Below are 57,671 nucleotides of genomic sequence, written 5' to 3'. Positions count from 1 at the left end.
GGCGATCAGCGTTTTCGACCTGTTCAGTATCGGGATCGGCCCGTCGAGCTCCCACACCGTGGGCCCGATGCGCGCGGCCCGGACCTTCGCCGTCGGCCTCGCCGCCGACGGCCTGCTCACCCGTACGACGGCTGTCGAGTCGCAGCTGTTCGGCTCGCTCGGCGCGACCGGGCACGGGCACGGCAGCAACAAGGCGGTCATGCTCGGGCTCGAGGGCGAGGACCCCGAGACCGTCGACACCCGCGCGGTCGAGGGCCGTGTCGAGGCGATCCGCGCGGCCAAGATCCTGCGGCTGGCCGGCGAGCACGAGATCCCGTTCGACGAGAACACCCAGCTGGTGATGCACCGCCGCAAGGCGCTGCCGTACCACCCGAACGGGATGACCTTCGTCGCCCGCGACGCCGACGGCGCCGTACTGCGTGAGCGCACCTACTACTCGGTCGGCGGCGGCTTCGTCGTCGACGAGGACGCGGCGGCCGGCGACCGGATCGTGCCCGACCGGACCCCGCTGAAGTACCCGTTCCTGTCCGGCGCCGAGCTGCTCGACCGTTGCCGCGAGTCCGGCCTGCCGATCAGCGAGGTGATGCTCGCCAACGAGCTGGCCTGGCGCACCGAGCCGGAGATCCGCGAGGGCCTGCTGCACATCTGGCAGGTGATGCAGGACTGCGTGGACGAGGGCTGCGAGACCGAGGGCGTCCTGCCCGGCGGTCTGAAGGTCCCGCGGCGGGCGCACGGCCTGCACCAGAAGCTGAGCGGCGACAAGTGGTCGGTCGACCCGCTCAAGGTGATGGACTGGGTGAACCTGTTCGCGCTCGCGGTGAACGAGCAGAACGCCTCCGGCGGCCGGATCGTCACCGCGCCGACGAACGGTGCCGCGGGCATCATTCCCGCCGTCCTGCACTACTACCGCCGGTTCGTCCCGGGCGCGACCGAGGACGGCGTCGTGCGGTTCCTGCTGGCGGCCGGGGCGATCGGCGTGCTCTACAAGGAGAACGCGTCGATCTCCGGCGCCGAGGTCGGCTGCCAGGGTGAGGTCGGTTCGGCCTGCTCGATGGCCGCGGCCGGGCTGTGCGAGGTGCTCGGCGGGACACCGGAGCAGGTCGAGAACGCGGCCGAGATCGCGATGGAGCACAACCTCGGCCTGACCTGCGACCCGGTCGGCGGGCTGGTCCAGATCCCGTGCATCGAGCGGAACGCGATGGCCTCGGTGAAGGCGATCAACGCGGCCCGGATGGCGATGCACGGGGACGGGGTGCACGTGGTCACGCTGGACAAGGTGATCAAGACGATGCGCGAGACCGGCGCCGACATGAAGATCAAGTACAAGGAGACGTCACGAGGCGGCCTGGCCGTCAACGTGATCGAGTGCTGACGGGTCCTGTACGTGGGCGTTGTGGCCCAGGCCCGGCAGCGTGACGACGCGGTCGTGCAGGTCGGCGTACTCGGTGTCGGTGTTCATCGGGTCGAGCTCACCACGCGCCAGGACGACGTCCGCCTGGGCCTCGCGCAGCAGGCGGGGCAGGTTGGGCGCGCCGACGCCGAACGCCTTGTTGTCGAGGGCGAGGCGCCACCGGCCGTCCATCCGCAGCAGGCCGTGGCCGACGGCGTCGCTTGCCGGATCGACCAGGCCCTGGAGTCCTGCGACCTTCAGGTAGCGCTCGGCGGCGGCCTCGCGGGTGTCGAACCAGGCGGCCGGCTTGGCGGCGAGCGCGGCGGTTCGGGCCAGGTCCTCGTCGGACCAGGTGACCTTCACGCCGAGCGCGATCACGCGGTCCACCTGTACGCCGTACCGGCCGCTGGCGAGCTCGAGGGCGATCACGCCGCCGAGTGAGTGGCCGACGACCGTGGTCAGCTCGGTGGGCAGGTCGTGGGCGACGGCGGCGGTGATCGACTCGAAGCTGTAGCTGTCGAGTGGATCGGCCGTGCCGTGACCGGGCAGGTCGGGGGCGAGGGCACCGGACCAGCCGTCCCAGACCCGGCGGGTCGCGCCGAGTCCGTGCAGCAGGAGATTTGTCATGGCTAGAGGCTGACACGGTCACCGCCTGGTCGCTCGGCGTCGTGGCGCGTTGAGATTCCGGTGAATATCGTTCCAAGACCTGTTTGAAACGTGTGAAAACCCGCTACTGTGCCGGAACTGTGAGTCTGTTCTCCGAGGAAGAACAGGCAGCACCGCGCCGGACCCCGCTGAGGAGCAAGAGGGTTCGCCGTACCGCCGCCTGCATCGCCCTGCCCATCGGCCTGTACGCCGCCCTGGCCGTCGTGGGTCTGCTGCCGCTGCCCGGCGCAGGCGACTCCGACGCGGCCACGCCGGTCGCGGGCCTGCCGATCGTCGACCCGGCCGACCAGAGCTACCCCCGCGTCGAGGGGGATCCACGGCCGGCGGTGACGCCGACGCCGGTGCTCTCGACGGAGTCGCTCGGGGTCGGTCGCGGCGACGCCCAGTCGGACAGCCGTGCCGGGGACTCGGCGGGGCGTCCGACGCCGGGTGTTGCGACGACCGGTACGGCGGAGGACCCGACGCGCCGGGTGCTGCCGACGATCACGGCCCGGCCGCCGGTGCTGCCGACGCCTGGGCCGACCGAGCCGCCTGCGGGGACGCCCGCGCCGTCGCCGTCCTCGCCACCTTCGCCGTCGTCATCGCCTTCGCCGAGCCCGACGGGTACGCCGCCGGTCACGGACCACCCTTCGGATCCGGGGCTGGTCGAGGGGCTGCTCGGCTGGCTCGACGCGCTGGTGCCGTAGCCGCCGCCGGCTGTGGTCGACGGCTGCGTCCCGCCAGGACCTCATACGGGCGGACGGCGTACCGACTACCAGGCGACCGGGCCGTGGATGCTCAGGTACTGGCCGGTCGGGCCGTCCTTGGTGACCGTGGCCGCCTGGACGATGATCGCCGCGCCCTCCTCGACCGTCTGCGTGCCGCTGTGGCCGTTGAAGTCGGTGGCGGTGAAGCCCGGGTCGACGGTGTTGATCCGCAGGTCCGGCAGCAGGTACGCGAACTGTGCGGTGAGCATGTTGAGCGCGGCCTTCGACGCCGCGTAGCCCGGGACCGGGATCCACGACGGGATCGCCGACTCACCGGCGCGGGGCACGCCCGCGATCGAACCGAGTCCGCTGCTGACGTTCACCACGACTGGGTGCTCGCTCCTGGTCAGCAGGGGCAGGAACTCGTGCAGTACCTGCGCGGCGCCGAAGACGTTGGTCTCGAAGACCGTCCGGAGCGTCTCGGCAGTCACCTCCGTCGCCGTGGACGGGTCGCCAGGGATGCCGGCGGCGTTCAGGTGCCCGGGGATGCCGGCGTTGTTCACGAGCACGTCGAGCCGGCCCTGCTCGGCCTCGATCTGCCGCGCGGCGGCGCGGATGGAGTCGGCGTCGGTGACGTCGAGCTGGACGGTCTGCGCGCCGAGGTCGGCGGCGGCCTTGCGGCCCTTCTCGAGGTCGCGCGCCCCGACGTACACGATGTGGCCGAGGGCAACTAGTTCGCGGGCGGTCTGGAAGCCGAGGCTCTTGTTGGCCCCGGTGATCAGTGTGATGGTCATGGCAACGACTCTGGCCGGTCACGGCGAGGTCAGGCAGTACCCGGAACAGCCTGGGGAACGGCAGTACCAGGCTGTCGCGGCGCCGGGCCGCAATACTGGAGAGGTGTCCGAACTCGGCAAGACCCTGCACGCCTGGCGCGACCGGGTGACCCCGGCCGAGGCCGGCCTGCCCGTGAACGGCGTACGCCGGGCGCCCGGACTGCGGCGCGAGGAGCTCGCCCAGCTGGCCGGGCTGTCGGTCGACTATGTCGTACGGCTCGAGCAGGGGCGGTCCTCGTCGCCGTCGGCCCAGGTCCTGACCTCGCTGGCCCGGGCGCTGCGGCTCGGCGACGCCGAGCGGGATCACCTGTTCGTGCTGGCCGGTCAGGCGCCGCCGGCGCCCGGGCGGATCTCGACGTACATCCCGCCTGGTGTCCAGCGCCTGGTGGACCAGCTCGACGGCGCACCGCTGAGCGTGGCCGACGCGTCCTGGACGATGATCAGCTGGAACTCCCTGTGGGCCGCGATGCTCGGCGACCCGTCCGGGCTGCGCCCCCGGGAGCGCAACATCATCTGGCTGTACTTCACGGGCCGCGCGGGCGCTGTGGACCGCCGGTCGGCCGACGGCACGTACGTCACCGGCCATGGCCGGGTCCGGCAGACCCCGGAGCAAGCCGAGCGGTTCAAGCTCGCGATGGTCACCGACCTGCGCGCCGCCGTCACCCGCTATCCCAAGGACCCCGACCTGCACCAGTTCGTCGCCGACCTGCGCGCGGTCAGCCCCGAGTTCGCCACCGCCTGGGACAACCACCAGATCGCCTTCCACGGCTCCGACCACAAGACCGTCGAACACCCTGACCTGGGCCCGATCGTCCTCGACTGCGACGTCCTGACCGTCCCCGGCAGCGACCTGCGCATCGTCGTCTACACCGCCCCACCCAACTCCGAAGCCGCCGAGAAACTCAAACTCCTCTCGGTGATCGGCCTGCAGACCCTCGCCTAGAACGCGTCCACGTCGCTGGTGGAGGCGTTGCCGAGGAGGGTGGGCTGGAGGTCGATCTTCCAGCCTTCGTTGCGGCCGAAGCCCTCGTCGAACTTGGAGAAGCTGCAGCCGGCGCTGAACTGGCGGCGCTTGGGGTTCCAGTCGGTGCCGCTCTTGAAGTAGACGTGGTACTTGCCGCCGATGCGGTTGATGGTGGCGGTCTTCTTGGCCTGCACGTAGACCAGCAGGTGCGGCTTGCTCGGGGGCTTGCCGTCGGTGACGATCGCGATCGCGACGTCCTCGGTCGTTCCGTTCGTCACCTGGAGGCGGCCGGAGCCGCGGGCTCCGGAGCGGAGCAGGACGTCGCCGTTCGACGGGCGCTGGTCGGCCGGCTCGGGGCCGACGTCGGGCAGCGTCGTACCGAACTTCAGGCCGAAGCGTCCGAGCGGAGCGATCGCGCCGGTCAGGTCCGTGGTGAGCTTCCGCTGCACGTTCTGTGAGGTGTAGACGACGCCGCCGCACTTGGCGTTCGTGTCGACGTCGTCGGCCTGCGGGCCGGTCAGCGACGAGGCCGCGGCGCGAAGCTTGGTCTGCAGCGTCTTGTGGGCCGCCGCGACGTTCGGCTGGACCTTGAGCAGCGCCAGCTCGGCGGCGGTCGAGTTCAGCGACTCGGCCAACGTGTCCATCGCGTCGGCCAGGTTGTCCGCCGACTTCGCGCCGGTCAGCCCGCGGAGGTCGGTCGCGATCTGCTGGTCGAGCTTCGCGAGGTTCGCCTGGTACTCCGCGCCGGTCAGCGGACCGGCCGGTTTCGGCGGAGGAGGCGGAGGCGCGCTCGTGGTCGGCGGGTCCGTCGGCGTGGTCACCACCGACGTACTCGGGTCGGCCTCCGGTGCCGAACCGTCCCCGCACGCTGCCGCCGTACCGAGCAGTGCCACCCCGAGCACCACAGAGACCAGCTTCTTCATTTGTCCCGCCCCCAGGCCCCTAGAACCCCTTGTGGTTCAAAGCGTAGGGGTCTTCCGGGTCCCCGGCGACTCGGAAATCAGCTCCGGGGTGCCGGGCGGACGAACGGGAAGGCCAGCGTGGCCCGGATGTTCTGCCCGGTCAGCATCATCACGATCCGGTCGACGCCGAGCCCGAGCCCGCCGGTCGGCGGCATCGCGTACTCCAGCGCGGCCAGGAAGTCCTCGTCCAGCGACATCGCCTCGGGATCGCCGGCGGCGGCCTTCAGCGACTGCTCGGTCAGCCGGCGGCGCTGCTCGACCGGGTCCACGAGCTCCGAGTACGCCGTACCGATCTCGGCGCCGAAGGCGACCAGGTCCCAGCGCTCGGCCAGCCGCGGATCGGTGCGGTGCACGCGGGTCAGTGGCGAGGTCTCGAGCGGGAAGTCGGTGTAGAACGTCGGCAGCGTGGTGTTCGGCTCGACCAGTTCGTCGTACAGCTCCAGGACCAGCTCGCCGGCGGTCAGCTCGAAGCCCGCCCGTAAGCCGTGCTTGGCGCAAATGGCCCGCAGGTGCGTGACCGGCGTCCCGGAGTCGAGGTCGACGCCCGTGGCCCGGCTGACCGCTTCGTGCACGCTGATCACCGGCCAGTCGCCGGAGATGTCGAGCTCCTCGCCGTCGCGCTGGACGACCGGCTTGCCGAACACCGCGGTCGCCGTCTCCAGCAGCAGCTCGCGGGTCAGCTCGCGCATCACGTGGTAGTCGGCGTACGGCTGGTAGGCCTCGACCGACGTGAACTCCGGGTTGTGGGTCGCGTCGGCGCCCTCGTTGCGGAAGTTGCGGTTCAGCTCGAAGATCTTGCCGAGTCCACCGACCCCGAGCCGCTTCAGGAACAACTCCGGCGCGATCCGCAGGAACAGCTCGGTGTCGTAGGCGTTGATGTGCGTGACGAACGGCCGCGCGTTCGCGCCGCCGTGCACGGCCTGCAGCATCGGCGTCTCCACCTCGGTGAAGCCGCGCGTCTCGAACCCCTGCCGCAGCGCCCGTACGGCGGTACTGCGGTGCCGCATCATCCGCAGCGAGTCCGGGTTCATCACCAGGTCGAGGTGCCGCTGCCGGACCCGCGCCTCGGGGTCGGTGAAGCCCTTGCGCTTGTCGGGCAACGGGTGCAGGCACTTGGCCGCCATCGTCCAGCCGGTCGCCGCGACGGACAGCTCGCCGCGGCGGCTCGTCACGACCTCGCCGGTGACGCTGACGTGGTCGCCGATGTCGACCCAGCGGTTCCAGCTGTCCAGGTCGTCGGTGATCATCACCTGCAACGGCGTCAGACCGTCCTGCAGCTCGGCGAAGGCCAGTCCGCCGTGGTTGCGCAGGCGGACGACGCGGCCGGTGACGGAGACCTCATGACCGGTGCGGTGATCGGCGGGCAGGTTCTGGTGCAGCTCGCGGATCCGTTCCAGGGTTTCCGTCCGGGGCACCGTGACCGGGTACGGGTCGATGCCTGCAGCAACCATTTCGGCGAGCTTGGTCCGGCGTACGCGCTCCTGCTCGGTGAGCTTGCGCTCCGGCAGCGCGGGCCGGAGCAGCTCGTTCTCCAGCTCACGCACGGTGTTCGCGAACTCGCCGCTGTCGCCGACGGTGATCGCGTGCCGGTCCGTGCTGGTGCTGGCGTCGACGCGCGTCCACGGCCGTGGCGCGGGCAGGAAGCCCTCGGCAGTCCCGGCGGCGAGCAGCACCTGCGCGAGCGAGGCGCCGCGCGAGTAGCAGATCAGCCGGGGCGACCAGCGCGGCAGGTACTTCTCGTTGGACTGGTACAGGCTCTCCAGCTGCCAGAACCGCGAGGCCGCGGTCAGCAGCGCGTTGGTCAGCCGTAGGACCGGCCCGGCGCCGACCCGCTCGGCGTCGCTGAAGATCTCCCGGAACATCGCGAAGTTCAGCGAGATCCGGTGCACGCCGAGGTCGCCGCAGGCGTCGACCAGCGAGGCGACCATGAACTCCATCAGCCCGTTGACCGAGTCGGGGTCGCGGCGCATCAGGTCGAGCGAGACCCCGCGCACCCCCCACGGCGCGAACGAGAGCAACCCCCGTACGGCGCCCTCGGCGTCCCGCGCGACGACCATCACGCAGCGCGCGTCGGCCGCGTCCCCGAGCCGGCCGAGCGCCATCGAGAACCCGCGTTCGGTCCGAGCGCCGCGCCACCGCTCGGCCAGTTCGACGTACCGGGCCAGGTCCTCCGCGGGGAGATCGCCGTGCCGGACGACCTGCGCGTGGTACCCGGCGCGCTGCGCGCGGGTGACGGCCTGCCGGACCGGCCGCATCGTGCGGCCCTCGAGCGTGAAGTCGGCGACGTCGATGATCGCCTCGTCGCCCATCGCGAGCGCCCGCAGCCCGGCGTCGACGTACGCGTGGGCGGCCTCCTCGCCGGCCGACAGCACGGCGGGGGACCAGCCGTACGCCTGCGACTCGGTCAGCCAGGTCTTGATCGCGGCCGGCCAGGCCGCCGGGTCGCCGAGCGGGTCGCCACTGGCCAGGCTGACGCCGTTGACCACCCGGTACGCGATCGCGGCGTCGCGGTCGGGGGAGAAGACGACGGCCTTGTCGCGCCGGGTCGCGAAGTAGCCGAGGCTGTCGCGTTCGCCGTACTGGAGCAGCAGGCGGCGGACCTCGAGCTCCTCGGGCTGGCTCAGGTAGCGGACCCGGCGGACCGAGCGGAGGAAGATCCAGAACGCGATCACCAGCGTCGCGGCGGACAGGAAGCCGACGGTCAGGCCGACCCAGGTGTGGCCCTCGTGCCCCGATCCCATCCGGGCCCGGCTCTGCCCGAACGCCGCGAACACCGCCCAGCCGATCTTCTCCCGCTGCCCCTGCAGGCTGTGCGGGAAGACCTGGGTGAGCGTGATGCTGACCCCGATCGAGATCAGCAGCCCGGTGACCATCACGCCGATCGCGAGCCGCCGGCTACCGGGCGCGAGCCGGGCCGGGAAGCTGTCCCGGATCTTCCACAGCAGCACGATCATCAGGATCGGCACGACGACCCGCGCGATGCCGAGCTCCAGATCCTCGTACGACGCCCGCCCGAACTCCGCGATCAGGTCGGGATCGTTCGGGTTGGCGATCTGCACGCTGATGAAGCCGAGTGCGGCGATGCTGGTCAGCAGCGTCAGGCCCTCGAAGACCCACAGCACCCACAGCAGCGCGGCCCGCTTGCCGCGCAGCAGCGCGCTGCCGACCACCGCCAGGTACACCGCCGACAGGAACGTGTGCCCGGCCGGGATGCCGACGAAGTCGATCACCGCTTCGACGCGCTTGACCACCTCAGGTGCGGCCAGGTGCAACGGCACCGCGACGAACGACCAGACGGCGGCCGTGACGACCGCTCGCCCGACCCAGACCGCCGCTCGTTGCCGCCACTTGGGGACGGTCTGCTGCCCTGACACGCAGTGATCATCCCACTGCGAGTCTCCGGGTCAGCGGTTGAGCCACCAGATGGTCGCGTTGAGGGCGGTGGCGAACGTCGTCCACGCCCAGTACGGGAGAAGCAGCGCGGCGGCCGGCCGGCTGACCTGACGGAACGTGACGACGGTCCAGGCGATCGCCGCCCAGAGCACGACGATCTCGATCAGCGCGAGGCCGATCGCGTCGGCGCCGAAGAACAGCGGCGTCCAGATCGCGTTGAGGACCAGATGGACGGCGTACGGGATCAGTTCCTTCGACCAGCCCGTCCGGCGCCACACGAGCCAGCCGCTGATCGCGATCATCACGTAGAGGACGGTCCACACGGGACCGAACAGCCAGCTCGGGGGAGCCCACGACGGCTGCTGCAGCTCGGCGTACCGCTCGGTGGTGCCCTGTACGCCGAGCGCGCCGATCAGCGCGGCCGCGGCGACCGCGGCGAGATTGATGGCCAGTGCGGCCGCACTGCGGACTGGGCGATGCTCGGTCCAGGTGCTCATGCCGGACCAGTGCCCAGGGTTACGCCGTCGTAGTCAACGCGGGAGTCGGGAGCTTGCGCTGCCACACCTCGTCCAGGGCCATTCGCATGGCACCGGTGACGACGGCGTCCTCGGCGAGAGCGGACAGTTCCAGCTTCGGGTGGTTGAGCGTGAGCAGCCGGAGCTGGTCGGAGATGGCGTCCAGGAGGACCGCGCCGGCGCGAGCGACACCACCACCGATGACGACGGCGGTGGGGTCGAGCACCAGTACGGCGGGCGCCAGCGCGCGGGCGAAGTCGCGGGCGACCTGCTGCACCACAGCCTGAGCCACCGGGTCGCGCTCAGCGGCCGCGGCGAACACGTCGGCCGTGTCGAGCTGGTCGCGGCCGAGCTCGGCCAGGCGGGAGTCGGGGTTGTCGAGCACGGCCTGCCGGCCGAGTGCCGCGATCGCCTCGGAACCGACGGCCCGCTCCAGCGGTCCACGGCTGTCCTCGGGGTTGATCACGTCGTCCGGCGCGGTGGCGATGAAGCCGATCTCACCGGCCGCGCCCGTCCCGCGGTGCAGCCGGCCGTCGATCACGATGCCCGCACCGAGCCGCTCACCCCACTGGACGGCGAGCAGCGTGCCGGTACCACCCCGGGCCGCGGCGATCGCCAGGGCGGCCAGGTTGGCGTCGTTGTCGAGCATGACCGGGCAGTCGAGCAGGGACCGCACGTGCTTGACCAGGTCGATCGAGGACCAGCCCGGCACGGACGGGACCAGCTGGACCCGCCCGGTGTGCTCGTCCACGATGCCCGGGCTCGCGGCGACCGCGGCCGCGATGTCCTCGGCCGGGACCTCCGCCTCGGCCAGCGCCTCGGTGATCACCTCGCTGATCACGCCGAGCAGCTCCTGGGCCGTCCAGCCCGGACCTGACCGCCGTACGAGGGAGAGCTTGCGGCCGGCCAGGTCCGACACACCGACGGTGACCCGGTGCGGGCCGACGTCGAGGCCGAGCACCGGTGCCGCGCGACCACGCAGCGACACCCGGATGGCCGGCCGGCCCAGCGAGCGGTCCGCGGAGTCCGGCCCGTGCTGCTGCAACCAGCCCGCGTCGAGCAGCTCGTCGACCGCCTGCGCGACCGTCGGTCTGGCCAGACCGGTCCGCTCGACCAGTTCCGCCACCCGTAGCGGCGCGGGCGCCGAGCGCCGGACAGCGTCCAGCACCGCAGCGACGTTGATCCGCCGCAGCATCGTCGTACCGCCGCCGCCGACCGTTCCCTTGCTCATGTCCGACCCCTTGCCTGCCACTCGCCCATCCTATATAGAAAGCGAGCGTTCATAAATTATCCAGCGGAATGCCGCGCGCCGCTCGACTCCGGCGTGGGCGGATCACCCGGAGTTTCGGTGCCACGACAACTATCACTGACCGGCCGCGACACGCCCGAACACACGCGCGGACCCCGGGATCAGTCCTGCAACACCGTCCGCGCGAAACTGCTGAGCGCCTCCCGATCCGGCTGCCGCGTCTTCGTCATCAAACTCGCCACGTGCTTCTCCACGGTACGGGGCGAGATGTGCAACCGCGACGCGATCGACTTGTTCCCGATCCGATCGACGAGGAGAAGACAGACCTCGTACTCCCGGGAGGTGATCCCGAGTTTGCGAAGGTTGGCTGGTACCTGTTCGGACCCGCTGCGTCGTTGTGGGACGGTCTCGCCCCACTGACGCAACTGGCTCCGGCAGGCGCTGGCGACCGGCCCGATCTCTGCCTCGTGAAACCAGTTCTCGGCCTGCCGCAACCATTCGACCGGCGTTCCCCAGCCGTCGGTCCAGGCGGCCTCGGCCACCAGTCGCAGACCGAGGTGCCGCGCCATCGGGTAGATCTCCGACGTCGTCAGCGCTTCGGCGACTTGATGGGCTGCCTCGTCGCCCTGGCCGAGCCGACCGAGCAGGATGGCGTGCGACAGGTGCACGAACTGTTTGTTCCAGCGCATCTTGCTAGCCGATGTCGCGCTGACGACCTCGAGGTGCTCCCAGCTGTTCCGGCCCGACAGTACGCCGAGCAGCAGTCCGACACCGTTCTTGCCCGAGGTGTGGAAGGTGGTCGGATTCTGAGCGTCGTAAGCGAGGGCCTGCGCCATCTCGGACTCGGCCAACTCCCGGTTCTCCTCGAGCAGCGCGCAAAAGGTGCGGGCAAGACCGTAGGAGTAGGGCAGCTCGTACGACGCCCGCTCGCCACCCCAGGAGGAGGCCTCGGCAAGTGCCGACTCCATCGCCGCCCGGTGACCTTGATGCGCCTCGAGCATGGCCTTCGTGGCCAGGAAGTAGGTCGCCGACCGTCCGATCCGGACCCGGCGGGTGAAGTCCAGGCACTCGTCGATCAGTCGGCCGGCCCGCTCGTGCTCCGAGCGCATCACCAGCGCCTGCGCGATGGTGCCGTCCACCTCGTAGGCCAGGGAGATCGCGCCGATCCCCATCGCCTGCTGGCGGGCGCGTTCGAGCTCGACGAGACTTCCGGTGGCCAGGAGGATCGAGCCTGCCTGGAAGATGTGCGAACAGACGCGCTGGAAGGTCAGGTTGTTCGCCTCAGCGACCTGGCGCGCGCGGTGGAAGTACGCGATCGACCGGTCCAGGTCCTTCTCTCGCGACAAGATGCCCAGCAGTTGCAGGGCATCGCAGGCGACGGCCGGCAGGTCAGCGCGCTCAGCCGCCTCCGCGGCCCGGGAAGCCAGCTCAGTAGCGGACTTGATCCGGCCGGGGCTGGTTCGCGCCAGTTCGAGGTGCGCGGCGATCGCGTCGACCGGGGCGAAGTCCGCGTCACCCGCATCACTGCCGAGCAACGACCGGGCCGTGGCGACGTGGGTCAGCGCTGCTGCCCACCGGCCGGCCATGTGCTCGAAGTTCGCCAGCTGCACGTACAGCGAGGCGACCTTGCGGCTGTCCAGGTTGCGGTAGGCCATCTGCTCGATCGTGGCCGCGTGAGCAGCGCTGTTCTCGAACTGCCCCGTCTCGCTCAACGCGATCAGCAACGAGCCCAGGATGTCGGCACGGTGCCCGATGTCAGGGTCGGACTCGAGCAGCTCGGTCGCCCGCTCCAGCAGCTTGACCGCCGACTCCATCGAACCGTTGTCGAACGACCGCTGCCCGGCCGAGGCGAAGAGGCGTCCGGCTCTGAGCAGGTCTCCGCCGGTCTCGGCCAGTTCGGCCACCATCGTGCACCACTCGCCGGGCAAGCCGGGATGTAGTTGCTCGATCGCGTCCGCGCACCGCCGCGCCAGTTCGCCACGTTCGGTCGGCGTGATTCCGGCGAGCAGGGCCTCGGCGGTGAGGGGGTGCCGGAACGCGTACCAGTCGGGCACCGGCTCGTCGGGACCGACCAGTTGGGCCGCCAGCCCGGCCCGCAAAGTGGCCAGCAGCAACCGTTCGTCGGTGTCGGTCGCCTGTCGCACCACACTCAGTGGGAACCGGTGGCCGATCACCGCCGCGAGGACCAGAAGGTCGCGTGACTCGGGGCCCAGCTTCTCGATCCTGCTGGTGACACTACGCACGATCGACCCAGGGACGGCAGTACGGAGACCTTCCACGACCTGGATGCTTCCGTTCGGAGCGGACACCAGTTGTCCAGACCGGGTTGCCTCCTGCAGAAGTTCTTCCACCACCAGCGGGACACCCGCGCTGTCCTGCCACAGCCGGTCGATGAGGAAGTCGGGAACGTTGGTCGGAGAAACCTCCAGACAGTCGCCGATCAGTTGCCCTACCTGGTCGTGATCGAGCGGGTGTAGCTCGATCAGGTCGGCTGTCCCTCGCTGCGCCGCGATCTGCGCCAGCTCGCGGGCTGGGCATTCCTCCGAGCGCAGGGTCGCGACCAGCGCTACAGGGGCGTCGCCGACACTGTCGACGAGGTACTCCAGGACTGCCAGAGTTTCCGGGTCAGCGCTGTGCAAGTCTTCGAGAACCAGTAGACAGCCGTTGTCCTGGCCGACGAGCTCGAGCAGCCGAAGCACAGCCTCGCCGAGGATGATCGGAGACACCGCGGCCTGCGGAGTGGCCGCGTCGCTCCAGTCGGGGATCACCCGGCCGAGCACCTGGCGGTAGGCGCCGAGCCCTTCCGGCGGCGGCATCTCCCCGCGGCGAATCAGCGACAGAAACGCTTCCGTGAACGGCCGAAAGGGCACTAGGGTACCGAGCGCACCGACACGGCCACGCAAGGTGACCATGCCGGTGTCGAGCGCGATCGTGGTGGCCACAGCGGACAGACGGCTCTTGCCGATGCCGGGTTCGCCGACAAGGAAAGCCGCGCCGCCGCGGCCGTCACGCGTCGCGGTCAGCAGGGCATGGAGATGGTCGATCTCCCCGTCCCTGCCGACCAGGTTTGACGCGCGGGTCTGCATGCTTGCCAACTTTAACGACGGACAGGCCAGGACGCAGGAGTAACGGCAGGTTCGCTTCCGGCCCGTCCCGTTTTCAGTGCTCCAACGTGGGCCAGGTGCTGCAGACTTCCGTAGCCGCTGCGAGTCCAACCGCGCCCATCCCGACCAGGCCGATCAGTGCCATGGCACGCGAGCCGACCCGGCCACGGGCCGGTGGGCGCGGTGCGCCGATCGGGTCGGCTTCATCAGTCTCGAGGCGGTCGTCGTGGTCGTCATGGGCGGTCATGGTGCTCTCCTATCGGATGGATCGGCTGATCGGCGAACGGGTGGACGCCGTCAGACAGTTGAGGGTGGAAAGAGGAACGAAGGCACCTGTTGGTGGAAGCCCAGGCGCAGCAGCCCGTACCCGATTCCGGCCAGGCCGCTGAGCAGCCCGGCTGATGGAACCGATCCCGGTGTGCCGCAGCGCGGGCCGTGATGCGCCAGCGCAGTCAGAACCATCCCCGCTCGGCGGCGCCGGACTGCCTCTGCGGCCGGGTAGTGCGGGACGAGCCACAGCAACGGTTCGACAGCGCCGAGCTCGCCGTGGCACAGACTGAGGTCGTCCAGCAGCGGGCGGTTCCGAGTGGTTTCGAGGTACCCGTCGACAGCGATCGGCAGGTCGGCCGACCAGCGGGCCAGGATCGTTCCGGCCAGGCCGGAACACCATCCCGCTGAGCTCGTACCGCCGCCGAGGTGGGCAGCGGCCTGCGCGGCGTCGCGATGCCGCTGTCCGGCGGATCGATAACGTCCCAAGGCCCAGGCGACACCCAGATGCCCACGCGAGAAGCCGAGACCGTCAGCCGTGTCGCCGCGGCTGACCGACTGCTCGACCACGGCGGCGAGTTGATCGGCGTACTTGGCCGCGAGGGCGGCAGACGCCGGGTTCCCTTCGATCGCTTGCATGGCGGCCAGACCGCCGGCCGCACCGTCGACGAAGCTCGGGAACGTCGCGTTCGGCTTGACCTGGTGGCACAACTCCAGGGCACCGGTCAACCAGGTGGCGGGGGCGGTGCTGGCAAGTAAAGAGGTCAAGCGGTGCAGACCGTAGCTGATGCCGCCCAACCCGTGCATTCCGATCCCGATGGCCTGGACGGCATCGGGATCGTCTCCCAATGCCTGCAGCAACGCCGGAAGCGGCTGGATCGCGTCCCACGCCAGTTCGCCGTACTTGGACGCACCCGTCAGCTGTCCCACCTGGGCGAGAAACAACGCGGTGCCCAGATAACCGCTGGTCAGTCCCGCGCCCATCGGAAGCACTGCCCAGTGGTGGTCGTCGAGCAGTTCGAGGCCGAGCCAATTGACCTTGCCGTGGCGGTCGCCGACAGCCTGGGCAACGATCTCGTCCGCGATGTCGGTAGCTGAGGCAAGGAGTTGCTCCGGATCGGCCTCGGTCGTGCCGAGGCCGGGCCGCGACCTGGCCACATGGACGACCGGCTCCGGCCGGGTCGCCAGCGACGCGGAGATGATCCACAGCTGCCGGTGCTGGTCGATCTCGTTGAGGCCCGAGATCTTGGTCCGTACCCGGTCCAGACCGCTCTCGGTGAACAACCCCGTGACCTCGGTTCCGTCGGCCGTCCAGACGTCCTTGCTGCCCGGCCGGGTGAGAAACAAAGGCACGTCGCCGGAGCGCAAGTCCTGCAGCTCGTAGGGGACCAGACGCTGTGTTGTGCTGTCGGTTTCCCACAACAGTTCGAGCCAGGCTTCCTGGCTGCCGGTTGACCGCAGGGCATTGGGATGGGTTGCCTCGTCCAGCAGGCCCGTGTAGATGCGAGTCGGGCGAGCGACATAACGAATCTCGTCCTCGGCGCAGCGCTGGATCGGCCCATCAGCCGCGAGCAGTTCGTCGCGGTCCCGAACGATGGCGCTGTAGGCCAGCCGGAAGCCGGTCGCGATGCCGGTCTCGTGGTCGCGGGGTTCGGTCGCACCGCCGTCGATGTACGGGCGGTTCCGGCCGCCTCGGGTCCGGGCGACTCGCCGGACGAGTCGCATCGTGTCCAGTCCCGCGTCGGCCCAGCTCACCACGCTGTGCGGTGCGACGATGTCCGCGTCGCCACCGAGTCCGGACAGATCCACGACGCCGTGCTCGCCGGCCAGCAGAAGGGGCAGTAAGGCCGTCCGGTAGACGGAGTCGCGAAGTGCTGCGTGTGCCGGGTCTATGCCGATCGTGGTCTGCACCGTCGTGTTCGGGTGAAACAGCGTCTCCACGTCGACCAGAACCGGCTGGTCGCCCGCCGCGATGAGGTTCTCGTAATGCATGTCGGTGCCGTCGAGCACGTACAGCAGCGCCAGCAGGGCACCCTGTCGCTGGTAGAACCGGCTCACGCCGGCAAGATCGGTGCACGGGTGGTAGTCGATGTGCTCGAGCCATCCGTAGCCGGTGCGGGCGGCGAGCCGAACCGTCCTGATCGCCAGTTCGGTCCGGTCGTTGAGCCAGTGCACGAGGCTGTTGAAGTGACCGTGCAGGTCGAGAGACCGCGGCTTGTAGACGACGCGTCGACCGTTGGCGAAGGTGAGGGTTGCCGTGCAGCGGCCGCCGCGGTGGGGGTCTCCGCCTGGTTCGACGCTGACGAGATCGCCGGGGTCTTGGCCGTCGAGCAGGTTCGCGGTGATCAGCTCGCGGTCCTCGGCGAGGCGGGTCAGCAGTTCGAGGTGGCCCTCGACGGACTGTCGGCACGCCTCGCCCAGGACCCGGGCCAGTACCGGGTACGCGGCCAGGAAGTCCGCCAGCTCGCTCCCTCCAACGAGCCGGTGGGTGAAGTCAAGGAAACGCATCGCCGAGGTGCTGCCGGTCAGGTCTCCGCGTTTGCGGGCCCGGGCCAGTTCGAGGACCAGGGTGCGGGCGGCGAGCTTGACCAGGCGCAGTCCCAGGCGGTGCAGGAACTGATCGGCGACCGCGCCGGTGTGGCCGGCGGTGGTGAGGTCGTCGCGGGCGGTGACCAGTAGGGGGTGAAGGCAACGGACCAGGGCTTGTTGCCAGTCGCCCTCGAGGGGTGGTGGTACAGACCGCAATCCCAAGCTACGTTCGACGTACGCCGCCCACGGCGGTGTCGCCGACTCGTGCTCGTGCGGTGCCAGCCCCGCTGACCACCAGGCCTTCGGCTGGTCGGTCGGGGGCGCCCCGGCGGTCGGTGAGTCGAGCACGCCGACAGCGTGGCAGCAGGCGGGCAGGAAGACATGGGTATGCGTCCCCCATATTTCCGCAAGCGTTCGCTTCGGCGTAGGTGTCCCACAAACGCTTGTTTTGCAGCTGTCCGCGGGACGGTGACTGGGGGACGACCGCCCCGCGGCAGCAGCGCCTGTTCCGGTCGGCCTCTGGTGGAAGGCTTTCGCGGCTCAGGAATTCATGGGTTGCGGTCCGCCGTCACCGGCCCCCGCTGATCGTTGTCGTCGTGGCCGGCCTCCCGTGTCGGTGGATCTGCTGGAACGCCGAGAACGATGCCCGAGCGGTCCGGGGCCGGACAAGTGCCTCGGGCCCCCATCTTTGGGTGCGGGGTGGGGGCAAGGAACATGGGGGCGAATCCCCCATGTGGGTACGGCGTGCAGGTGTCACGGTGGACGGGTGTACAGCCCAGCTCCCGGTCTCCCGGTCTCAGCCCACTCGGTGCTCGACGTCGTGCCGCAGCCGGCTGGGCAGTCGGCCGCGGCCGCCTTGCGGGAGACCGTCGAGGTCGCGCAGACCGCCGACGACTTGGGCTTCCGCCGGTTCTGGGTGGCCGAGCACCACGGCGTCCGTGGGATCGGCAGCGCCGCGCCGGCGGTGCTGGCCGCCGTACTGGCTGCTCGGACGGACCGGATCCGGCTGGGCTCCGGGGGAGTCCTGCTCGGTAACCACAGGCCGCTGCTGATCGCCGAGCAGTTCGCCGCGCTGGCCGCGGCGTACCCGAGCCGGATCGACCTCGGGGTCAGCGAAGGCAGCGTGTCGGCTCCTTGTACCGCGGCGGCTCTCGGCTGGTCCGGTGATGCGCGGGAGACGTTCCCGCAGCGGCTGGACGAGCTGTGCCGGTTCCTGCGTGACGGACTGCCCGGACGGACCCCGGTGGGGGACGTCCGCCTCACGCTGGCCGGGTTGCCGCCGCCGGTGTTCGTCTTGGCGAACCGGCCGGCCACGGCGCAGTTGGCTGCGGTACGAGGACTGCCGATCTTCCTGACCGCCTCGGAGACCACTGTGGTGGCCGCGGCGGCGTACCGGGACACGTTCGAGCCGACCGGGCCGACCGGCAAGCCCTACCTGGGGGTGTCGGTCGGAGTCGTTGCCGCCGACACGGACGAGGAGGCGCTCAACCGGCTGGCCGAGTACGTCCGGGTGAAGCACCGGCTGGCCGCTGCCTCGCCGCGGGCCACCCCGGCAGAGCTGCTCGAGCTGCTGGAGCCCCCGATCACCGGACGCGAGCGCGGCCGGGCCGAGCGGCTCCTGGACGACCCGGGCCACATCGTCGGCTCCCGCTCGACCGTCGCGGCCGGACTGGCCAAGCTGGCGGCCGGGACCGGTGCGGCCGAGATCATGCTGGCACCTCTGGCGTACGACGGCCTGGTGCGCTCCTCCATCCTCCGCACGGTCGCGGCGGCCCTGACCCGGGCCATCCGCACGGTGCCGCGCTCTGCACCGCACTTCGTAGCGACTGCCTAAAGTGGGTACTGCCACCTATGGAAAGGCAGAGCATGTCGCGCGAGCAGGAAGTCGTCCAGCAGTGCCCGACCGAGCTGTTCATCGGCGGCAAGTGGCAATCGGCCGACGGCGGCAAGACCCTCGCCGTCGAGGACCCGTCCACCGGTACGACGCTCGTCCAGGTCGCCGACGCGTCCCCCGCCGACGGAATGGCCGCGCTCGACGCGGCCGTCGCGGCGCAGGCCGAGTGGGCGGCGACCCCGCCGAGGGACCGTGGCGAGATCCTGCGCCGTACGTACGAGCTGATGACCGAGCGCGCCGACGAGCTGGCGCTGCTGATGACGCTCGAGATGGGCAAGCCGGTCGCGGAGTCCAAGGGCGAGATCGCGTACGCCGCGGAGTTCTTCCGCTGGTTCGCCGAGGAGGCCGTCCGGATCGACGGCGGCTACCAGATCGCTCCGAACGGGCAGGGCCGGTTCCTGGTGATGCGCCAGCCGGTCGGGCCGTGCCTGCTGATCACCCCGTGGAACTTCCCGGCCGCGATGGGCGCCCGCAAGATCGGCCCGGCGGTCGCCGCCGGCTGCACGATGGTGATCAAGCCCGCCGCGCAGACCCCGCTGTCGATGCTGAAGCTGGCCGAGCTGATGACCGAGGCCGGACTGCCGGCCGGCGTACTGAACGTCGTCACCACCAGCGACTCCGGCGGCGTGATGGAGCCGCTGATCCGCGACCCACGGGCGCGCAAGCTGTCCTTCACCGGCTCGACGCCGGTCGGCCAGAAGCTGATCGAGCAGTCCGCCGAGCAGGTGCTGAAGACCAGCATGGAGCTGGGCGGCAACGCGCCGTTCCTGGTCTTCGAGGACGCCGACCTGGACAAGGCCGTCGAGGGCGCGATGCTGGCCAAGATGCGCAACGGCGGCGAGGCCTGTACGGCGGCCAACCGGATCTACGTGCACTCCTCGGTGCTCGAGGCCTTCGCCACCAAGCTGACCGAGAAGATGACCGCGCTGAAGGTTGGTCGCGGCACCGATAACGGGGTCCAGGTCGGCCCGCTGATCGACGCCAAGCAGCGCGACAAGGTCAAGGACCTGGTCGAGGACGCCGTCCGGCAAGGCGCCCGGGTGCTCACCGGCGCGGAAGTTGCCGAGGGCAAGGGATACTTCTACCCGCCGACCGTGCTCACCGACGTACCGAAGAGTGCTCGCCTGCAGAAGGAGGAGATCTTCGGCCCGGTCGCGCCGCTGACCGCCTTCGAGACCGAGGACGAGGCGGTCGCGATGGCCAACGACACCGAGTTCGGCCTGGTCTCGTACCTGTTCACCAAGGACCTGGGCCGCGCGCTGCGGGTCTCGGAGAAGCTCGAGACCGGCATGATCGGCCTCAACCAGGGCATCGTGTCCAACCCGGCCGCGCCGTTCGGCGGTGTCAAGCAGTCCGGCCTCGGCCGCGAGGGCGGCAGCGTCGGCATCGACGAGTACCTCGAGGTCAAGTACGTCGCGGTCAACCTCGACTGATCACTCGGTGAGCCACTGCTTGATCGTCTCGTCGTCCGGCCGCGGCGACGTGCCGATCGCGTGCGGGACGAAGCGGGCGTAGTAGTCGGTGATCGGGCCGTCGGACTCGCGGACCATCATCCCGGCCGCGGCGCCGTCGACGATCCAGCTGCCGATCACCGCCCGGTTCCCCTCGTACGACGGCAGCGGGCTCCACTCCTGGTACACCATCGTGTCGGTGTCGTACGGCCCGTCGTGCACGTGGTCGTCGCCGCCGATGGTGTGGATCCGGATGTTGCTGCCCTCGCGCCCGTGCAGCGGCTTGGCGACCCATTCGAGCAGGTCACCGGGGCCGTCGAAGTACGCCGGCAGCAGGTTCGGGTGGTCCGGATACAACTCCCAGAGGATCGGCAGGATCGCCTTGGTGGACAGCATCGTCTTCCAGATCGGCTCGATCCACTGCACCGGCTCGCGCTCCGTCCCGGCCAGCAGGTACCGCCCGAACTCGTCGTCGAGCATGTCCTCCCACGGGTACAACTTGAACGCGGTCCGGATCTTCCGCCCGCCCCAGTCGACGAACGCGCGCTGGTTGGACTCCCAGCCGAGGTCCTCGATCTCGTGCCCGTACGTCGCCAGCCCGGCCATCGCCGCGGTGTCGCGCAGGTAGGCGACCGTCATCGCCTCCTCGCCGGTGGTCTCCGCGCCCGAGTTGAAGAAGTGCGCCTCGTTGCCCGGGAACCGGCCGGCCGCGCGCTGGTCGCTCCACCACTTCACCAGCCGGTCGTGCACGGAGTTCCACTGGTCGGCGTCGGGGAAGATCTCCTCCAGCCAGTTCCACTGGATCACCGCGGACTCCAGCAGCCCGGTCGGGGTGTCGCCGTTGATCTCCAGCATCTTCGGCTCGACGCCGTTCCAGACCAGGTCGAACCGCGCGTACACCGACAGGTCGTCGCGCTTCAGCGACTCCTGCACCAGCGGCAGCGTGCCGGGCGCGAGACCGAGCTGGGCGTCACTGAACCGGTCGCCGGCCGCCATCACCGCGGCGGCGTGCTTGCACATCTCGTACAGCTCCTCGGTGACCTTCTCGAGGTGCAGGACCTCGTCCATGGTCACCTCGTACCAGGCGCTCTCGTTCCAGTACGGGCGTTCGGTGCCGTCCGGCAGGTCGGTCATCGGGAAGACCAGACCCTGCTCGACGACCTTGTCCCGCCAGTCCGGACGGGGCTTGATCGAGTGCCGCCACATCAGCCGCCAGAGCTCCCCTTGCCCGACTTGCCGAAGCCGCCGCGCGAGATCGTGCCGATGTCGCCGCCCTTGGTGTCCAGCCCGCCGCGCTTGATGGTCGGGCTCCCGCTGCCGGTCTGGCTGGTCCGGGGGATCGTGTACGTCCCCTGGCCGGCGTTGAACCGGCCCCCGATCGGCGGCACCAGCCCGCCGCCGCGTGTGGCCATGTAGAACCAGAAGAACCCGGCGCCGGAGCCGTGGTACTCGCGGTCGTCCTTGCAGTTGCTGTCGTCGGTGCGTTGCTCGGTCTGCGGGTCGACGCAGATCGCGGCGTACTCCGGCTGGTCGTCGTCGTTGGAGCACCCGGTCAGCGAGGCCGCGACCAGCGCGGTCAGGCCGAGCGTGATGCCCGCGCTGCGCATCCGGCGGTCGCTCATCGTCGTCGTCCCTCCCCCTCGGCCGGCGGCTTCATCGAGAACATCACCGCCGCGCCCACCACCATCGTCACACCCACCACAACCAGGGGCCCGGTACCCACGTCGGCCACGGCCAGCACCAGCACGGTCACGAACGACACGGTCGCCAGCAGCGGCACCACGACCCGCTGCACGACCCGGCCGCGGATCTGGCCGCTGAAGTACACCGGCACGGCCAGCGCGGTCGCCAGGTAGTACAGCGAAACCAGGATCGACACCGCGGCGACGGAGTCGGCCAGTACGGCGTCCGAGGTGAGCACGAGGGTCACGTAGATCAGCACGCTGGCCGCCGCGAACACCCAGGTCGACACGCTGGGCGTCTGGTACCGCTTGGAGATCCGGGCGAACCGGCCGGGGAACGCGTCGCGGCGGGCCATCGACAGCATCGTCCGGGCGGTCGGCAGGATCGTCGTCTGGGTGGAAGCGAGCGCCGAGACCAGTACGGCGGCGATCAGCAGCTTGCCGCCCGCCGTACCGAGCAGGTCCTCACCCAGTACGGCGAGGAAGTCGTCGTCGGCGATGCCGGCCAGCTGTTCGGTCCCGGCGTACGCGACGGCGGCCCAGGCCACCACGACGTACAGGACGACCAGGACGGCGTTGGAGATCAGCGCGGCGATCGCCGGAGTGCTGCGCGGGTTGCGGGACTCCTCGTTGACGCTGAACGACGAGTCCCAGCCCCAGTAGAGGAACACCGCGACCAGCACGCCGGCCGCCCAGGCGCCCTGGCCGGTGTCGGAGAAGGCCGGGATGCTGGGGCTTCCGGCCTCGCGGAACGCTCCCACGACGAACCAGAGCAGTGCGACCAGCTCGATCGACAGGAGCAGCAGCTGAGTGCCTGCGGCAATCCGGACACCGCGGTACGCGAGCAGAGCCATGCCCAGGATGAACACCGTGCCCAGCGCGGCCTGGGCCAGCCGGGAGTCCTCTGCGCCGTCCAAGCCGAGCAGTGCGTAGGTGTAGATCGCCGCGACCTGGGCCAGGTTGCTCATCACCAGCACACAGGCCATGACCGTGGTCCAGCCGACCATGCGGCCCACACCGAGGCCGAAGGCCTTCTCGGTCCAGGGGAACGTCGTACCGCAGTCCGGCTCGGCCTGGTTGAGCTCACGGAAGCAGAGCGCCACCAGCACGACCGGTACGGCGCTGACGGCCAGCACGATCGGTGCGGCGGCTCCGGTGTACGCGGCGAGCAGTCCGACCGACACGGCCAGCGAGTACGCCGGTGCGGTGGAGGAGACGCCGATCGCCGTACCGGCTCCGACGCCGAGCGCGTCACGGCGCAGGTTGCGGCCGCGCGACCGCGACTCCGTCGTCGTCACTGTGCCCACCCTCTGGTTGCCGGACATCTCAGTCAGCCCAGAGTGCCATCCCCGTCGGGTCGACGCTCAACTGACTGCACGTTCTGACGTGCTCAGGGCTTCATCAGTTCCGTCACGGTGACGAACTCGTAGCCCTTCGCGCGGAGCTCGGTGACGATCGGGACGATCGCCTCGTCCGTGTACGGCGCGTTGTCGCCGCCGTGCAGGTGCAGGACGACGATCGAGCCGTTCCGGGCGTGGCCGAGCACCTGCTTCACGATCGATTTCGGGGACTTGGCGAAGCCGTCCGCGCCGGGGACGTCGAGGCCGACCGCGGTGACACCGGCCGGGGCCAGCTCGTGCAGCGCCGTACCGTCGTAGCAGCCGCCGGGGAAGCGGAACCAGCGCGTCGCGTGCGGATCCAGGCCGTCGAGGATCGTGACGGCCCGGCGTACGTCGGTGAGCATGTCGGGCCGCGCGACCGTGCCGAGGGTGTAGCAGTGCTTGGTGAAGGCCCGGTGGTCGTAGGTGTGCGTGCCGAGCTCGAAGAGCGGGTCGGCCGCGAGCTCACGGGTGCGGTCCGGGTACTGCTCCATCCACAGGCCGGTGAGGAACAGGGTGGCCGGGACCTTCAGGTCCCTGAGGTGCTGGACAAGGGCGTCGTTGTAGTACGACTTCACCGTGCCGTTGGTGAGCCGGCGGCGCATCGCGACGGTCAGGTCCGCGTCGAACGTGAGCGCGATCCGCGGCTTGTCCCGCGGTCCGTGCTGGACGATCGGCATCAGGTTCTGCTGGTGCGATTCGCCGGGTCTGGTGGTCGGCGTCGGAGTGGGCGTGGGCGTGGGCCTCGGCGTCGGCTTTGCCGACACGGTGGCCGGTCGGGTCGGTGGTGGCGTTGCCGTTGGCTGTGCGTCCCCACAGCCGACGAGCACCGCACACAACGCCAGCAAGATCCATCCACGTGCCCCAGTCACAGGACACGAGTATGCCTCCGGCAGGGGTACCGGCCGATCAGCTGGGTACCGGCGCCGGATGTCACCCCCGCTGCGGACCCGCTCGACGTGGGCGGGCGTCCTGATCGGCATCGGCACGGCGGCCTTCGTCGACGAGACGGTCTTCCACCAACTGCTGCACTGGCACCACTTCTACGACCGGTCGACGCCCGCGGCCGGTTTGGTGTCCGACGGACTCTTCCACGCCTTCGGCTGGTTCGCGGTGGTGATCGGACTGGTCATGGTGGCCGACCTGCGCCGCCGCGGGGGCTGGTCGGCCGGAGCCTCGTCGGGGGCATCCTGCTGGGCGCCGGCGCCTTCCAGCTGTACGACGGCACCGTCCAGCACAAGCTGCTCGACCTGCATCAGATTCGCTACAACGTCGACCTGACGTTCTACGACTGGACCTGGAACGTCCTGGCCGTCGTGATGGTGGTCGTCGGTGCCGTGCTGCTCCGGCGGCGCGCGTGATCGGCCTGCACGAGCACGTCTCGCACTCCGGCACTGCTGCCCTGTTGGCGCCGGTCGTGCTTGCCTTCCTGCCGGCTGCGGGCTACGTCTGGGCAGCGCGGCGATTGCATCGGCGTGGCGACGCCTGGCCCGGCTGGCGCATCACGTCCTTCGTGGCCGGTGCGCTGGCGGTGGGTGCCGCAGTGGCTGTGCAGCTGCCCGGTGGCGAGTTCACTGCCCACATGGCTCAGCACCTGGTCATCGGCATGCTGGCACCCGTCCTGATCGTGCTGGCCCGCCCGGTCACGCTTGCACTGCGGGTGCTGCCTCGCCGCCCCAGACGTGCCCTACTCCGAGTGCTGCACTCCCGTTGGACGAGCTGGTCGATCAGCCTCCCTCTGGTCGCGCTGCTCGAGAGCGGCGGCCTCTGGATCCTCTACCGCACGCCGCTGTTCGCCAGCACCCAGGAGCACCCCTGGCTGCACGCGCTGGTCCACACGCACGTTCTGGTCACCGGCCTGCTCTTCACCTTCGCCATCTGCCAACTCGACCCAGTACGGCGACGCCACACCCTCGTGCCACGCGCCGCAACGCTTGTACTCGCCGGCGCAGCGCACGCCGTACTGGCCAAGTCCCTGTACGCCGCCCCACCACCGGGCACCCAATTCTCCCCAGCGGACCTAGCGGCCGGGGCGAAGCTCATGTACTACGGAGGCGACATCGTCGAGATCGCCCTCGCCACAGTGCTCGCCCTCCAGTGGTACCGCGCGGAAGGACGAGCACTGCGACCTGCTCCACGACGAGCGTGAGGCTCAGGGTCGCGACGAAGCTGCTTCCAGATACCAGCGCAGCGCGTCGGTCGGGCTGTCCGGTGTCGTCCATCCGTTCACTACGGCCAGCAGGTCGAAGTACCGCTCACGCCGTACGTCGGCCGCCAGCTGCAGCTGATCGACGTCGACGACCCCGACCGCCGCCAGGTAGTCGCCGGCCTCCGGCGACCGGGGATCAATGCCGAGCGCCAGCGCCGGCTCCACCGCCCGCCGTACCCGGGCAACGTCGTGCGGCCGCAGCCCGTCGCCGGTGTACCCGTCGACCAGCTCGCGCATCAGCTCGCGGAAGCCGGCGTCCTGCGCCAATTCGGCCAGCTGCACCCAAGCCTCGAGCTGCTCGACCGAAGCCTCCGCCGGCAGCTCCGGGACCATCGACTGCTGCGCCGCCGCAAGTCTGCTGTCCGGGTGCTGAAAAACGGTAGAGAGAAAGTCCTCCACCAACGCCGCACGCCCGGCCGCAGACATCGCGTCCAGGCGTTGCAGCTGAGTCTTCAGAGCGGCTTGTTCGAGCGCGATCTGCTCGTCCAGGGACGACGAGCCGGCCAGGAGCTGCTGGATCGTCGTCAGCGGAAGCCCCAGGTCACGCAACGTCCGGACGAGTTCCAGCCGGGGGAGGGCCGCCGCCTGGTACCGGCGGTAGCCCGCCCTCGAGCGGGTCGTGGGCACGACCCCTCGATCGGAGTAGAAGCGGATGGTCTTCACACTCAGGCCCGTCCGCCGGGACAGTTCGCCGATCGAGTAGGTCATGCCCTCAACCATGCGGTCTCCACCCAGGGGAGACTCAAGCCACCAGGTCGTTGGCCGAGCGCAGGACCGGTACGCCGACCTCGGCCGGCGCGGCGGCGCCGGTGACGTGGAAGGTGTGGGACTCGCCCGCGGACAGCGTGATCAGGCCGCTGTCGACCTTCGCCGCCGGGTCGAGGCGGTCCGGGAACAGAGCCAGGTCCTTGGCCAGCGCGGTCGCCGTCACCGTGACGTCGTAGCCGCCTTCGACCGCTGCCACGGACGCGGTGTACGCGTCACCGGCGAGCCGCAGCGCGGTGTCCTCGACGAAGTACCAGTACGCCGTACTGCCGTCCGCGCCGCGGACCTCGATGTACTCCGTGGTCCCGTCCTGAGCCTTGGTGATCGACTCCGGCAGCGAGTTCAGCACCGCGGAGCGCGGCCCGACCTCGAGCGCGAAGGTCTCCTGGGCGAGCACCTCACCGCCCGTCGACGTGCTCCGGCGCGCGACGGTGATCGACGTCGACCAGGTCTCGTCGGTGTCGTTGTGCCCGGCAACGACCAGCCCGTCCTCGCGCGGCTGCACGGTCAGCAGCCGGTCGGCGTACGCGTGCTTGAGAGCGAACCAGAGCGGCTTGCGGTGCCCGTGCCCGTCGACGGCGGCCCAGGAGATCACCGGCCAGTTGTCGTTCAGCTGCCAGACGATCGTGCCGGTGTTCAGCGGGAACAGGCTGCGCCAGTGCTCGACACCGTAGGCAACGGCCCGGGCCTGGTTGAGCTGCGTGGTCCAGTGCCAGTCGTCGATGTTCTTCCACATCGGCAGGTGGTCGCCGAGTCCGCGCTCCAGCTTGAGGTTGCCCTCGAACGCCTTCTGGTGCACGAGCATCTGCTCGCCGTACGGGTCGAGCGGCTGGTCGTGCACGACCGAGGTCAGCGTCGACCAGGCCGGCGGCCCCTGGAACCCGAACTCCGACACGAACCGCGGCTTGTACTTGCGGTACGTCGAGTAGTCGACCTGGTTCCACACGTCCCACACGTGCATGGTGCCGTTGCGCTCGTCGTTGGGGTGGATGAAGTGGTCGTAGGAGTACGGGCTGCCCTGCGAGTACGGCGTCCGCGGGTCGAGCTCGGCGACGATCTTCGGCAGCAGGTCGAAGTAGTAGCCCTCGCCCCACGTCCGGCCGCCGAGCGGCTGGCGCCAGCCCCACTCGACGTAGCCCCAGATGTTCTCGTTGTTGCCGTTCCAGACCGCCAGGCTCGCGTGCCGGCTCAGTCGCGTGACCGCCTGCCGGGCCTCGGCCTCGACCTCGCTCCGGAGCGGCTCGTCCTCCGAGTACGCCGCGCAGGCGAACAGGAAGTCCTGCCAGACCAGGATGCCGAGCTCGTCGCAGATGTCGTAGAAGTCGTCGGTCTCGTAGATTCCGCCGCCCCAGACCCGGAGCAGGTTCATGTCGGCGTCGACCGCGTCGGCGATGCTGCGCTCGTACGTCGACCGGTCCAGCCGGGTGACGAACGCGTCGTCCGGGATCCAGTTCGCGCCGCGGACGAAGACCGGCTTGCCGTTTACCGACAGCACGAACGGGCCGCCGTGCTCGTCCGGCGCGACGTCCATCGTCATCGTGCGGAAGCCGACCCGGCCGGTCCAGCCGTCGGTCTGCTCAGCAGCTGCGACCCCGACCGTGACGTCGTACAAGGGCTGCTCGCCGTGCCCACGCGGCCACCAGCGGTCGACGTCGGCGATCGTTGCCGAGACCGTCGCTTCTTCGGTGCCGGAAGCAACGGTCGTCTCCGCGGTGGTGCCGCCGACCTCGACGGTGATCGTCGCGTCGGCGGTGAACCCGTCGGCCCAGGCGAGTGCCACCTTGGCGTCCAGTACGCCGTTGTCGCCGTCCAGGCCGGCGAGCGGCCGGACGGAGTCGATTCGAACTCCGGTCCACGACTCGATCCGAATGGGCTTCCAGACACCGACGGTCGCGACGTCCGGTCCCCAGTCCCAGCCGAAGTTGCTGGCCATCTTGCGGATCGCGTTGTACGGGTGCAGGTTCGTGTGCGGCCACAGCCCGAGCTGTTCGGCCAGCCGGTCCGCGGTGTCGGCCGGGCCGGCGAACTCGATCACCAGTTCGTTGCGGCCAGCAACGAGCAGCGCGGTGACGTCGAACCGGTACGAGCGGTGCTGGTTCCAGGTCTTGGCGATCTCCGTGCCGTTGAGCGTGACGGTCGCCGCGGTGTCGAGGCCCTCGGCAACGAGTTCCTGGACGGCGTGACTGTCGGACTCCCAGTCGAACTCGGTCCAGTAGCTCCAGGTGGTCCGGCCGATCCAGTGCAGCTTGCCTTCGTTGTCCCCGTCGAACGGGTCCGGGATGACGTCGGCCGCCAGCAGGTCGGTGTGCACCTCGCCCGGAACGGTCGCGGCGATCGGCGCGTCCAGGATCGCCCGGTGCCCGTCAGGCACCGGACCGTCGACGGCGCGCACGGTCCACCCGGCGCCACCGGCGGTGGTCAGCGGGACATGGCGAGGAGAAGCGAGGTTCACGAGGGGTCTCTTTCAGGAGTTACTTAACCGACTCAAGTAAGCCTAGGCCGGTGCTTCAGGAAAAGACAGTGCGCTGCCAGAGATCGGCCAGCAGGCGGTGGCCCGCGGCCGTCGGGTGCACGCCGTCGTCGGCGAGGGTCTCCGGTCCGACCTCCGAGGCCAGGGCATTGAACTCGGCGTCGGCCGGAACCAGCAGGGCGCCGTACTCGATCGCCAGGCGGCGAACCACCTCGAGCTTGGGGTCCAGGTCCTCGCGCCAGCCGTGCTGCTCGTCGTCCACCGGGACGAGGAACGGCTCGACCAGTACCAGCCGGACCTCCCGCAAGGGATCGAGCAGTTCGCGGTACGACGCCTCGAACGACTCCGCCGAGGTCGGGTCGTCCTTGTCGTAGCGCCGCCAGGTGTCGTTGATCCCGACCAGGATCGAGACCAGGTCGGGGGTGTGCGCGAGCACGTCGGTCTTCCAGCGCGCCACCAGGTCGACGGCGCGGTCGCCGCTGATCCCGGCGTTCACGATCCGGGGGCCCGGCAGGGCGTCGTACAGGTTCTTCACGTAGCCGTCGCCCAGACCGGCCGGATCGGTGCGCCGGCCGCAGTCGGTGACGGAGTCCCCGGCGAACACGATGGTCCGCCGGGGATCCAGGAGGTTGTCGTCCGTCATTACAGGGTGGCCGCGTTCACGTCCCAGTCGTCCGGCAGGACCGGAGCGAGCTCGACCGTGCTGGTCACGTCTACGAAGGCGCCGGTGTCGATCGACTCGGTGATGGAGGCCATCACGTCGACGATGTGGAACGCCAGCGCGCCGGTCGCCCGGTGCGGCCGGTCGGCACGGATCGCCCGCGCCATCTCCAGTACGCCGGTACCGCGCTCGGCCGTCGCCTCGGTGGTGACGACGGTTTCCCAGTCGTCCCCGCCGCGGCGGCGGATCTTGATCTCACCGTCGAACCGGTTCGGGTCCGGTACGGCGAGCGTCGCCTCGGAACCGGTGATCTCGACGAACCCGGCCCGCGGCAGCGGCGAGTCGAAGCTGAAGATGCTCTGCGACGACTGCCCCGACTCGAACCGCGCGATCGCGCTGACGTGCGTCGGCACGGTCACGTCGAAGTCGGTCCCGGCCAGCGGGCCCGACCCGATCGTGCGCTTCTCGCGCGACTTCGACCCCAAGCCCGCGACCGCCGCGACCGGGCCGAACAGCTGGACCAGCGTGGTCAGGTAGTACGGGCCGATGTCCCACAGCGGGCCGGCGCCTTCCTGGAACAGGAACGCCGGGTTCGGGTGCCAGGACTCCGGGCCGGGGGACTGCATCAGGGTGAGTGCCGTCAGCGGCGTACCGATGTCACCCTTCTCGATGATCCGGCGCGACTCCTGCAGGCCCGGGCCCAGGATGGTGTCGGGCGCGCAGCCGAGCCGCAGCCCGGCGTCCTGCGCCGTGGCGAGCAGCTTGAGGCCGCTCTCCTGGTCGAGCGAGAACGGCTTCTCGCTCCACACGTGCTTGCCCGCCGCGATCGCGGCCAGCGCGACCTCGACGTGCGCGACCGGGATGGTCAGGTTGACCACGATCTCGACGTCGGCGTTGTTCAGCACGGCCTCGGGGCCGCCGTGCGCCGCGATCCCGTACTCCTCGGCCTTCGCCTTGGCCGCCTCCGGACGCAGGTCGCCGATCGCGACGACCTGCAGGTCCGGGAAGCTCTGCATGCTCTTGATGTAGGCGTCGGAGATGACGCCGGCGCCGATGACGCCTACGCCGACCGGGCTCATGCCTGGTCCTGCCCGGTGAGCCAGCGGAAGCTGCCCTCGACGGCGTCGAAGATCTCGCCGGTGAAGTCGTCCAGCTCGACCACGCGCAGCGCGGTCGGGGCCGCGGCCAGGATGTCGTTGACGGCGATCGTGCCGTCGCCGACCGCGACCTGGGCCTTGTTGTCCAGGGTGCCGTCGCCGTCCTTGACGTGCAGCGCCTTCACCCGGTCACCAAGCCGGCCGAGCAGCGCGGGCACGTCGGCGCCACCGACGGCGGCCCAGTACGTGTCGACCTCGAGGATGACCTCGTCGGACAGGTTGTCGGCCAGGATCTCCAGGGCGTGCACGCCGTCGATCACCGACTCCAGCTCGAAGTGGTGGTTGTGGTAGCCCACCGTGATGCCGTGCTCGGCGCCTTCCTTCGCGGCGGCGTTCAGGCCCTCGGCGATCGCCTTGATCTCGTCCACCGACTGCCAGCGCGCCGGGTCCGTGTGCGGGTCGATGACCGTGCCGATGCCCAGCTGCTTGGCGGCCTCGAAGATCGGCCCGCTGTCCTCACGCAGCAGCCCCGCGTGGGTGCTCGGCGCCGACAGACCGTACTTGGGCAGCGCGTCGGCCAGCTTCCCGGCCAGGTTCACCAGACCGAACGGCTCCACCTTGGTGTAGCCGATCTCCGCGATCCGGGCCAGGGTGGCGTCGAAGTCCTCCTCCAGCTTGTACCGCACGGTGTAGAGCTGGAGGGACAGGTTGTCCACTGCGACCATTCTTCTCTCCTCGTCGCCAAGACGCCTCCGCTGCCCAGAGACCCCTCGGCATGCTTGACCGAACCGGTTAAGTACCGTCGGCAGACTATCCCAAGACTCCCCTCCCGGACCAGAGTCGAACCACACCCTGGTCACCAACGGCAAACGCTTCCCCGAAGATCGGACGGAGACAGGCACCAGCAACACGAGGAGCCAGGCAAGGAGAAGGACGAAGGAAGAGACCGGGCAAACCGAAGAGCCAGAACAAAAGAGAAGAGAAGAAGAGAAGAGATAGTGGCGGTGCGTCCGCTGTGGTGGCCCGGGGTGCCCCGCCTCAGGTCGCCTGTGGTGCCTGCAGGGCTTTCAGCAGCTCGGGGTCGGCGTACAAGCGCACCCATGGGAAGGCCTCGGGTGGGTGAGTGGCGGCCTCCTGTAGCTCCATGCCGCAAACCTTGGTCGTGCGGGAGCGGGTCGCAGTAACCCCTGGCCCTGCAACCTGAGGCGGGGCATCTGTGCTCGCCACTGCGGTGGTCCGACTCGATCTTGCCTTTGGACTGTCTTCTGGGTTGTTGCTCTGGCTTGTTGTTGCTGTCTCTGGCTGTGCTCGGTGGGTGGCTCTGGGTTTGATCAAATGGTTGCTGTGGGTGATGGAATTCGGGTTGCCTGCAGACAGACAGTGGGGGGCGGCGCAGAATGTGGGTCTGCCGAGCCGCCCGTCACGGTTCGGTCCGCCCGTTCGAAGGAGGCCGATCGTGGGCCGTGTGACCATCAAGGAGATTGCTCGACGGGCCGGGGTCTCCAAGGGTGCGGTGTCGTACGCGTTGAACAACCAGCCGGGGGTTTCGGAGGCGACCCGGGCTCGGGTGCTGAAGGTGGCCGAGGAACTGGAGTGGGTGCCCAATCGGGCTGCTCGGCAGCTGTCGGCGGCTCGGAGTGAGACGTTCGGGTTGGTGCTGGCTCGGACTGCGAAGACCTTGAGCGAAGAGCCGTTCTACATGGGGTTCGTGGGTGGGGTCGAGTCGGTGCTGGGGGAGAAGTCGTACGCGCTCGCCTTGCAGGTGGTGCCTGATGTGCAGGAGGAGATGGCCACCTACCGGAAGTGGGCGGCCGAGCGCCGGGTCGACGGGGTGATCGTGGTTGATCTGCGGGTGGATGATCCGCGGATTCCGTTGCTGCGCAAGCTCGAGCTGCCGGCGGTGATCGTCGGGGATCCGGTGCTTGCCGACGGGTTGACGTCGGTGTGGACTGACGGGCGGTCGGCGATGAACGCGGCGGTGGAGCACGTCGCATCCCTGGGGCACAAGGCGATCGCGCGGGTCGCGGGGCCGCCGGAGCACGGGCATGTGTGGATCCGGGATCAGGCGTACGCCGCGGTCGGGCGACGGCTCGGTGTGCAGCTGCGGATCCGGCACACCGACTTCTCCGGCGAGGAAGGCGCCGCCGCGACGCGCGAGCTGATGACCGCGGAGAAGCCGCCGACCGCGATCATCTACGACAACGACCTGATGGCGGTCGCCGGGCTGTCGGTGGTCAACGGGCTCGGGCTCAAGTCGCCGGACGACGTCACGCTGGTGGCCTGGGACGACTCGGCGCTGTGCCGGCTGACGCATCCGACGCTGACCGCGATGAGCCACAACATCGTCGCGTACGGCGCGGAGGTGGCCACCCGGCTCTTCGGCCTGCTCGACGGCGCGCCCGCCGCCGCGCACCTCTACTCCACGCCGGTCCTCGTCATCCGCGAAAGCTCAGGACCGCCCAACCCGCGGTGACAACCCGGGGCCTCGGACACCCACCGGAGACCTTGAACACCCTATGACTTGTTCAAGGCCCCGGCTTCCTGTCCGAGGTCCCCGCGCGCGGCCGCCTTGCTGACCTTCACCGGTACGCCGTTCAGCGTCGCCGTTCCGCCCAGCGCGTCGGTCACAGCGTCGTCGGTGACGTCGTTGACCGAGGCGCCCGCGACCTGACCGGCGACACTCAGCCGTACGCCGGGCAGCCCGTGCCCGAAGCCGTGCGGCAAGCTCACCACGCCGGGCATCATGTCGTTGCTTGCGGCAACCTCAACGGACAGCGAGCCCGCGGCCGACGTCACCTCGACCAGCTCCCCGTCGGTCAGCGAGCGACGCGCCAGGTCGGCCGGGTTCATCAGCAGCTGGTGCCGCGGCTTGCCCTTCACCAGGCGGGCCGAGTTGTGCATCCAGGAGTTGTTGCTGCGCAGGTGCCGCCGGCCGATCAGCATCAAATCATCCGGGTTGCCAACGGCAACCAAATGCGAAGCGAGTCGGGGCAGGTCGTCGAGAATGCTTGCCTGAGCCAGGTCGATGCGCTTGTTTCGCGTGTAAAGCGCGCCAGGCAGGGAAGGCTGCAGCGGTCCGAGGTCGATCCCGCCGGGCGACTTCCGCAGCTTGCGCAGCGACAGACGGTACGGGCCGGTGCGGAGCCCGAGGTCGACCACTCGCGCGGGCGACAGCCGGAGTCGCGCGGTCGCCAGCAGCTTCTGTCGCGACAAAGGACCACGACGGAGCAGCTCCAGGCCGAGATCGCGGAAGATCTCCCAGTCGTGGCGTGCAGACTTGTCCCGGGGAAGCGGAGCCGAGTTCCACCGCGCCGTGTTCCGTACGGCGAGCTGATGAAACGCCAGGTCGTAGTGGTCCCGTTCCAGCGGCGGAGTCGGCGGCAGGATCACGTCCGCGTGCCGGGTCGTCTCGTTGATGTACGGGTCGACCGCGACCATGAACTCCAGCCCCGCCAGCCCTTCGTCGAGCCTCCGGCCGTTCGGCGTCGACAGCACCGGGTTCCCCGCGATCGTCACCATCGCGCGGATCTGCCCCTCACCAGGGGTCAGCATCTCCTCGGCCATCGCCGACGCCGGCAGCTCACCGCCGAACTCCGCCAGCCCGCGCACCCGGCTCTTCCACACCCCCACGTGCCCGCGCCCGATGCCGCGCAGCGTGTCCACCGCGGGCCGCGGAATCATCGTGCCACCGGGCCGATCGAGGTTCCCGGTGATGATGTTCAGCACCTGCACGGCCCACTGGCACACCGCGCCGAACTGCTGCGTCGACACCCCCACTCGCCCGTAACAGGCAGCCCGATCCGCGGTCGCGAACTCACCAGCGATCCGTCGAATCACGTCAGCAGGAATCCCCGTAGCCGCAGCAGCCCGCTCCGGCGTCCACTCGGCGACGGCCGCGGTCACCGCATCGAGTCCGTCCACGTACGAGGCCGGCCGCGCGTGCCCGTCCGCGATCACCTGATGGATCAGCGCGAGCAGGAACGCCGCATCCGTCCCCGGCCGCACGAAGTGGTGCTCGTTGGCGACAGCCGCCGTCTCGGTCCGCCGCGGATCGATCACGACCACACGTCCACCGCGCCGCCGCAGTTCACGGAGCCGCCGCCCGAATCCGGGCGCGGTCATCATGCTCCCGTTCGACGCCAGCGGATTCGCGCCGAGCATCAGCAGGTACGACGTACGGTCGATGTCCGCGACCGGCACCATCAGCTGATGCCCGTACAGCAGGTACGACGCGAGCATGTGCGGCAGCTGATCCACCGACGTCGCGCTGAACCGGTTCCGGGTCCGCAGCAGCCGCAGCGCCGTCGGCATGTGGGTCATCGCGCCGAGGCTGTGCACGTTGGGATTGCCCAGGTACACACCGACCGCGTTCCGCCCGTGCTCCCGCTGGATCGCCAGCAACCGGTCCGCCACCAACGCGTACGCCGCAGGCCAATCCATCGGCTCCCAGCCGGAAGCCGTACGGCGTACCGGCGTCCGCAGCCGATCGGGATCCTCCTGCAGATCCTTCAGCGCGACGGCCTTCGGGCAGATGTGCCCGTGCGACAGGGGATCGGACTCGTCCCCGCGGATGTCGGTGACCCGGCCGTCCTCGACGGTCACGAGCACACCGCAGATGGCTTCACACAAGTTGCACGAGGTCCTGCGCACGGTGGCTGCCATCCCGCCAACTTACGCTCCGGTAACGACGGCGACTAGTCGAACCGCGCTTCGTCGAGCCGCCCGAGGATCGCGTCCACCGTCTCGTTCGGCGTGAGGTCGGAGTTGTCCAGCCACAACCCGCGCCGCGGGCTGAACGCGTGCAGCTCGTAGTCGAGCTCGTCGACCGACAACCCGCCGAGGCGGTCGGAGATCACCTCCGGCCGCGGAGTCAGGACGACGAGGTAGCGCGGCCGGCTCTGGATGTTCTCCAGGAACTCGCGGAGCAGTTCACCGATCACCACGTCCTGCAGTACGACGGTGAAGCCGGCCTGCGCGTAGCCGTCGGCGGCCTGACAGGCCAGCCGGTACCGCAGTTTCAGCTGTTTCTGCGCCTCTTCGCCGTCGTCCGCCTCGGCCGAGGCCTGGCCGCTGACGATCATCCGGCGGAACACCTCGCCGCGCAGGTGCACGCCGTACTGGAAGCGTTCGGCCAGCAGTTGCGAGACCGTCGATTTTCCCGCCGCCATGATTCCGCTGACGACGATCACCCCCTCGGTCTGCATAGGGTGGATGGTGCCACGCGGGACAAGGGTTTCGTCAGGTCTCGCCCACTGGTTGTCCGGAGTCTGCCAGCAGGTGAGACGGCCGTCAGGGCTGCAGTGACAGGACGTGTGCCGCCAGCACTTCCCGGACCCGTTCGGCGGTGGTCACATCGGGCTGGATCGTCACGTGCAAGGAGATCCCGTCGATCAGCGCGTGCAGCCGCTCGGTCTCCAGGTCGAGGTCCAGATCGGGCCGCAGCCGGCCGGCCTCGGACAGGTGGGTCAGCAGCGAGTTGCACAGCCCGCGCAGTCCTTCGTTGACCGGACCGAGGAGCTTGCGCAGACCACCCGCGCCGCTCTCGGCCTGCGCCTGCGCGGTGAACGACAGCCAGACGTCGAACTCGGCCAGCCGTTCTGGATCGAGCGGGATCACTTCTTCGAGGTAGCGCAGCGCGATCTCGACCGGCGTACCGGTCGGCTCGAGCTGGGAGACCCGCGCGCGCACGCGCTGGGCGACCAGGTCCATCGCGAAGCTGACCAGGCCGTCCTGGTCGGGGAAGTAGTAACGCACGGCGCCGGCGGACCAGCCGGCCTCGGCGGCCACCGTCCGGACCGACGCGGCCCGCATCCCGTCCCGGCGGACCACCCGCCACAGCGCCTGGGCGATCTCCTCGCGGCGGGCCTCGTGGTCGACGATTTTCGGCATGACCCTTTTTAGCACACCTGTGTTATGGTCGAGCCAGGTAAAAATACAGCCGTGCCAAATAACGGAGGGGAAGATCGTGCTGCTCGCTGTGATCGCCGCCTGTGAGATCGGCTTCTGGGTCCTGCTCGCGGCCGGCCTCGGGACGCGCTACCTGCTGCGTCTGCCCAAGCTGGGCATGGCCTTCCTCGTCGCCGTGCCGCTGGTCGACGTCGTGATGCTGGGCGCGAGCGTGATCGACATCCGGTCCGGCGGGGAGCCGTCGTTCAAGCACTCGCTGGCCGCGATCTTCATCGGCGCCAGTGTCGGGTTCGGGCATCGCACGCTCCAGTGGGCCGACGGCTGGGCGGCGTACAAGCTGGCCGGTGGACCCCGGCCGGACAAGCCGAAGAAGGGCACCCGCGAGAAGGCGCGCTTCGAGCGTCAGGGCTGGTACCGGCACGTCGTCGCGTACGTCGTGGGCAGCGGCGTGATGCTCGGCCTCGGCCTGCTGTCCGGGCGCGGGTACGACGCGCTGCTCGGCCCGGCGTGGGCCTGGACGATCGTGCTGGTGATCGACGGGATCGTGTCGTTCAGCTACTCCGGCGGGGTGACAGCAGACGCCGAGACCGAACCGCGGCGCAGGATCAACGCCTGACATCCCCCCGAGAACGCCGCCGGCACCGTACATTTCGGTCATGACGACGTCCGGTGCGGGGCGGACCTCCACCTCGAGAATCTTCCATGCGGTCACGGCGTTCGTGGTGCTCGCCGGGATCGTGATCCAGTTGCTGGTGACGGCGAACGGCACCGAAGGGTTCTTCCCGGACAACCCGGACCGGGTCTTCAACGTCTTCGCCTACTTCACCATCCAGTCCAACCTCCTGCTCGGCGGTACGACGCTGCTGCTGGCCCTCACGCCGGACCGCGACTCGCTGCTGTTCCGGACGCTGCGGCTGAACGGCCTGCTCTGCATCGCGGTGACGGGCATCGTCTACCACATCGCCCTGGCCGGGCTGGACGAACTGACCGGCTGGGCAGCTGTCACCAACCTCCTGCTGCACACCGTGACGCCGATCCTCGGCGTGCTCGGCTGGCTCGTGTTCGGGCCGCGCGGGCGGACCGACCGGCGGGTGGTCGCCTGGTCGATCGCGTTCCCGCTGGCCTGGCTGGTGTTCACGCTGATCCGCGGCGCGGCGGTCGGTTTCTGGCCGTACCCGTTCGTCGACGCCGACGATCTCGGCTACGCAAAGGTGTTGCTGAACTGTCTGCTGGTCGCGCTACTGTTCCTGGCTCTGGCGTTCGGGGCGATGCTGCTCGACCGCCGGCTGAACAGGACCGCCGTCGAGAGGTAGACCCGTGCTGGTGACATCACGCTCGTACGCCGAGTACGAGGCGATGTTCGATCTGACCGAACTCCCCGAGTCCGTGCTCGACTGCTGCGCCGGCGGTGCCGGGTTCACCGCCGAAGCGGCCGCCCGGGGCGTCGACGCCGTCGCGGTCGACCCGGCGTACGAGCTGCCGGCGTCCGAGCTGGTGGACACCGTACGGCGCAGCCTGCCGGCCGGGTCCGGGATCGTCGACCATCACGCGGCGAGCTTCGTCTGGCACTGGTACGGGTCGCCCGAGCGCCGCGACGAGCTGCGGATCGACGCGGCCGACCGGTTCCTGACCGACGTCTCCGAGGCACCCGACCGGTACGTGCCGGGCAGCCTGCCCGAGCTGCCGTTCCCGGACCAGCGGTTCGAGCTCGTGCTGAGCTCGCACCTGCTGTTCACGTGGGCCGAGAAGTACGACCGCGCGTGGCACCTCGCGGCGCTGAACGAGCTGATCCGGGTCTCCCGGTCGGAGGTGCGGATCTTTCCGCTGGTGAAGCAGGGGGCGGGCGAGCCGGTGGAGTACCTGCCCGAGCTGCTGGAGGAGCTGGACGGCGTCCGGGCCGAGATCCGGAAGGTGCCGTACGAGTTCCAGGTCGGCGCCGACGAGATGCTCGTGCTCTCCCGCTGAACCACGAGAAACGGTGGTGCCGATCCGCGATCGGCACCACCGTTCGTCGTACAGCCTGAGGACCGAGGGGGTCAGCGCAGGAAGCGGCCGCAGACCGGCCACGGCGACGCGCCCCGCTGGGCGTACAGCTTCTTGGCGCGCATCAGCTGCTCGGCGGCCGAGGCCTGGGAGGCGACGCCGGAACCACCGACGCTGCGCCAGGTCTGGCGGTCGAACTGGAACAGACCGTGGTACTTGCCCGACGGGTTCACCGCCCGCGGGTTGCCGCCCGACTCGCACTGCGCGACCTTGCGCCAGGCCGCGCTCATCGACACACTCGTCGATCCGCTCGACTTGCGGGTCTCCGACCGCGTGGTCCGGGTCTTGCGCTCGGACTTGGCGGCGGGCTTCCTCCGCTCCGACCGTTCGGTCGAGGGCTTGGCCTTGGACCGGCGCTCGCTGACGGTGGCCTTGGGCGCGCCGTCGAGCTTGAGGGTCTGGCCGATCAGGATCAGGTCCGGGTTGTCGAGATTGTTCAGCTTGGCCAGCTGGTGCCAGTCGGCGCCGTTGGCCTGCGCGATCTCGGAGAGGGTGTCCCCGGCCTTCACCTTGTAGTCGGCCGCGAAGGCGGCACCGGCGCCGGCCGCGGTGATACCGACGCCGAGACCGGCGACGGACAGCGTGCGGGCGATCCGGCGGGTACTTCGCCGGGGTCGGGCATGTCGAGCTTTGGACATCAGAATCTGCTCCTCATGAGCTGGGCATGGTGAACTACTCCAGCCCGGCCGATTCAGCCGCGTGCGCACTTCCCCGAGAATCTCGCGGGCCGCAAGTGCGGGGCAGCCGGCGAGACGATGGTGGTCGTCACCCGTGCGTGAGGCTCGGATCGTCGGCCGCCGGTCACTGCCGGCGCCGTACCGGGCTCCACAGTCTGGTGAGGTACCACTCCCTTCCGGGGGTGCAGGGGACAAGCACCCGGACGACCCCGTTCGGTCACGGGACAGCGTCCGAATGGTCACGTCGAGATAACGACGCGACCGAGCCATCGTGCGTGACCGCGGCGCCGAACGCAAGGGCTGTCCGGGAATCTGCCCCGATTTTTTCTGCTCCTGAGGTACCGAAAGTCCAACAACAGAACGGTTTCCGGGGTGCTCGCCGACGTTCCGCAGCGTGGTTCCGGAGCGCCGCGCGGGACCGAAAGTGAAGATCTGTGCGTGTCATCGCCGCGACTCGCTCGTTGTTCGAGTCACGGGCCGGGAGGGCTCGGAGCTGAGGCAAACGATTGATGGGGGCGTGCGGTGATCCGAGTGGTACTCGGCCACCGCGGCACGTTGGTGCGTGGAGCACTGGCCGCGGTGCTGTCCAGGGAGTCCGACTTCGACGTGCTGGCCGAGCTCGACCGGTCCGACGACGTCCTGGGCGCGGTCCGGCTGCGTCCCCACGTCGTGGTGCTGGATCCACAACTGCCCGGCAAGGTCGGGATCGAGGACCTGTGCCGCAAGCTCACCGGGCGTGGAGTGCTGGTGCTGGTCGACCACGAGGCGATCGCCGCGACCAGCATGGGCCTGGTCAAGCAGGCCCCGCGGATCGGGCTGATCGCGACCGACGCGACGACCGAGCAGTTCGTCGAGGCCGTCCGCGACGTGGCGAAGGGGCTGCCGGTGGTCGACGTCCGGCTGGCCGTCGCGGCGCTGCGCGCCGGGGACAACCCGCTCACCGATCGTGAGTGCGAGGTGCTGCGGCAGGTGACGACGGGCGCGACGGCGCAGGAGGTCGCGCGGACGCTGAGCCTGAGCGCGGGCACGGTCCGGAACTACCTGTCCCGGATCCTCGCCAAGACCGGCGCCCGGAGCCGGATCGAGGCCATCAACAAGGCTCAGGACGCGGGCTGGATCTGAAACCTCGGCGGTGCCGGGACGGTCTCCGCGGGGTGCCAGTGACCCTGGAGTTCCTGGTAGAGCGGCGAGGTGGTGAGCAGGCTGGTGTGCGTGCCCAGCGCGGCGCGGTTGCCGTCCATCACCAGGATCTTCTGGGCCCGCAGCGCGGAGGTGATCCGGTGAGCGATCACGATCAGCGTGCCGCCGCGGGTCGCGAACGCCTCCTCGGCGCGACGCTCCGCCTCGGGATCGAGGAAACAGGTCGCTTCGTCCAGTACGACGAGGGCGGCGGGCGACAAGTAGGCGCGGGTGAGGGCGATCAACTGACGCTCGCCGGCTGAGAGCTCGTTGGGCCTGACCTCGGCCTGCAGACCGCCGATGCGGTCGACCAGCGCGCCCGCACCGACGGCGTCGATCGCCTGCTGGACCTCCGACGACGTCGCGTCGGGCAGCAGGTAGTTGAGGTTCTCCATGACGGTTGCGCTGAAGACGTACGCCTCCTGCGGGATCAGCACCCGGGTGTCGGCCGACACCGTATGAGCCGGTACGCCGCCGAGCAGCACCTGGCCTTCCGTCGGTTGCAGCATCCCGCAGATCAGTCCGGCCAGCGTCGACTTGCCGATGCCGCTCGGGCCGACGACCGCGAGGTGTTCGCCCTCGGCAACGACCAGGTCGAGGTCCTCGATGACCGGCTCGGCAGCCGGCCCGTAGGCGAAGGTCAGGCCGCTGGTGTGCACCTCGCAGGTGAGCGGTGTTGCCGTACGCCGGGTTGCCGCGGGTGCCTGCACCGAAAGGATGCGGCCGAGCGTGACGACGTACCGGAGGCCGCTGTCGCCGAGGGCACCCATCACGGTGCTCAGGGCGGGTTGCAGGCCGACCAGGACGTAGGTGAGACCGCCGAGCAGCGTGCCGGTGGAGATCCCGCGGCCGACCAGCCAGGGGCCGGCGGCCAGGAGGATCAGGAGCGGGGCCCAGCCGCCGACGGCGAAGCAGAGCGTGCGGAGGGCGGCAACCCGGGCCAGGGCTCGTTCGGCGTTGGCCTGGGCCTCGATGGGGCGGCCGGTCAGGTGCTCGGCGAACTCTTCCGAGCCGGTCGAGGTGATGTCGCGGACCCCGCTGAAGGTCATGCCGGCCGCCGCGGCCAGGTCTTCGTCGGCCTGGAGGGACGCGCGCACCCGGTCGGCGGCCAGGCCGAGGACGGCCAGGGAGGCCAGGAAGCCCAGCAGGAAAGGCGGTACGACGAAGCCGGCGATCGCCGGAGCGAGGGAGAGCAGACCGGCCAGGACGCCGACGAGCGTGACGGCGAAGCTGCGGACGACCAGGACGAGGCCAGCGAACGTGTCGCGGACGATCTCGACCTGGCGGTTGAGGCGCGCGACGGCGGCGGTGTCGCCGGTGTGGAGAGCGCTGCCGACGACTCGTCGTACGAGATCGTCGCGCAGGGGTTCGACGAGTTCGCCGAGGCGGCCGTAGACCTGGTGGGATCCGGCGGCGCCGAGGCAGGCGGTGGCCACGAGTCCCACCAGCCAGGCGATGCCCTGCCAGGCGTGGCCGGCCAGGAAGCTGTCGGTGGCTTTGGCGACGGCGACGCCGTAGACGGCGGTCGGGAGGATCTCCGGGACCGACCAGAGTGCCAGTTTCAGCGCCGAACGGTTCTTGAGCGCGGCGATTCCGTAGGACAGTTCGCGTTTCATCCGAAGACCTCGCGGTACTCCGAGAGGTGCCACAGGTCGCGGTGCCGGGCGGTGGCGCGGACGGTGCCGTGGTCGAGCCAGACGACCAGGTCGGCGCGGGCCGCGGTGGCCGGGCGATGCGTGACGATCAGGCGGGTCCGGCGGTGCTTGTCCTCGGTGAGCGTGCGGCTGATCTGCATCTCGGTCGCGGTGTCGAGGCTCGACGTGGCGTCATCGAGGACCAGCAGCCGGCTGGCCGACCACGCGCGGGCCAGGCCGAGGCGCTGGCGCTCGCCGCCCGACATAGGGGCTTCAGGCAACGGAGTGCGGTAGCCGCGGGGGAGGCGGCTGATGAAGTCGTGGGCGCGGGTCGCGCGGGCCGCGGCCAGCGTGCGGACGGTGCTGAGCGGGTTCGGCGAGATCGCGTCGCCGATCGTCGTACCGACCAGCGTCGGGCGCTCGAAGGCGCAGCCGACCGCCGTGCGCAGCGAGCGGCGGTGAACGGCCTGCAGCGGTACGCCGTCGAGCAGCACCTGCCCGTACGACGGATCGCGCAGCCGCGCGGCGACGGCGGCGAGCACGGACTTCCCGGCGCCGCTCGGGCCGACCACCGCGACGGTTGCGCCGCCGGGGAGGTCGAGATTGACGTCGTACAGGAGGGTGGTGTCGCCTGCGACGACCGTGACGGCTTCGAAGCGCAGGTTGCCCGGCCCCGCGGGGAGCGGAAGCGTGCCGTGCGGCATGGACTCGATCGCGAAGATCTCGCTCGCGCGGCGGACACCGGCTTTGGCGCGGGCGATCTCGCCGATGACGCCGGTGAGGCTGCCGAGTCCGGCACCCAGTACGGCGTACTGGCCGGCGGCGAAGAGCTCGCCGGCGGTGATGCGGCCCGCGGCGAGTTGCAGACCGCCGACGGACAGAACGGCGACAAGGACGAGTGGGCCGACGATCGCGGCCTGGGCGCCGGAGCGGGCGAGGACCTTCCAGGTGAGCAGGCCGTGCCGATGGAGCTCCGGGAGCAGGGTGAGGATGCGGCGCTCCTCGCGCGCTGTCGTGCCGGCGGCGAGGATCGTGCGGATGCCGGTGAGGGCTTCGGTGAGCCGTCCGGCCAACTGCCCTTGGGTTTCGGAGTAGGCGAGGCTGATCTGCGCCGTACGGCGGGCGAAGACCAGGAGTACGCCGATGACCAGTACGACGCCGCCGAAGAACGCCGCGGCGAGCCAGGGGTCGATCAGAGCGAGCAGCACCAGGCTGCCGGCCGGCGGGATGATCGCGGCGAACGCGCTGACCAGCGCCGGACCGGCCTGCGCGGCGTCGACGGCGTTGCCGGAGACTCGGCTGACGAGGTCGCCGGTCTCGTGGTTGCGGGTGCCCTCGGGGCCGCCGCGGACGACGTGCTGGACCAGGCCGTGGCGCAGCCAGGCCGTCGTGCCGGCGACGGAAGCCGTTCCGGCGAAGACGTCGACCAGGGAGCAAACGATGCCTGTGGCAACCAGTACGGCGGCGACGGTGAACCAGCGTTCGTAGCCGTGGCCGGCGACGATGGCGTCGACAGACTGGCCGAGAACCGACGGGAGAGCGAGCGCGACGCAGCTGCCGCCCAGGGAGGTGAGCGCGATGATCGGCAGCCACTTGCCGCCGTGCCGTACGACGTCGCCGAACGCCAGGCTCATTGCAGCTGCCGATCGAGGAAGGCGAGCATGTCCGCGGCGAGAGCGATCCCCTGGCTCGCCCCACCCGCGGCATGGCCGGAGTCGGCCTCGGTCCTGAGCAGGACCGGATGGCTGGACACGTGCTGCAGGGCGGCGCACATCTTCCGTGCGTGCAAGGGATCGACGCGGGTGTCGTTGGCGAAGGTGGTGAAGAGGACCGCCGGATAGTCGCGGGCCGAGACCTGGTGGTACGGCGAATAGCTCAGCAACGTCTTCAGCTGCACGGGATCCGAGGCCGAGCCGAACTCCGGCACCCATCGAGCGCCGAGGCCGGTGAGTTCGTAGCGGACCATGTCGAGCAGCGGGGCCGAGCAGACAGCCGCGCCGAAGAGGTCCGGGCGCTGAGTGATGGCGGCGCCGACCAGGAGGCCGCCGTTCGACTCGCCGCAAGCGGCCAGCTGGGAGGGAGTCGTCCAGCCTTCGCTGATCAGGTGCTCGGCCGCCGCGAGGAAGTCGTCGATGACGTTCTGCTTCTGATCGAGGATGCCGGCCCGGTGCCAGTCGTGGCCGCGTTCGCCGCCACCGCGCAGGGTCGCGGTGACGAACACGCCGCCGGCCTCGACCCAGGCCAGGGCGAAGGCGGAGTACGTCGGGGTGAGCGACTGCCCGAAGCCGCCGTACCCGTAGAGGATCGTGGGCCGTGGACCGGAGCCCGGACCCGCGATGACGAGCAACTCGAGCGCGGTGCCGTCGGCGGACTGGAACGGGACGGGCGTCGCGGTCGCCTCGACGGTGGGCGCTGCGCCGGGGGCAGGGGACCAGAGCGTGGTCTCGCCGGTCAGGGCGTCGTACAAGTAGATCGCCGCGGGCGTGACGCTGTCGGTGTAGGAGAACCAGGCCTCGTGACCGCCGAGCGGGCGGGTGGTCAGCGAGCCGACCGAGCCGCGCCCGGGCAGCGGGACGTCGCCGAGGTGGCGGCCGGTGACCAGGTCGTGGATGGCGATCTCGCCGATGGTGCCGCGGGTCCGGCCGACGAGGACGACCTTGTCGAGCACGGCCAGGCTGCTCAGCGGGGCGTCCGGATCGGCGGGGACGTAGTCGTGCCAGACCAGCGGGTTCTCCGGGTCGCCGACGCAGATCCGGCCGGTCGGCGCGTCCTGCGTCGTGACGACGTACAGGCGCCCGTCGTGGCCGACCGACATCAGCGTGACCGCGTCACCGGCAACCGGCACCGGCTGCGGGACGCCTTCCGCACGAAGGTCCGCGAGCCAGAGATCGTTGGTGGTCCCGCGGGACGCGGAGATCGTCAGCCAGCGTCCGTCGGCGCTCAGGTCCAGCCCGTACGACGCCTCGTCGGCGAGCACGCGCTGGTCCGATCCGCCGACCGTGTGGAGCAGGACCTGGCGGAATCGTACGTAGTAGAAGGACTTCCCGTCCGGAAGCCAAGCGACAGGGGAGTAGCGGCAACCGTCGATCGGCTCCTCGGCCAGTGCGCCGGTCGCCACGTCGAGGACGTGCAGAACGGACTGCTCGGAGCCGCCGCGCGAGACCTGGAAGGCGACCAGCGACCCGTCCGGCGAGGGCTGCCAGGAGTCCAGGGTGGTCAGTCCGCTCGGGTCGAGCTTCGCGGGGTCCAGCAGCTCGACGCCGTCGACGCTCAGTACGGGATGGTCCTGGTGCGGCTCACGGCGTACGACGAAACAACGGTCGCCACGCCAGACCGGAGTGGAGACGGAACCGACCGCGGACAAGGACTTCACGCGGCTGCGGAACGCGTAGCGGGTGGACAGCGAACCGGCGTACGTGAGCCACAGCTCGTCCTGCGCGGCCTGCCACCGGCGGGTCTGCTCGCTCGACGCGTCCTCGAGCCAGCGGTACGGGTCGGCGACGCTCTGCCCGTGCAGCTGCTCGACGAGCGCGAGCCGTTCGGCGTACGGATGGTCCATGGTCGCCTCCACAGAACGAAGGTCGGCCCGGGGTGGGAGTTGCCGCCCACCCCGGGCCTTCGGAAGCCTTGAAGCAGGGTCCGATCAGTGGCAGAGCAGAAGGCTCAGGTTGCTCGGACGCTGGGAACCGCAGCCCAGCACGGTCAGCGTGGAGCCGCCGTGGTGGTGCCCGCCGTGGCCGTAGCCCGGGGTTTCCAGACCCTGAAGGTCGAGAAGTGCCATGTGTTTTACACCTCCTTCGGAGGAAGTCGTCGGGACAGAGACTCGGACCACTGGGGAGGTCCGAGGAACGGGAGGGAGACCGGCCGCTCGTGCAGCGCGGTTCCCAGGGCCAGCAGGACGCCGGCGGATCCGGTGGCCAGGTCCGTCGAGAGACGGAGCAACTGGTTGCCAGGGAAGATCAGTCCACCCTCGTACGGCAGCGCGTGCCAGCCGAGTCCGCGGACCAGGTCGTCGGTGCTGTCGCCCAGCTCGGCGGCGGCCAGCAGCAGTCCGGCGCGACCCATGAACAGGCCGGGCTGCACGTAGTAGGAGCAGCGGGTGACCAGGCGGAGGGCAGCCAGTTCGGCGGCCAGCTCCTCGTCCGGTCGGTGCTGCAGGTAGCGGCTGAGGACCATCGCGATCCCGGCCGACCCTTCCTCCAGGTAGGGCAGCGAGCGCCAGCCCTGGTTGACCTGGAGCATGCCTTCCGGCGTACGGATGCAGCGGCGCAGGTCCTGCCGGAGGGCGGTCTCGGCGAAGTCGAGCAGCCCGGTGTCGCCGGTCCGCTCGTACGCCGTGACGAAGAGCAGCGCCGGACCGGACGAGCCGTACATCAGCCCGGCCCGCGGCTTCCCTTCACCACTCAGCTCCGGTACGTCGTTGACGTCGCCGAGCCGATCCGCGACCAGGTCGAGCACGCGTGTCGCCGCGCTGTTCAGACCGGGCTCTTCCGCGGCGAAGTGCATCAGGTTGAGCCCGATGCCGGCCAGGCCGGAATGGAGGCCCAGGTCGCGGCTGCCGAAGTCGTCGGCCAGCGTCAGCTCGATCGCGTCGAGCGCGTCCTGGTGGTGCCCGAGCTCGTCGAGGACGTGCGCGACACCGTGCAGTCCGTCGTACAGGCCGGGGCCGATCTCGGTGGTCCTCGCGTGCTCGCGCAGCCAGTCCTCGTACGACGGGAAGCGGCCCGCGCCGGTCTTCGCCAGCGCGTAGAGCACGCCGGCCGCGCCGGTCGCGAGGTTGATCCCGCCGCCGGGGCGGAACTGCGCGATGTCGCCGGGGAACAGCCGGTCGTCCCGCTCCGGCGTCGCGCCGGCCACGATCGCCTTCGCGATCGAGTCCCGGACGTCGGTCCAGGGCGCGCGGCCGGGCAGCGGCAGCGCGGCCATCTCCGGGTCCTCGATGAGGTCGGGCCCGACGATGGTCCGCACGGCGCTGTCGAGCGTTGCCCTGGGCACCGGGAAGGTCTCGGCGATCAGGTCGGCGAGCTGGAAAGCCTTGCCAGGATGGAGATGCAGCAACATCGTTGCCTGCGGCGCGAACAGGCCGAGCGCGATGCAGGCCAACGCGTACAGGTCGACGTCCGGACCCTGCCGGTCGCCAGGCGCCGCGTAGCCCGGGTGCGCGAGGGCGGACCGGGCCTGGTCCTCGGCCAGCGTCGCGACCTCGAAGTCGATCAGGACGAGACGGTCGCCGGTGCTCAGCAGCACGTTGTCCGGGTGCAGGTCGCAGAAGACGACGCCGCGGCCGTGCAGCTCGCCGACCGCGCGCTGGACGTCGTCGACCATCTTGGTCGCCCACGCGGCGTACTCGGTGAGCTCGGCCTCGGAAGCGTCCGGGCGGGTCAGTGGGTAGCGACGGACCAGTTCGCGCTGGAGCGGGTTCGCGTCGACGAACTCCTGGACCAGGAAGTGGTGGTCGCCGAGGGTGAAGTAGTCGTGCACCCGGGGGACGACGTCGAGGCCTTCGAGGCGCTGCAGGATGTCGCGCTCGTGACCGATCCGGGCGACCGCGTCGCGGCCGGACATGTCCAGCCCGGCGTACGGCCGGCCTTCCTTGAGCACGACCTGGGCCTGGGTCTCGGTGTGGTGGCCGAGGTAGACGCCGCCACCGTTGGAGAACTGGATGACGCCGTCGATCGTGTACGCGAGGTCGTTGGTGGTGACCGCGTTGCGGGCGTCGAGATGGGTCTGCAGGAACGACGGCAGCGTGATCCACGGCGGGGTGCTGAAGGTCGGGCTGCGGTGGTCCGGGACGAGCCGGCCGCGGTCGTCCTCGAGCGCCAGGACGCGTTCACCGGCCGGGTCGAGGGTGTAGCGGCTGACGAAGGCGCCGTACCGGACGAACAGCGGGCCCTCGGCGTACCGGAGGTCGCTCAGGATGTACGGGCCCTGGACGCCGTCGAGCAGGTCGTCGAGCTCCTTGAGCACCAGCTCGAGCTGCGCCTCGTCGGTCGGGTAGACGGTGACCAGCTTGCCGCTCGAACCGCGCGGGGCGGACTTCGAGTTGACCATCACCAGGACCGGCTCGTTGCGCAGGAACTTGAACGCGATGCCGCGCGGGACGCAGTAGTCCCAGACGATCGCGAGCGTCCGCTCGGCGTCGGCGAGGCCGGCCGAGACGTGGATCTTCCAGCCCTGGGCCGGCAGCTCCAGGCCGCTCGGCGCGTAGTGCATCCACATCTCGCCGACGACGTGCTCCCAGCCGGCCGGGACGTCCCGGGAGGCGAGCGCGAAGTCGGGCTGACCTTCGACGGTGGAGGGAGAGTCGTAGAAACGCCGGTCGGCCAAGCAGTACAGCTCGTAACTTTCCATGGCGATTCGATCCCCCTCTCTCGTGGTTGCCCCGGAGAATCTTGGGCGGCCGGAGAGGGGTCGGCGTAGTGCATGACGTCATCAGTCGACTGTGAAGAACTCATGTGCTACGAGTGAGTAAGTAAACACTCTTCGTGATCCCGACGTCACTTTGAGCGGGGAAAGCGCTGTTACATCATGTCGATACGTGGCAACCAGGTAACAGGGCGTAACTTCACGTGGATTTGATCGTGAGACCTGTCTAGGTCGCATTGCGGTGTTGCTGGCTGGCGAAGTACGCGACCTTCCGCGCCCGCATCACCTCACCCAGCGGGCGGTGCTCGGCCTTCGCGTTCCACGGGTCGAAGACCGCCGCCTCGACCTCCTCGGCGAACGCCTGGTCCGGCTTGTGCCGCCCGATCGTCAGCCGGCCGACGGTCTCGTACGGCGCGTCCCAGGTGACCGAGGCGTCCTCGATCGGGGTGCGCTGCTCGTCGACGAAGAACTGCACCTGGACGTCGTAGTCGAGCGGGTCGCTCGCCAGCCGGTCGTAGACGTCCGCGGCCCAGTCGTCGGCGCCCGGGTTGGGGTAGCCGGCCAGAGCGCGGAGCCGTACGCGGACGGCGTACGGGCCGAAGGCGATCGGGGCGGCGCTGAAGAAGTCCTGCGTCGCGAAGCCCGAGAACGGCTCCTTGAGTGCGGTCGCGACCGCCTTGAGCCGCGGGAGCAGCGACGGCTTCCTGATCAGCGAGCCGAGCAGCTGCCCCTTGGTCTGACTGGCGGTGGCGACGATCGTGCTGAACTCCTCGCTGGTCGCCGAGCTGAACCGCTCGTGGTTGATCAGCGCGAAGTCCTGGCTCACCGCCTCCCCGCCGAGCGCTGACGGTCCACTCACGCCCAGCACCTTCAGCGAGAACCCGCGAATGTCCGGTACGACGTCCGCCGCGCGGTTGAACCCGCCGTTCGACAGCCGCACCCACACGTCGTACTTCTCCGGCACCCGGAACAATCCCTGGCGCGCGTACTCCGGCAGGTCTCCCGGAACCGTCAACGTCGCCCGCAGTGCCGCCACCTGCTTGCGGTGCAACGCCCGGCCGTCCCCGTACCTGGCCGACTTCCGGGCCTGCAGCGCGACGAACAGCTCCGCCTGCCGCCGGTGGCGCTCCTCCTCGTCGACCCCGACGACCTCCCGCCAGCCGGTACTCGGCACGCTCACGACGTTCCCCCTCCGACGACGACCCGGTCCGTCCCAGTATCCGTCGTCCGCACCGTTGCGTCAGGCAACAAGCCGGGAGCTCGGCCCGGTGGTACCGGTCCCCAGTCGCACCGGTACCACCGGGACAAGAAAACGCCGGCCGTGCCGGGCGTCGGTCACCACCTCACTGGCGACCGGCGCCCTGTGTGGCACGACCGGCGTCTTGCTCTGCCCCGAGAGGGCGTTCGGCCCGAAGGAAGGTGGTCCTGAACTCGTTTCCGCGGCCGGCAGGGGAGGTACAGTCCGGTCGCGGACGGGAGTTCGGCGGTTCCACCAAGAGCCTGTGCCGGCGACCCGTCCGTCGCCGACAACTGAACGTTGTCACGCGAGCCCGGAGCGGGGCCATCCTCGGCATCAAACATTTGCATTGGCTTTTCAGAAGGCGACGGAATGTATACAACTCGTCACCGAGTGTACCGATGTTGCCTGCCGCAACAAGTAAAAAGCTTGCGTGCTTGATTACCGGTCCGGCCCGGATCGCCGTGCAGGAAGGCGATCCGGCTCAGGACCGGCTCAGTACGGGTAGGTGTCGTCGCGCCGCGTGGGGTCCATGTCCCACAGCGAGAACTCGACGACCTTGTGCGACTCCTCGCCGCCGGCCGGGCTCAGTCCGACCGTGTCGTAGTCCTTGGAGCCGAGGCCGTCCAGGTAGCCGAGCAGCTCGAACGCCGACCGGGCGTCCTCGATGTCGTCGATCACGTCGTCGTTCTGGGCCTCGTCGGCGCGGCTGCGCACGTAGGCGACGAACGCCTCCGGATCGGTCACCACGAAGTCGTAGCGGGCCTGGTAGCTGAGCCGCAGCCCGTTCTCCGGGACCATCGGCTCGTCCATCTCCGCGACCCCCTCGACCAGCTCGCGGTAGTCCGCGGGGTCGTCGAAGTCGTCCGGCCCGAGCGGGACGTCGTCCAGCTCGTCGGGGTCGTAGGAGTCGATCCCCAGGAAGATGTCACCCCAGCCGCGTTCGTGCACGGCGTCGGCGAGCACCCGGGACTGCACCCGGACGTTCTCGATCGCCGTGGTGGCCCGCAGGTCGTGCAGGTCGAGGGCGTCGGCCTGGGCCAGCAGCACCTTGGCAAGTTCGCGGGCGGCCTCGGCGGCCGAGGCGGGCTCAAGCGGCTCACTCATGCTGCGACCGTACAACCATCGGTACGTCGACCGCCGCGCCCGGTACGCCGAACGCGTCCACGAGGTCGGTCGCGTACCCCCGGATCCGCCCGCACAACTCGTTCACCAGCGCCGTGATCGCCTTCGAGCGCGGGCCGGACAGCCGCCCGTGCTCCAGGAACCAGGCCCGGTCGTTCTCGATCGTCGCGAGCGCGTGCAGGTCGTACAGCTCCTTCAGCCGGTCCCGCGTCTCACCCTCCGGCGCCGCCTGGACGGCGTGCTGGAACGCCTCCAGCACGACCCTCTCGACGTGCGCCCGCCCGGCCGCGATCACGTGGTCCTGGCACCGGTTGAACACCTCGAACGCCTCGTCCCCGGCGTCGATGCCCGCCTTCAGCCGGCGTGCGACCCCGGCCAGCATGTGCTGCTCGCGGAACCGCAGCAGTCCTGCGTGGTAGTCGTCGTCCCGCAGCCCGGCGTCCGGGTCGGCGGAGTCGGACCGGTTCGGTACGACGTCGCGCAGTCGCTCGACCAGTCCGCGCAGCGCGGTCTTCTCGACCGCGATCTCGACGGCCTGGGCGGCGACGAACCGCGCCGTCCCCAGCGGGTCGAGCTCGCCGAACGAGCGCCGGTAGTCGGTCAGCAGGCCCTTCGCGACCAGTTGCAGCAGGACGGTGTTGTCGCCCTCGAAGGTGGTGAACACGTCGGTGTCGGCCTTCAGCGCCGACAGCCGGTTCTCGGCCAGGTAGCCCGCGCCGCCGCACGCCTCGCGGCACATCTGGATCGCCTCGGTCGCGTGCCAGGTCCCGAGTGCTTTCGTGCCGGCCGCCTGGGCCTCCAGGGCCCGCCGGTCGTGCTCGGTGCCGCCGGTGCCGCCACCGCGTCCGTCGCTGTCGTCCCGGGGCGCGCCGTCGTCGGCGCCGAAGATCCGGGCGAAGTTGTCGACGAGCTCGGCCTGCGCGAAGTGCAGCGCGTAGGTCCGGGCCAGCAGCGGCAGCAGCCGGCGCTGGTGCATCCGGTAGTCGAGCAGCAGCGCCTCCTCCGGACTTCCCGGCGCACCGAACTGGCGGCGCTGGGCGGCGTACCGGATCGCGATCGTCATCGCGACCTTGCTCGCGTTGATCGCGGCGCCGCCGACCGAGACCCGGCCCTGGACCAGCGTGCCGAGCATCGTGAAGAAGCGCCGGTCCGGGTTCTCGATCTCGCTGCGGTAGGTGCCGTCGGCATCCACCTGCGCGTACCGGTCCAGCAGCGCCTCGCGCGGCACGCGAACCTGGTCGAAGACGATCCGCCCGTTGTCGACGCCGTTCAGGCCGAGCTTCGGTCCGCAGTCGCTGAGCGTCACGCCGGGCAACGGCTCGCCGGCGTCCGAGCGGATCGGGACGAGCAGGCAGTGCACGCCGTGCGTCTGGCCGCCGACCACGAGCTGGGCGAACACCGCCGCCAGCCGGCCGTGCCGGGCCGCGTTGCCGATGTAGTCCTTGCGCGCCGACGCGGTCGGGGTGTGCACGACGAACTCGCCGGTCGTCTCGTCGTACGTCGCGGTGGTCTCCAGCGACTGGACGTTCGAGCCGTGGCCGGTCTCGGTCATCGCGAAGCAGCCGAGCAGGTCGCCGGTCAGCGCGTCGGCCAGGTAGCGGTCGTGGTGCCGCTCGGTGCCCAGGTGCAGGATCGCGCCCGCGAACAGGCCGAACTGGACGCCCGCCTTCACCATCAGCGACAGGTCGCCGAACGCGAGCGTCTCGAACCCGGCGATGAACCCGCCGAGGTCGCCCTGGCCGCCGTACTCCTTGGGGAAGCCACGGGACGGGTGCCCCTGCGCGGCGATCTCCTTCAGCGTCCTGAGCACCTCGTCGCGGTACTCGTCCCTCGAGAGACGCAGTCCGGCGTCCAGCAGGGACGCGTGGGAGGCCAGGCCGTCCCGTACGACGTCGCGCGCGGCCTTGTGCGGCCCGTCCAGGTACTCCCGCAGTTCGGTCATGGTCCAAAACTACTCAACGCACGGAAAGATCCGCAGTTTCGGAACTAACATGGCGTGCATGCCGAATTTGCGGATCAGTGAGGCGGCCGCGCTACTCGGAGTCAGCGATGACACCGTCCGGCGCTGGATCGACCTGAAACGGTTGCCGGTCACCGAGCAGGGTGGGCGGATGGCGGTCGACGGCCGCGAGCTGGCCGCGTTCGCCCAGCAGCTCGCGGAGTCGCCCGAGCCGGGGACGACCACTGCCGCGTCGGCGCGCAACCGGATGCGCGGGATCGTCACCCGGGTCCTGAAGGACGGCGTGATGGCCCAGGTCGAGATGCAGGCCGGGCCGTTCCGGGTCGTCTCGCTGATGAGCCGCGAGGCGGCCGACGAGCTCGGCCTGGAGCCCGGCGTGGTCGCCGTCGCCTCGATCAAGTCCACCCATGTCGTCGTCGAGATCCCGGAGTCCTAGATGCTGCGTCGTGGCAGGGCGTCCGTACGCCGTACCGTCGGTGCCGGGCTGGCCGCGGTCGTGGCGCTCGCCCTCACCGGCTGCGGCTCCCAAGCTGACTCTCCGGCCGGAAGCGGCTCGCTGTCCGGCACCGTGAACGTCTTCGCCGCCGCGTCGCTGACCGGCAGCTTCACCCAGCTCGGCAAGGACTTCGAGGCCGCGCACCCCGGCGTCAAGGTGGTCTTCAACTTCGCCGGCAGTTCGGCGCTGGCGACGCAGATCAACCAGGGTGCGCCGGCCGACGTGTTCGCGTCGGCCGCCCCGAAGAACCTGGACCAGGTGTCCGACAAGGGGACCGCGACGACCTTCGCGAAGAACGTCCTGGAGATCGCCGTACCGAAGGGCAATCCGGGCAAGGTCACCGGTCTGAAGGACTTCACCGACAAGGACCGGAAGATCGCGCTGTGCGCCGAGCAGGTGCCGTGCGGTGCGGCCGCGCAGAAGGTGTTCGCCGCGGCAAAGCTCACGCCGGAGCCGGACAGCCTGGAGCAGGACGTGAAGGCCGCCCTGACCAAGGTCAGCCTTGGCGAGGTCGACGCCGCGCTGGTCTACAAGACCGACGTCCTCGCCGCGAAGGACAAGGTCGAGGGGATCGAGTTCCCGGAGGCCGCGCAGGCGGTCAACGAGTACCCGATCGCCACGCTGACGAAGGCTCCGAACGCCGAGGGTGCCAAGGCGTTCGTCGACTTCGTGCTGTCGGCCGACGGCCGCAAGGTCCTCACCGCCGCGGGCTTCGAGGCTCCGTGAGTTCTCGCCGGAGGAGAAGGACGGGTGGCCGCTTGCCGCTCGTCCTTCTGCTGCCTGCTCTTCTCGGGCTGGCCTTCCTGCTGGTCCCTTTGATCGGCCTGCTCGCCGAGGCGCCCTGGTCGACGCTCCCGTCCCGGCTGTTCAGCGCCGAGGTCGGCCAGGCTCTTCGGCTGTCCTTGCTGTGCGCGAGCGTCGCCACCGTCATCTGCCTCGTCCTCGGCATCCCGCTGGCCTGGCTCCTCGCCCGCGCCGACCTGCCGGGCCGCGGACTCCTGCGCGCCCTCGTAACGGTTCCGCTGGTCCTGCCGCCCGTCGTCGGCGGGGTCGCCTTGCTGCTCGTCCTCGGCCGCCGTGGACTGATCGGTGAGCGGCTGGATCTCTGGTTCGGCTTCAGCCTGCCCTTCACCACCGCCGGCGTGATCGTCGCCGAGGCGTTCGTCGCGATGCCGTTCCTGGTGATCTCCGTCGAAGGCGCCCTCCGCGCGGCCGATCCGCGCTACGAAGAGGCCGCCGCCACCCTGGGGGCCGGACGCTGGCTGACCTTCCGCCGCGTCACGCTGCCGTCCATCGCGCCGGGCATCGTCGCCGGCGCCGTCCTGTGCTGGGCCCGCGCGCTCGGCGAGTTCGGCGCCACCATCACCTTCGCGGGCAACTTCCCGGGCCGTACGACGACGATGCCGCTGGCCGTCTACCTTGCGCTGGAGACCGACCCCGACGTCGCGGTCGTGCTGAGCATCGTGCTGCTGCTCGTGTCGGTCGTCGTCCTGGCGAGCCTGCGCGAGCGCTGGATCAGTGGTCTGCGATGACGCTGCACGCGGACCTGCACGTACGCCGTACCGGCCGCCCGCGCCAGGTCGCCGCCGATCCCGGCTTCGAACTGACGCTGGACCTGACCGTCGAGCCCGGCGAGGTCGTCGCCGTCCTCGGCCCGAACGGCGCCGGCAAGACCACGGCCCTGCGCGCGATCGCCGGCCTGCTGCCCGTCGACGGCGGGCGGATCAGCCTCGACGGCACGGTGTGGGACGAGCCGCCGCGGACCTTCCTGTCCGCCGACCAGCGCCCGATCGGCGTTGTGTTCCAGGACTACCTGCTCTTCAACCACCTGAGCGCCCTGGAGAACGTCGCCTTCGGCCTGCGAGCCCGCGGCGTCGACAAGCGCACGGCCCGCGCCGAAGCCGCCCAATGGCTCGACACCGTCGGCCTGACCGACCAGGCCAAGTCCCGCCCGCGATCGCTGTCCGGCGGCCAGGCCCAACGCGTCGCTCTCGCCCGGGCCCTCGCCACGCAGCCCGAGTTGCTCCTCCTGGACGAACCGTTGTCCGCCCTGGACGCGGGCACCACGCTCCACATCCGCGCCGAACTGGGCCAGCACCTCGACCGCTACGAGGGCCGCACCCTCCTGGTCACACACGACCCGCTGGACGCGATGGTCCTCGCCGACCGGCTCGTCATCATCGAGAACGGCGAGGTCGTCCAGCAGGGCAGCCCGAGCGAGGTCGCCCACCGTCCTCGCACCGACTACGTGGCTCAGTTGGTCGGCCTCAACCTCTACCGAGGCACCGCGGACGGCACCACGGTCCAGCTGACCGACGGCGGCAAGGTCACCATCGCCACCCCGGCCACCGGCCCGGTCCACGTCGCCTTCCCGCCGTCGGCGATCAGCCTCTACCCCGACCACCCGACCGGCAGCCCCCGCAACACCTGGCCGGTGGTCGTCACCAGCGTCGAGCAGCACGCCCACACCGTCCGCGTCCGCCTCGCCCCCGCCGACGGCTCGTCAGCCCCCACCAATCTCCTCACCGACGTCACCCCAGCCGCCGTCGCGGAACTCTCCCTGACCCCGGGCCGCCCGCTCTGGGCGACCCTCAAGGCCACCGAAACGCAGACCTACCCGAGCTGACTCCGGGACCTTGAACACCAAACGGGGACCTTGAACACGCTATGTGGTGTTCAAGGTCCCCGTTTGGTGTTCAAGGTCCCCGGTTTGTGGGGGATCAGGCCAGCTCGAGCTCCGTGGCGGGACGCTGCGGGACCTCGCCGTACGTCGTGGTGCGCTGGCGGGCGGGTCGGCCCGCGGCCGTCGCCATCGCGGTGAGCTCCTCGATGGACTTGCGGGAGCCGTGCTTGGAGCCGGCCATCCGGCTGATGGTCTCCTCCATCAGCGTGCCGCCGATGTCGTTGACACCGCCGTTGAGCACGGCGACGCAGCCGTCGGTGCCGAGCTTGACCCAGGAGCACTGGATGTTGTCGATCCGCCCGTGCAGCATGATCCGCGCCATCGCGTGCACCGCGCGGTTCTCGTCGTACGTCGGGCCCGGGCGGGCCACGCCGGCCAGGTAGATCGGCGAGTTGGTGTGGATGAACGGCAGCAGCACGAACTCGGTGAAACCACCGGTCTGGTCCTGCACAGCGGCGATCGTGCGCAGGTGCTGGACCCAGTGGTGCGGCGAGTCGACGTGGCCGTACATCATCGTCGACGACGACGGCAGCCCGACCTTGTGCGCGGTCGAGATGACCTCGATCCAGCTTGCCGTCGGCAACTTCCCCTTGGTCAGGATCCAGCGCACGTCGTCGTCGAGGATCTCGGCCGCCGTCCCGGGGATGCTGTCCAGCCCGGCCTCCTTGACCGAGATCAGGAACTCCTCGATCGACAGCCCGGTGCGCACCGAGCCGTTGACGATCTCCATCGGCGAGTACGCGTGGACGTGCATCTGCGGCACCCGGTCCTTCACCGCCCGGACCAGGTCCGCGTACGCCGTACCGGGCAGGTCCGGGTGGATGCCGCCCTGCATGCAGACCTCGGTCGCGCCGATCACCCAGGCCTCCTCGGCCCGCTGGGCGACCTCGTCCATCGACAGCGAGTACGCGTCCGCGTCGGTCCGCCGCTGGGCGAACGCGCAGAACCGGCAGCCGGTGTAGCAGACGTTGGTGAAGTTGATGTTCCGGTTCACCACGTAGGTCACGTCGTCGCCGACCACGGCCTTGCGCAGGTCGTCGGCGATCTTCGCGAGCTGGTCGAGCGCCGGACCGGTGGCCGTCATCAGCGTCAGCGCCTGGCTGTCGGACAGCCCGGCGGGATTACGCTCGGCGGCCGCGAGCGCTTCCTTCACGTCGCCGTCGATCCGCTCCGGAGCCTTGCGCCGGGCCACGTCCTCCCGCAGCACGTCCCAGTCGCCGTACGCCGCGTCGAAGTCCGACCGCGTCTCCGTACGCCGTCCTTCCGTGTCGATCGCGGTGTGCAGATCGGTCCGCCCGACCGAGTCCCAGCCGCCGTCGGGCTCCTGCCAGGGCAGGCCCTTCGGCATCGCGGCCTCGTTCGCCAGGCCGGTCGCCGGGTCGACGAGCGCCTCGACGTGCGAGATCAGCCGCGGGTCGAGCCAAGGCTCGCGCAGGTACTCCGGGTGGGCGGTCAGCCGCTCGCGCAACGTGAAGCCGGCGTCGGCGGTCAGCTTCGCCAGGTCGTCCAGGTGCGGCCAGGGGCGTTCGGGGTTCACGTGGTCGGGGGTCAGCGGCGAGACACCGCCGAAGTCGTCGATGCCCGCGGCGAGCAGCAGCTTGGCCTCGTCGAGGTCGACCAGGTTCGGCGGGGCCTGGACGCGGGCCCGCGGGCCGAGCACGATCCGGGTCACCGCGATCGCGGCCAGCCACTCGTGCAGCGGGACGTCCTCGTCGTTGCGCATCGCGGTGTCCGGCTTCACCCGGAAGCCCTGGATGATGACTTCCTGGATCCCGCCGTACTGACGGGCGACGCGGCGCAGCGCGAACACCGAGTCGGCGCGCTCCTCGATCGTCTCGCCGATCCCGATCAGCAGGCCGGTGGTGAACGGCACGTTCGAGCGGCCGGCGTCCTCGAGCACGCGCAGCCGGACCGACGGGTCCTTGTCGGGCGAGCCGAAGTGCGGCTGGCCCTTCTCCTCGAACAGCCGGCGCGAGGTCGTCTCGAGCATCATGCCCATGCTCGGCGCGACCGGCTTAAGCCGCTGCAGGTCCTGCCAGGACATGACGCCCGGGTTCAGGTGCGGGAGCAGGCCGGTCTCCTCCAGGACCCGGATCGCCATCGCGCGGACGTAGTCGAGGGTGCTGTCGTAGCCCGCCTCGTCCAGCCACTGCTTGGCGGCGTCCCAGCGGTCCTCGGGCGCGTCGCCGAGCGTGAAC

Annotated in this window: 46 protein-coding genes and 1 pseudogene (2 of these 47 only partly in view); 16 read left to right on the top strand and 31 right to left on the bottom strand. The window is 70.0% G+C overall.

Translation table 11 applies throughout. The annotated features are described in order from the left end of the window. On the top strand, window positions 1–1,372 hold the 3' portion of the coding sequence (locus tag ABD235_RS35865; protein ID WP_344182411.1) for an L-serine ammonia-lyase. It extends 2 nt beyond the left edge of the window; 1,372 of the gene's 1,374 nt are visible here — the last part of the coding sequence; the start codon is cut by the window's left edge — 1 of its three bases falls inside, at window position 1; its stop codon occupies window positions 1,370–1,372. On the opposite strand, the gene ABD235_RS35860 is transcribed toward ABD235_RS35865, so the two are convergent. Continuing rightward, window positions 1,334–2,017, bottom strand: coding sequence for an alpha/beta fold hydrolase (locus ABD235_RS35860; RefSeq protein ID WP_344182409.1), 684 nt, complete (start codon window positions 2,015–2,017; stop codon window positions 1,334–1,336). The two genes, ABD235_RS35865 and ABD235_RS35860, sit on opposite strands and share 39 nt — an antisense overlap. Window positions 2,018–2,136: 119 nt before the next feature. Between ABD235_RS35860 and ABD235_RS35855 the strand changes: the two genes are divergently transcribed. Then, complete coding sequence (locus ABD235_RS35855) at window positions 2,137–2,742, top strand: hypothetical protein (protein ID WP_344182407.1); 606 nt, start codon at window positions 2,137–2,139, stop codon at window positions 2,740–2,742. 65 nt (window positions 2,743–2,807) lie between these two features. Here ABD235_RS35855 and ABD235_RS35850 read toward each other — a convergent pair whose 3' ends face one another. Beyond that, window positions 2,808–3,536 (bottom strand): SDR family NAD(P)-dependent oxidoreductase, encoded by a 729-nt coding sequence (locus tag ABD235_RS35850; protein WP_344182405.1) that lies wholly within the window; start codon window positions 3,534–3,536, stop codon window positions 2,808–2,810. Here ABD235_RS35850 and ABD235_RS35845 point away from each other — a divergent pair. After that, window positions 3,535–4,518, top strand: coding sequence for a helix-turn-helix transcriptional regulator (locus ABD235_RS35845; RefSeq protein ID WP_344182403.1), 984 nt, complete (start codon window positions 3,535–3,537; stop codon window positions 4,516–4,518). The two genes, ABD235_RS35850 and ABD235_RS35845, sit on opposite strands and share 2 nt — an antisense overlap. On the opposite strand, the gene ABD235_RS35840 is transcribed toward ABD235_RS35845, so the two are convergent. The 7 genes from ABD235_RS35840 to ABD235_RS35810 all read right to left on the bottom strand — a co-directional run bounded on the left by ABD235_RS35840 (window position 4,515) and on the right by ABD235_RS35810 (window position 16,906). Continuing rightward, window positions 4,515–5,462 carry a hypothetical protein gene (locus ABD235_RS35840; protein ID WP_344182401.1) on the bottom strand — a complete coding sequence of 316 codons (948 nt, stop codon included), beginning with the start codon at window positions 5,460–5,462 and terminating at the stop codon, window positions 4,515–4,517. The genes ABD235_RS35845 and ABD235_RS35840 overlap by 4 nt on opposite strands. Window positions 5,463–5,539: 77 nt before the next feature. Further along, entirely contained in the window at window positions 5,540–8,875 is a 3,336-nt protein-coding gene (gene lysX / locus ABD235_RS35835; protein WP_344182399.1) for a bifunctional lysylphosphatidylglycerol synthetase/lysine--tRNA ligase LysX, read from the bottom strand. A gap of 30 nt (window positions 8,876–8,905) precedes the next feature. Beyond that, a complete protein-coding gene (locus ABD235_RS35830) occupies window positions 8,906–9,391 on the bottom strand; it encodes a TspO/MBR family protein (protein WP_344182397.1) in 486 nt (161 codons plus the stop codon). Between the two features lie 19 nt (window positions 9,392–9,410). Then, complete coding sequence (locus ABD235_RS35825; protein ID WP_344182395.1) at window positions 9,411–10,640, bottom strand: ROK family transcriptional regulator; 1,230 nt, start codon at window positions 10,638–10,640, stop codon at window positions 9,411–9,413. A gap of 179 nt (window positions 10,641–10,819) precedes the next feature. Continuing rightward, the gene (locus ABD235_RS35820; protein WP_344182394.1) at window positions 10,820–13,744 is read right to left on the bottom strand and encodes an ATP-binding protein; all 2,925 of its coding nucleotides are present in this window, start codon (window positions 13,742–13,744) and stop codon (window positions 10,820–10,822) included. 73 nt (window positions 13,745–13,817) lie between these two features. Next, window positions 13,818–14,009, bottom strand: coding sequence for a hypothetical protein (locus ABD235_RS35815; RefSeq protein WP_344182392.1), 192 nt, complete (start codon window positions 14,007–14,009; stop codon window positions 13,818–13,820). Between the two features lie 50 nt (window positions 14,010–14,059). After that, window positions 14,060–16,906 carry a type 2 lanthipeptide synthetase LanM family protein gene (locus ABD235_RS35810; protein ID WP_344182390.1) on the bottom strand — a complete coding sequence of 949 codons (2,847 nt, stop codon included), beginning with the start codon at window positions 16,904–16,906 and terminating at the stop codon, window positions 14,060–14,062. Window positions 16,907–17,324: 418 nt separating this feature from the next. Between ABD235_RS35810 and ABD235_RS35805 the strand changes: the two genes are divergently transcribed. Next, window positions 17,325–18,392 (top strand): MsnO8 family LLM class oxidoreductase, encoded by a 1,068-nt coding sequence (locus ABD235_RS35805; RefSeq protein WP_344182388.1) that lies wholly within the window; start codon window positions 17,325–17,327, stop codon window positions 18,390–18,392. A 32-nt stretch (window positions 18,393–18,424) separates the two neighbouring features. After that, window positions 18,425–19,885, top strand: a complete 1,461-nt coding sequence (locus ABD235_RS35800) for an NAD-dependent succinate-semialdehyde dehydrogenase (protein ID WP_344182709.1) — start codon at window positions 18,425–18,427, stop codon at window positions 19,883–19,885. On the opposite strand, the gene ABD235_RS35795 is transcribed toward ABD235_RS35800, so the two are convergent. From ABD235_RS35795 to ABD235_RS35780, 4 genes are all read right to left on the bottom strand, one after another. Beyond that, window positions 19,886–21,109 carry a glutathionylspermidine synthase family protein gene (locus ABD235_RS35795; protein ID WP_344182386.1) on the bottom strand — a complete coding sequence of 408 codons (1,224 nt, stop codon included), beginning with the start codon at window positions 21,107–21,109 and terminating at the stop codon, window positions 19,886–19,888. Then, window positions 21,109–21,525, bottom strand: a complete 417-nt coding sequence (locus tag ABD235_RS35790; protein ID WP_344182384.1) for a hypothetical protein — start codon at window positions 21,523–21,525, stop codon at window positions 21,109–21,111. The genes ABD235_RS35795 and ABD235_RS35790 overlap by 1 nt, the downstream gene beginning before the upstream one ends. Further along, entirely contained in the window at window positions 21,522–22,883 is a 1,362-nt protein-coding gene (locus tag ABD235_RS35785) for an APC family permease (RefSeq protein ID WP_344182382.1), read from the bottom strand. Before ABD235_RS35785 ends, ABD235_RS35790 begins: the two co-directional genes overlap by 4 nt. A 92-nt stretch (window positions 22,884–22,975) precedes the next feature. After that, window positions 22,976–23,644 (bottom strand): polysaccharide deacetylase family protein, encoded by a 669-nt coding sequence (locus ABD235_RS35780; protein WP_344182381.1) that lies wholly within the window; start codon window positions 23,642–23,644, stop codon window positions 22,976–22,978. Window positions 23,645–23,894: 250 nt separating this feature from the next. Here ABD235_RS35780 and ABD235_RS35775 point away from each other — a divergent pair. Beyond that, window positions 23,895–24,325: pseudogene (locus ABD235_RS35775) on the top strand (DUF2243 domain-containing protein). Continuing rightward, entirely contained in the window at window positions 24,322–25,113 is a 792-nt protein-coding gene (locus tag ABD235_RS35770) for a cytochrome c oxidase assembly protein (protein ID WP_344182377.1), read from the top strand. Before ABD235_RS35775 ends, ABD235_RS35770 begins: the two are co-directional and overlap by 4 nt. A 3-nt stretch (window positions 25,114–25,116) precedes the next feature. On the opposite strand, the gene ABD235_RS35765 is transcribed toward ABD235_RS35770, so the two are convergent. Genes ABD235_RS35765 through ABD235_RS35745 form a run of 5 tightly spaced genes read right to left on the bottom strand, consistent with a single transcriptional unit; the run spans window position 25,117 to window position 30,891 of the window. Further along, entirely contained in the window at window positions 25,117–25,881 is a 765-nt protein-coding gene (locus ABD235_RS35765) for a MerR family transcriptional regulator (RefSeq protein WP_344182375.1), read from the bottom strand. Window positions 25,882–25,915: 34 nt separating this feature from the next. After that, window positions 25,916–28,390, bottom strand: a complete 2,475-nt coding sequence (locus ABD235_RS35760; protein ID WP_344182373.1) for a glycoside hydrolase family 2 protein — start codon at window positions 28,388–28,390, stop codon at window positions 25,916–25,918. Window positions 28,391–28,445: 55 nt separating this feature from the next. Beyond that, the gene (locus tag ABD235_RS35755; protein WP_344182371.1) at window positions 28,446–29,051 is read right to left on the bottom strand and encodes an SGNH/GDSL hydrolase family protein; all 606 of its coding nucleotides are present in this window, start codon (window positions 29,049–29,051) and stop codon (window positions 28,446–28,448) included. Next, window positions 29,051–30,148, bottom strand: a complete 1,098-nt coding sequence (locus ABD235_RS35750) for a Gfo/Idh/MocA family protein (RefSeq protein WP_344182370.1) — start codon at window positions 30,146–30,148, stop codon at window positions 29,051–29,053. Before ABD235_RS35750 ends, ABD235_RS35755 begins: the two co-directional genes overlap by 1 nt. After that, entirely contained in the window at window positions 30,145–30,891 is a 747-nt protein-coding gene (locus ABD235_RS35745; protein WP_344182368.1) for a sugar phosphate isomerase/epimerase family protein, read from the bottom strand. Before ABD235_RS35745 ends, ABD235_RS35750 begins: the two co-directional genes overlap by 4 nt. A 731-nt stretch (window positions 30,892–31,622) precedes the next feature. Here ABD235_RS35745 and ABD235_RS35740 point away from each other — a divergent pair. Then, a complete protein-coding gene (locus ABD235_RS35740; RefSeq protein ID WP_344182366.1) occupies window positions 31,623–32,639 on the top strand; it encodes a LacI family DNA-binding transcriptional regulator in 1,017 nt (338 codons plus the stop codon). A 41-nt stretch (window positions 32,640–32,680) separates the two neighbouring features. Here the strand turns inward: ABD235_RS35740 and ABD235_RS35735 are convergent, their stop codons facing one another. The 3 genes from ABD235_RS35735 to ABD235_RS35725 form a co-directional block, all read right to left on the bottom strand. Then, on the bottom strand, window positions 32,681–34,828 hold the full coding sequence (locus tag ABD235_RS35735; RefSeq protein ID WP_344182364.1) for a molybdopterin-dependent oxidoreductase: 2,148 nt from the start codon (window positions 34,826–34,828) through the stop codon (window positions 32,681–32,683). Between the two features lie 32 nt (window positions 34,829–34,860). Then, window positions 34,861–35,370: a P-loop nucleotide/nucleoside kinase family protein gene (locus ABD235_RS35730; RefSeq protein WP_344182362.1), complete on the bottom strand. Its 510-nt coding sequence runs from the start codon at window positions 35,368–35,370 to the stop codon at window positions 34,861–34,863. 85 nt (window positions 35,371–35,455) lie between these two features. After that, complete coding sequence (locus ABD235_RS35725; RefSeq protein WP_344182360.1) at window positions 35,456–36,055, bottom strand: TetR/AcrR family transcriptional regulator; 600 nt, start codon at window positions 36,053–36,055, stop codon at window positions 35,456–35,458. A 76-nt stretch (window positions 36,056–36,131) separates the two neighbouring features. Between ABD235_RS35725 and ABD235_RS35720 the strand changes: the two genes are divergently transcribed. From ABD235_RS35720 to ABD235_RS35710, 3 genes are read left to right on the top strand one after another with little or no spacing between them, the layout of a single operon-like run. Beyond that, entirely contained in the window at window positions 36,132–36,689 is a 558-nt protein-coding gene (locus ABD235_RS35720) for a 2TM domain-containing protein (RefSeq protein WP_344182358.1), read from the top strand. A 40-nt stretch (window positions 36,690–36,729) separates the two neighbouring features. Next, window positions 36,730–37,386, top strand: coding sequence for a Pr6Pr family membrane protein (locus ABD235_RS35715; RefSeq protein ID WP_344182356.1), 657 nt, complete (start codon window positions 36,730–36,732; stop codon window positions 37,384–37,386). 10 nt (window positions 37,387–37,396) lie between these two features. Then, the gene (locus ABD235_RS35710) at window positions 37,397–38,038 is read left to right on the top strand and encodes a class I SAM-dependent methyltransferase (protein ID WP_344182354.1); all 642 of its coding nucleotides are present in this window, start codon (window positions 37,397–37,399) and stop codon (window positions 38,036–38,038) included. A gap of 71 nt (window positions 38,039–38,109) precedes the next feature. Here ABD235_RS35710 and ABD235_RS35705 read toward each other — a convergent pair whose 3' ends face one another. After that, window positions 38,110–38,754: a transglycosylase family protein gene (locus tag ABD235_RS35705; protein ID WP_344182352.1), complete on the bottom strand. Its 645-nt coding sequence runs from the start codon at window positions 38,752–38,754 to the stop codon at window positions 38,110–38,112. Between the two features lie 561 nt (window positions 38,755–39,315). On the opposite strand from ABD235_RS35705, the gene ABD235_RS35700 reads away from it, so the two are divergent. Beyond that, a complete protein-coding gene (locus ABD235_RS35700; RefSeq protein WP_344182350.1) occupies window positions 39,316–39,915 on the top strand; it encodes a response regulator transcription factor in 600 nt (199 codons plus the stop codon). Here ABD235_RS35700 and ABD235_RS35695 read toward each other — a convergent pair. The 8 genes from ABD235_RS35695 to ABD235_RS35660 form a co-directional block, all read right to left on the bottom strand. Continuing rightward, window positions 39,894–41,588: an ABC transporter ATP-binding protein gene (locus ABD235_RS35695; protein WP_344182348.1), complete on the bottom strand. Its 1,695-nt coding sequence runs from the start codon at window positions 41,586–41,588 to the stop codon at window positions 39,894–39,896. The two genes, ABD235_RS35700 and ABD235_RS35695, sit on opposite strands and share 22 nt — an antisense overlap. Further along, window positions 41,585–43,240 (bottom strand): ABC transporter ATP-binding protein, encoded by a 1,656-nt coding sequence (locus tag ABD235_RS35690; RefSeq protein ID WP_344182346.1) that lies wholly within the window; start codon window positions 43,238–43,240, stop codon window positions 41,585–41,587. Before ABD235_RS35690 ends, ABD235_RS35695 begins: the two co-directional genes overlap by 4 nt. Further along, on the bottom strand, window positions 43,237–45,165 hold the full coding sequence (locus ABD235_RS35685) for a prolyl oligopeptidase family serine peptidase (protein WP_344182344.1): 1,929 nt from the start codon (window positions 45,163–45,165) through the stop codon (window positions 43,237–43,239). Before ABD235_RS35685 ends, ABD235_RS35690 begins: the two co-directional genes overlap by 4 nt. Window positions 45,166–45,249: 84 nt before the next feature. After that, the gene (locus ABD235_RS35680; RefSeq protein WP_012924049.1) at window positions 45,250–45,387 is read right to left on the bottom strand and encodes a SapB/AmfS family lanthipeptide; all 138 of its coding nucleotides are present in this window, start codon (window positions 45,385–45,387) and stop codon (window positions 45,250–45,252) included. A 5-nt stretch (window positions 45,388–45,392) separates the two neighbouring features. Then, window positions 45,393–47,957: a class III lanthionine synthetase LanKC gene (lanKC, locus tag ABD235_RS35675; protein WP_344182342.1), complete on the bottom strand. Its 2,565-nt coding sequence runs from the start codon at window positions 47,955–47,957 to the stop codon at window positions 45,393–45,395. Between the two features lie 241 nt (window positions 47,958–48,198). After that, window positions 48,199–49,152, bottom strand: a complete 954-nt coding sequence (locus ABD235_RS35670; protein WP_344182340.1) for a catalase family protein — start codon at window positions 49,150–49,152, stop codon at window positions 48,199–48,201. Window positions 49,153–49,704: 552 nt separating this feature from the next. Then, on the bottom strand, window positions 49,705–50,316 hold the full coding sequence (locus ABD235_RS35665) for a hypothetical protein (RefSeq protein ID WP_344182338.1): 612 nt from the start codon (window positions 50,314–50,316) through the stop codon (window positions 49,705–49,707). Then, the gene (locus tag ABD235_RS35660) at window positions 50,309–52,276 is read right to left on the bottom strand and encodes an acyl-CoA dehydrogenase family protein (protein ID WP_344182336.1); all 1,968 of its coding nucleotides are present in this window, start codon (window positions 52,274–52,276) and stop codon (window positions 50,309–50,311) included. Before ABD235_RS35660 ends, ABD235_RS35665 begins: the two co-directional genes overlap by 8 nt. A gap of 49 nt (window positions 52,277–52,325) precedes the next feature. Between ABD235_RS35660 and ABD235_RS35655 the strand changes: the two genes are divergently transcribed. Genes ABD235_RS35655 through ABD235_RS35640 form a run of 4 tightly spaced genes read left to right on the top strand, consistent with a single transcriptional unit; the run spans window position 52,326 to window position 55,416 of the window. Continuing rightward, window positions 52,326–52,730 carry a TOBE domain-containing protein gene (locus ABD235_RS35655; protein ID WP_344182334.1) on the top strand — a complete coding sequence of 135 codons (405 nt, stop codon included), beginning with the start codon at window positions 52,326–52,328 and terminating at the stop codon, window positions 52,728–52,730. Then, window positions 52,731–53,516, top strand: coding sequence for a molybdate ABC transporter substrate-binding protein (gene modA, locus ABD235_RS35650; protein WP_344182332.1), 786 nt, complete (start codon window positions 52,731–52,733; stop codon window positions 53,514–53,516). It abuts the gene before it with no gap. A gap of 32 nt (window positions 53,517–53,548) precedes the next feature. Beyond that, complete coding sequence (modB, locus tag ABD235_RS35645; RefSeq protein ID WP_344182330.1) at window positions 53,549–54,322, top strand: molybdate ABC transporter permease subunit; 774 nt, start codon at window positions 53,549–53,551, stop codon at window positions 54,320–54,322. Next, window positions 54,319–55,416, top strand: a complete 1,098-nt coding sequence (locus ABD235_RS35640; protein ID WP_344182328.1) for an ABC transporter ATP-binding protein — start codon at window positions 54,319–54,321, stop codon at window positions 55,414–55,416. Before modB ends, ABD235_RS35640 begins: the two co-directional genes overlap by 4 nt. Before the next feature lie 94 nt (window positions 55,417–55,510). Here the strand turns inward: ABD235_RS35640 and ABD235_RS35635 are convergent, their stop codons facing one another. Next, window positions 55,511–57,671, bottom strand: partial view of a bifunctional FO biosynthesis protein CofGH gene (locus tag ABD235_RS35635; RefSeq protein WP_344182326.1) — the 3' portion only. The gene runs 353 nt beyond the window's last position; 2,161 of the gene's 2,514 nt are visible here — the last part of the coding sequence; its start codon lies beyond the right edge, outside the window — the gene reads right to left on this strand; its stop codon occupies window positions 55,511–55,513.

Source organism: Kribbella lupini, assembly GCF_039529595.1.
Taxonomy (GTDB): Bacteria; Actinomycetota; Actinomycetes; order Propionibacteriales; family Kribbellaceae; genus Kribbella; species Kribbella lupini.
This window is presented reverse-complemented; position numbering and strand designations above follow the sequence as displayed.

Excerpts from the sequence above, each read along its gene's own strand:
- ABD235_RS35860 (WP_344182409.1), bottom strand. The coding sequence starts at position 2,017 with ATGACAAATCTCCTGCTGCACGGACTCGGCGCGACCCGCCGGGTCTGG.
- ABD235_RS35845 (WP_344182403.1), top strand. The coding sequence starts at position 3,535 with ATGGCAACGACTCTGGCCGGTCACGGCGAGGTCAGGCAGTACCCGGAA.
- ABD235_RS35850 (WP_344182405.1), bottom strand. The coding sequence starts at position 3,536 with ATGACCATCACACTGATCACCGGGGCCAACAAGAGCCTCGGCTTCCAG.
- ABD235_RS35840 (WP_344182401.1), bottom strand. The coding sequence starts at position 5,462 with ATGAAGAAGCTGGTCTCTGTGGTGCTCGGGGTGGCACTGCTCGGTACG.
- ABD235_RS35830 (WP_344182397.1), bottom strand. The coding sequence starts at position 9,391 with ATGAGCACCTGGACCGAGCATCGCCCAGTCCGCAGTGCGGCCGCACTG.
- ABD235_RS35825 (WP_344182395.1), bottom strand. The coding sequence starts at position 10,640 with ATGAGCAAGGGAACGGTCGGCGGCGGCGGTACGACGATGCTGCGGCGG.
- ABD235_RS35820 (WP_344182394.1), bottom strand. The coding sequence starts at position 13,744 with ATGCAGACCCGCGCGTCAAACCTGGTCGGCAGGGACGGGGAGATCGAC.
- ABD235_RS35815 (WP_344182392.1), bottom strand. The coding sequence starts at position 14,009 with ATGACCGCCCATGACGACCACGACGACCGCCTCGAGACTGATGAAGCC.
- ABD235_RS35800 (WP_344182709.1), top strand. The coding sequence starts at position 18,425 with ATGTCGCGCGAGCAGGAAGTCGTCCAGCAGTGCCCGACCGAGCTGTTC.
- ABD235_RS35795 (WP_344182386.1), bottom strand. The coding sequence starts at position 21,109 with ATGTGGCGGCACTCGATCAAGCCCCGTCCGGACTGGCGGGACAAGGTC.
- ABD235_RS35790 (WP_344182384.1), bottom strand. The coding sequence starts at position 21,525 with ATGAGCGACCGCCGGATGCGCAGCGCGGGCATCACGCTCGGCCTGACC.
- ABD235_RS35780 (WP_344182381.1), bottom strand. The coding sequence starts at position 23,644 with ATGCCGATCGTCCAGCACGGACCGCGGGACAAGCCGCGGATCGCGCTC.
- ABD235_RS35765 (WP_344182375.1), bottom strand. The coding sequence starts at position 25,881 with ATGACCTACTCGATCGGCGAACTGTCCCGGCGGACGGGCCTGAGTGTG.
- ABD235_RS35755 (WP_344182371.1), bottom strand. The coding sequence starts at position 29,051 with ATGACGGACGACAACCTCCTGGATCCCCGGCGGACCATCGTGTTCGCC.
- ABD235_RS35750 (WP_344182370.1), bottom strand. The coding sequence starts at position 30,148 with ATGAGCCCGGTCGGCGTAGGCGTCATCGGCGCCGGCGTCATCTCCGAC.
- ABD235_RS35745 (WP_344182368.1), bottom strand. The coding sequence starts at position 30,891 with ATGGTCGCAGTGGACAACCTGTCCCTCCAGCTCTACACCGTGCGGTAC.
- ABD235_RS35735 (WP_344182364.1), bottom strand. The coding sequence starts at position 34,828 with ATGGCAGCCACCGTGCGCAGGACCTCGTGCAACTTGTGTGAAGCCATC.
- ABD235_RS35730 (WP_344182362.1), bottom strand. The coding sequence starts at position 35,370 with ATGCAGACCGAGGGGGTGATCGTCGTCAGCGGAATCATGGCGGCGGGA.
- ABD235_RS35725 (WP_344182360.1), bottom strand. The coding sequence starts at position 36,055 with ATGCCGAAAATCGTCGACCACGAGGCCCGCCGCGAGGAGATCGCCCAG.
- ABD235_RS35715 (WP_344182356.1), top strand. The coding sequence starts at position 36,730 with ATGACGACGTCCGGTGCGGGGCGGACCTCCACCTCGAGAATCTTCCAT.
- ABD235_RS35705 (WP_344182352.1), bottom strand. The coding sequence starts at position 38,754 with ATGTCCAAAGCTCGACATGCCCGACCCCGGCGAAGTACCCGCCGGATC.
- ABD235_RS35695 (WP_344182348.1), bottom strand. The coding sequence starts at position 41,588 with ATGAAACGCGAACTGTCCTACGGAATCGCCGCGCTCAAGAACCGTTCG.
- ABD235_RS35690 (WP_344182346.1), bottom strand. The coding sequence starts at position 43,240 with ATGAGCCTGGCGTTCGGCGACGTCGTACGGCACGGCGGCAAGTGGCTG.
- ABD235_RS35685 (WP_344182344.1), bottom strand. The coding sequence starts at position 45,165 with ATGGACCATCCGTACGCCGAACGGCTCGCGCTCGTCGAGCAGCTGCAC.
- ABD235_RS35680 (WP_012924049.1), bottom strand. The coding sequence starts at position 45,387 with ATGGCACTTCTCGACCTTCAGGGTCTGGAAACCCCGGGCTACGGCCAC.
- lanKC (WP_344182342.1), bottom strand. The coding sequence starts at position 47,957 with ATGGAAAGTTACGAGCTGTACTGCTTGGCCGACCGGCGTTTCTACGAC.
- ABD235_RS35665 (WP_344182338.1), bottom strand. The coding sequence starts at position 50,316 with ATGAGTGAGCCGCTTGAGCCCGCCTCGGCCGCCGAGGCCGCCCGCGAA.
- ABD235_RS35660 (WP_344182336.1), bottom strand. The coding sequence starts at position 52,276 with ATGACCGAACTGCGGGAGTACCTGGACGGGCCGCACAAGGCCGCGCGC.
- ABD235_RS35655 (WP_344182334.1), top strand. The coding sequence starts at position 52,326 with ATGGCGTGCATGCCGAATTTGCGGATCAGTGAGGCGGCCGCGCTACTC.
- modA (WP_344182332.1), top strand. The coding sequence starts at position 52,731 with ATGCTGCGTCGTGGCAGGGCGTCCGTACGCCGTACCGTCGGTGCCGGG.
- ABD235_RS35640 (WP_344182328.1), top strand. The coding sequence starts at position 54,319 with ATGACGCTGCACGCGGACCTGCACGTACGCCGTACCGGCCGCCCGCGC.